This window comes from Geobacter sp. FeAm09 (genome assembly GCF_008330225.1).
Taxonomy (GTDB): Bacteria; Desulfobacterota; Desulfuromonadia; order Geobacterales; family Pseudopelobacteraceae; genus Oryzomonas.
On record NZ_CP042466.1, the window covers coordinates 630,807 to 687,500 of the forward strand.

The window sequence follows — 56,694 nt, forward strand, 5'->3', positions numbered from 1 at the left end:
TGCCAATGCGGTCATCCGCGAACGTTGCCGTCTCGGCAAGCGGGTGATCATCCAGCCCGGTGCGGTCATCGGGAGCGACGGCTTCGGGTATGCCCCGGACGGACGCGGTTATTACCGGATTCCTCAGATCGGCATCGTCGTGCTGGAGGACGATGTGGAGATCGGCGCCAATACGACCATCGACCGGGCGGCCCTGGAAGTTACCCTGATAAAGCAGGGCACCAAGCTCGACAACCTGGTGCAGGTCGCTCACAACTGCCAGATAGGGCGTGATTGCATGATCGTCTCCCAGGTGGGGATATCGGGCAGCACCAAGGTCGGCGACCACGTGACCCTGGCCGGCCAGGTCGGGGTTGCCGGCCATCTGACCATCGGCGACAACGTGATGGTGGGGGCCAAGTCGGGGATACCCAACTCCCTGGCCGCCAATGCCGGCTACAGCGGCTATCCGGCACAGCCCCACAAGGAGTGGCTCAAATCCATGGCGGTGGTCGCCAACCTGCCGACCCTGAAGAAAACGGTCGGCAGCCTGGAGAAGCGCATCGCCGAATTGGAAGAACAACTGAAAAAATAACGGCTTGATTGGCCACGGAGCCACAGAGACACAGAGACACAGAGGAAAATCAGAGGCAGAGGAACAAGACGGTTTTATGTCCATCTGCTGTAACGTGAGCAGATTGTTTTTTGACGTTCTCAGTGCCTCTGTGGCTCCGTGGCAGACTGTTTATTTGTGGCACCTATTTTATTTCAACGAGGTTTCCCATGCTAATGGACGTCAATGAAATCATGAAGATCCTTCCCCACCGCTACCCCTTCCTCATGGTCGATCGGATCGTTGAACTGGAGCACGGCAAGCGCTGCGTCGGAATCAAGAACGTTACCATCAACGAGCCCTTCTTCCAGGGGCACTTCCCCGGTCATCCGGTTATGCCCGGCGTGCTGATCGTCGAAGCCATGGCCCAGGTGGCCGGTATCATGGCCTATCTGGCGTCGGACGATGAGACGAAGAAAAAGGTCAGCTACTTCATGTCCATCGACAGTGCGAAGTTCAGAAAACCGGTGTTCCCGGGCGACCAACTGCGCATCGAGATCGAAACGACCTTCAACCGCCGCGGTATCTGGGGGGTCGACGGCAAGGCCTTCGTGGGCGAAACCCTGGTCACCGAGGCCGCCCTCAAGGCGACCTTTGCCGATAAAGCCGCATAACACAGGCATATGCCAATTTCTTAGGTAATACCGGGGAGAGTTTCAATGATACACCCAAGCGCAATAATCGAACCGAGCGCACAGCTAGCGTCTGATGTCGAGGTAGGCCCCTATGCGATTATCGGCAAGCAGGTCACCATCGGCAAGGGCACCAAGATCGGCGCCCATACCGTGATCGGCGACTGGACGGAGATCGGCGAGAACAACCAGATCTTCCATCAGGCCTCGGTCGGTGCCCCCCCCCAGGACCTGAAATACCGGGGCGAAGAGACCTGGACCCGCATCGGCGACAACAACATGATCAGGGAGTTCGCCACAATCCACCGCGGCACGGTTTCCGGCCACGGCGAGACGGTGGTGGGCAACGGCAACCTCTTCATGGCCTACTCCCACGTGGCCCACGACTGCCGCATCGGCAACAACGTGGTCATGGCCAACGTGGCGACCCTGGCCGGGCATGTCACGGTGGAGGACCACGTCATCCTGGGCGGCCTGGTGGCGATACACCAATTCGTCACGGTCGGCGCCCACGTCATGATCGGCGGCGGCACCCTGATCGGCCTGGACATCCCGCCGTACATGATCGCCACCTCGGGCAAGCGCGATGCCAAACTGCGGGGGCTGAACCTGATCGGCCTGAAGCGGCGCGGGTTCTCGGACGAGGCGATCGGCAACCTGAAAAAGGCCTACAAGACCCTGTTCATGGCCGGCCTGAAGCTCCCCGACGCCATCAGCCGCATCAGGGCCGAGGTCCAGGAATGCCCTGAAGTGGACTACCTGCTGGCCTTCATTGAACGCTCCGAACGGGGGATCTGCCGCGGATGAGCGCCATGAGGACGGCCGTCATAGGCGTTGGCTACCTGGGTAACTTCCATGCCCAGAAGTACGCCGCCATCCCCGATGTGGAACTGGTCGGCGTGGTGGACAGCGATCCGAAACGGGCCGCCGAGATTGCCGCGGCGCTGGGAACGACCGCCTACAGCGATCACCAAACCCTGATCGGCAAGGTGGATGCGGTCAGCGTGGTGGTCCCAACCCAGTATCACCACGCCGTTGCCCGGGATTTCCTGGCGGCCGGCGTTCATGTGCTGATCGAGAAGCCGATCACCGTCACCACGGCCGAGGCCGACGAACTGATCGCCCTTGCCGAAGCGCGTAAACTGGTCTTCCAGGTCGGCCATCTGGAGCGCTTCAACCCGGTTCTGGTGGCACTTGGGGACATACTCCACGAACCGCTCTTCATCGAATCGGTGCGCATCGCCCCTTTCAAGCCGCGCGGTACGGACGTGAATGTGGTCCTGGACCTGATGATCCACGACATCGACATCATCCAGCACATCGTCGGCTCCCCGGTGGAGCGCATCGACGCCATCGGCGCACCGGTCTTCACCGGGGAGGAGGACATCGCCAACGCCCGCATCGTCTTTGAGAACGGCTGCGTTGCCAACGTTACCGCCAGCCGCATCAGCCTGAAGAGCGAACGCAAGATGCGAATCTTCCAGCGCGACGCCTACATAACCCTGGACTTCCAGAACCGCAAGCTGCTGGTGGCTCAGAAGGGGAGTGGCGAGTTGTTTCCGGGGGTCCCCAACGTGAGGGTCGATGAGCGGGAACTGGGGCAGGCCGATGCGCTCAAAAACGAGATCGAATCTTTCCTTGAGGCCATCAGGGAGGGAAAACAGCCCCAGGTGAGCGGCCGGGAAGGGAAGATGGCGCTGGAGACAGCCCTCAAAATCAACGTAAGCCTGAAAAGGACACACCCATGATACCGATGGTAGACTTGAAGACCCAATACCACACCCTGAAAGCTGAAATAGACACGGCCGTTCTCGCCGCCCTGGAGAGCAGCCAGTTTATCCTGGGCCCCAACGTGACCGCCCTGGAGCAGGAGGCGGCCGCATACCTGGGCGCGCCCCACGCCGTCACCTGCGCATCGGGCACCGACGCCCTGCACCTGGCGATCCTGGCGGCCGGCATCGGCCCGGGGGATGAGGTCATCACCTCGCCGTTCACCTTCATCGCCACGGCCGAGGCCATCTGCTACGCCGGGGCCACGCCGGTCTTCGCGGACATCGACCCCCAAACCTTCAACCTGGACCCGGTCATGGTCGAAAAGGCCATCACCCCCCGGACCAAAGCGATCATCCCGGTGCATCTCTTCGGCCAGCCGGCCGACATGGCCGCGTTCAGCGCCATCTGCGAGAAGCACAACCTGCTTCTCATCGAGGATTGCGCCCAGTCCTTCGGTGCCGCGATCGATGGCCGCATGACCGGCACCATAGGCATGCTGGGCTGCTTCAGCTTCTTCCCCAGCAAGAACCTGGGATGCTACGGCGACGGCGGCATGGTCACCTGCGCCACGGCCGAGTTGGCCGAGCAGGTCAAGGTGCTGCGCAACCACGGCAGCCGGGTACGGTATCACCACAGCATGATCGGTTTCAACAGCCGTCTCGACGACATCCAGGCCGCCATCCTGCGGGTGAAGCTCAAGCGGATCGACGAATTCAACGCCGGCCGCCGCCGTGTGGCGCAGCTCTACTCGTCCCTGCTGGCCGACGTGGCCACCGTTCCCCATGAGGATGGCAAGGGACGGCACGTTTACCACCAGTACACGATCCTGACCGACCGGCGCGATGCCGTCATGGCAAAACTCTCCGAACAGCAGATCGCCTCGGCCGTCTACTACCCCATCCCGCTCCACAAACAGGATGTCTTTGCCCAGGCCTGCGCCGGCGTGAGCCTGCCGGTGGCCGAAAAAGTGGCCGGCAGCTGCATGTCGCTCCCCGTCTACCCGGAAATGCCCGACGCGTCGGTGCGCCTGGTGGCGGAAACCGTCAAAGAGGTACTGGTTGGCTAAACTGTATCCCTGTGTTCCCCCTGGTGTTGAAGGGATGTGCGCGTGATGCCCGACATTGTTCCATCGACGGCACAGCGGAATATCATGATCGTGGCGGGTGAGGCCTCCGGCGACATCTACGGCGCCGACCTGGTCCGCGCGGCGCTCAAACTCGACCCGACACTGCGTTTTTTCGGCATCGGCGGAGCGCGCATGCGCGAGGCCGGGGTGGAGACGCTGGTGGATTCGGCCGATATGGCCGTGGTGGGGCTGGTGGAGGTGCTCAAGCATTTCGATGTCATCTCGGGCGCCTTCCTCACGCTGAAAAAGCTCCTGTCTACCGACCGGCCCGACCTGCTGATCCTGATCGATTATCCCGGTTTCAACCTGCGCCTGGCCAAGGCGGCCCGAAGGGCCGGCGTCAAGGTGCTCTACTACATCAGTCCGCAGATCTGGGCCTGGCGCCAGGGACGGGTCAGGAAGATCGCACGGCTGGTGGATCACATGGCGGTGATCCTCCCCTTCGAGGCCCCCTTTTACGAGCGGGCCGGGGTGCCGGTCTCCTTCGTGGGGCATCCCATGATCGACCTGGTCACGGTCACCCGGGAGCGGGACGAGGCGGCCGCAAGCTTCGGACTCGATCCCGGGCGCAGGATTGTCGGGCTCTTCCCCGGCAGCCGCCGCAACGAGATCGAGCGGCTCCTGCCGGTGATCATCGAAGCCGCCACCCTGCTGAAGCGGCGCTTTCCCGACATCCAGTTTGCGCTTCCCCTGGCGTCCACGCTGCGCGATGAGGATATCGTTCCGCATCTTGCGGCGGCCGGCCTTGAGGTCACCATCACCCGGGAACGGATTCATGACCTGATCCGGGCCTGCGACGCCGTCGTTTCCGTTTCCGGCACCGTCACCCTGGAAATCGCCTTGGTGGGCACCCCCATGGTGATCATCTACAAGCTCTCGCCCCTCACCTACCAACTGGCAAAACACCTGGTGAAGGTGAACAACATCGGCCTCTGCAACATCGTCGCCGGAGAAACCGTGGTCCGGGAACTCATCCAGCATGAGGCCAATCCGGCCATGATCGCGGACGAGATCGGTTCGATCCTGACGGATGCCGGCTACGCCGGGGCGATACGGGGAAAACTGGCGGCCATACGGGAGAGGTTGGGCGGTGGCGGCGCATCCGCCAATGTGGCGCGACTGATACTGGCAACAATGGAAGATCAATGAAACCAACCCTGTTACGCACCCTCGGATTTTTCAAACCCTACTGGGGCCTGCTGCTCCTTTCCGCACTCTGCTCGGCGGTCGTGGGCGGCATGGACGGCGCTTTCGCCTATCTGGTGGAACCGGTCCTGAAGAAGATCTTTGCCGGCAAGGATACCGGCATCTTTCTGCTCGTGCCGATCGGGATCATCGCCCTGTTCCTGGTCCGGGGGGTTGCCCGCTTTACCTACGATACGGCCATAAAGCTGGCCGGCCAGAAGGCGATCCAGGATATCCGCAATACCCTGTATGCCAGCACGATTCGCCAGGATATGGCCTTTTTCAACCGCCAGGCCACCGGCGAGCTCATGTCGCGCATGACCAACGATATCTCCCAGATGCAGGAGGGGATCGGCCAGGTCGTGAGCGGGCTGTTCCGCGACCTGATCTCCGCCGTGTCGCTTCTGGGGGTCATCTTTTATCGCAACTGGACACTGGCCATCATCTCCTTCGTGGTGATCCCGGCCACGGCCTATCCCGCCCAGTTGATCGGCAAGAAGATCAAGAATGCCTCCGGGCGCAGCCTCAACGTCATGGGGGGGCTGACCGCCACCCTTCAGGAAACCTTTTCCGGCGTCAAGGTCATCAAGGCTTTTGGTCTGGAAAACCAGATTATCAGCCGTTTCCACGCGACCAACCTGGAGTTTTTCCATCAGATCCGCCGCTTCATCAAATACGAATCCCTGGCCATGCCGGTTTCCGAGGCCATCATCTCCTTTGGGGTGGCCGGCGTGATCTATTTCGGCGGCAGCCAGGTCATGTCCGGGCACATGACCGCCTCGGAATTCTTCTCGTTCATCGCCGCCATGGTCATGGTCTTCAACCCGATCAAGAAGCTGCAAAGCTCCTACAACGTCGTCCAGCGCTCTGCCGGTGCGGCGGAGCGCGTCTTCAACCTCCTGGACGAACACCGGGCCATCGTCGATCGCCCCGGCGCGCTTGACCTCGGCCGTTCCGCCGGCCGAGTGGAGTTTCGCAACGTATCCTTCAGTTACGGCGGCGAACCGGTCCTTCAGGACATCTCCCTGGTCGCCGAAAGCAACCGGATGATCGCCCTGGTGGGGCCCTCGGGCGGCGGTAAATCGACCCTGGCGGCCCTGCTCCCCCGCTTCTATGACGTAAGCGAAGGCGCCATCCTCATCGACGGCCGCGACATTCGCGACGTGACCGTTGCCTCGCTCGTCTCCCAGATCGCCCTGGTGGACCAGGAAACGACCCTGTTCAACGAAAGCATCGCCGACAATATCCGCTACGGGAAGCCGGGAGCTCCCCTGGAAGAGGTGATGGCGGCAGCCAAGGCCGCCTTTGCCCATGACTTCATCCTGGAATTGCCCGACGGGTACGATACCAGCATCGGCGACCGGGGACTGCGCCTGTCCGGCGGGCAACGCCAGCGCATCTGCATCGCGCGGGCGCTTCTCAAGAATGCGCCGATCCTGATACTGGACGAGGCCACCAGCGCCCTGGACACGGAGAGCGAGCAGATGGTGCAAAAGGCCCTGGATAACCTGATGGTCAACCGCACCACCTTCGTCATTGCCCACCGGCTCTCCACCATACTGCACGCCGATACCATCATCGTCCTGGAAAAGGGGCGGATTGTGGAACGCGGCTCCCACGAAGACCTGCTGAAAAACAGTAGTCTCTACAGCCGGCTGCACGCCCTGCAATTCAGCGACCGCACCACCGGCGACCCCAGCGCCGAGTCATGAAACGCATCCTCTGGCCCGCTCAGACGGCCCTGTTCTACCTGCTCACCCTGGTTGGGGCGGTCCTCCCCGCGGGCCTCGTCTTCCCCGCCGGAACGGTGGTCGGCGCCGTCATGGCCCGGCTGCTGCCCAAACGGCGGCGCATCGCCATCGACAATATCCGCCAGGCCCTCCCTTTCATGAAGCGGCATCCCGACTGGACCTGCCCCCTGGAAACCCCTGAAGAGATTGCCCGCGAACTATTCCGGCATCTGGGAATTTCCCTGCTTGAAACCTGCCGGCTGTACCACGGCAGGGGGGACGCCATCATCGGCGGCGTCGAGATCAGGGGGCGCGAACATTACGAGCGGGCCCGGGAGCGCCACAAGGGGATCATCTTCGTCACCGGCCATTGCGGCAACTGGGAATTGCTGGCTCTGGCGTTCTCCCGCACGTTCGGCACCTCCATGTCGGTCGTGGCGCGCCGCCAGAACAACCCCTCCCTCAATGCCATGGTGGAAACCATGCGGCTGCATTACAACAACAAGGTCATCTACAAAGATGGCGGCCTGCGGCAGATGCTCGGCGTGCTGAAAAAGGACGGGATCATCGGTATTCTGGGGGACCAGGCGGTTTTTCCCGAGGACGGGACACTGATCGATGTCCTCGGCAGGAAGGCCTGGGCCACCAAGGCCCAGGTCATCATCGGCCGGAAAACCGGGGCACCGCTGGTCCCGGCCTTCATCCATCGTGAAGGCGCAAAGAGCGTCATCACCTTCTATCCTGAATACGAGCTGGGCAGCGACACGTCGGACGAGGGTATCCGGCGCGATGTCCAGGCCTTGTCGCGCTATGTGGAGAACTTTGCCGTTGCGCATCCGGCTGACTGGTATTGGGTGCATCGCCGCTGGAAACGGGCCGGGGAACCGTCATGCTGAACACCAAGCTTCTTGATTTCGGAGTACCGCTTGTGGTGCTGGTGGCGGCAACGGCCCTTATTGCCGTCACCGGGGCCGACCTGAAGGCCGCGACGTTTTTTTACATCAACGGCGCCTGGCCCGTGGGGGATGCCCAACCGTGGCACTTCCTGTACCTCTACGGCCATTATCCCGCCTATATCCTGGGAGGGGCCGCGTTGGCGCTGTACGTGGCAGGCTTTGCCAAGTCGCACTTGGCGACTTTCAGGAAGGGCGCGGCTTTCATGGTGATCCTGCTGCTGTTGGGCCCCGGCCTGCTGGTCAACGCTGCCTTCAAGGATTGCTGGGGCCGCCCCCGGCCGCGGGAGGTCGCCCAGTTCGGCGGGAAACGTGCCTTCCACTCCCCCTGGGAAAGAGGCATTCCGGGCAACGGCAAGTCGTTTCCCTCCGGACACGGCGCCTCGGCCTTTTACCTGGCCATGCCGTATTTTGCCCTGCGCCGCCGCTCCCCGCGGATCGCACGGCGGATATTCGTCCTCGGCATGCTGTACGGCATCGTGATGGGAGTGGCCCGCGTCAGTCAGGGCGGGCATTTCGTCAGCGACATCCTGTGGGCCTGGGGGGTCGTCCACCTCACGGCCGTGGCGCTCTACTACCTGATGGGGCTTGACCGGGAGACCGCTCCCGCCGGCAGGGGGTGACCCCTTCCATGTTCTACGCGGTCTACAACATACTCTCCCTGGTGCTGCTCGTGCCGGTACTCGTCTACCACCTGTACCGCTCCGTCAGCCGCGGCCGGCCGCCGGCCCTGGGGGAACGTTTCGGGCGTATCCCCCGGACGTTGCCCGACATCATTGCCAACCGGCCGGTGATCTGGCTGCACGCCGTGTCGGTGGGGGAAGCCGTTGCCGCCCGGCCGTTGCTCAAGGCCTTGCGCCAGCGCTACCCCGGCCACGCCATCGTGGTTTCCACCACCACCGAGACCGGCCGCGGGGTGGCCTCCGGCTTCCCCGAAAAGGACCTGTGCATCTACTTCCCGTTCGATTTCCTGCCCGCCGTGCGCCGCACCCTGGACGCCGTCAAGCCGAAGTTGGTCATCATCATGGAAACCGAGATCTGGCCCAATTTCAACCGGGAGGCCGCCCGCCGCGGCATCCCGGTGATCCTGGCCAACGGCCGCATCTCGGATCGCTCCTACGGCCGCTATCTGAAATTCGCCTGGTTCTTCCGCCATGCCCTGGAGTTTTGTTCCCGCCTCTGCATGCAGACCGCCACGGACCGGGAGCGGGTCATCGCCATCGGAGCTCCGGCGGAGCGGACCCTGGTGCCGGGCAACCTCAAGTACGATATCCCCTGCCGCCAGGTATCCCCGGCAGAGCGGGCGGCCCTGCGGCAACGCTACGCCATCCCCGGGGGGATGACGGTCATCACGGCCGCCAGTACCCATCCCGGCGAGGAGGAACCGGTCTTGGCCGCCTACCGGGAGCTCCTGGCGTCGTCCCATGGCCCGCTCATGCTGGTTCTGGTGCCGCGTCATCCCGAACGGGCCGCTCAGGTCGCCGGACTGCTGGAAGAGGCGGGCCTGCCGTTTCTGCGGCGCACGGCCCTGGCGGGTGACGCCTCCCCGGCGTTTTCCGGCGGATCGGTGCTGCTGGTGGATACGGTGGGGGAGTTGATGGACATGTACGCCCTGTCCGACCTGGCCTTCGTGGGAGGCAGCCTGGTGCCGACCGGCGGCCATAACCTCCTGGAGCCTGCTTCCCTGGGCATACCGTTCATCTTCGGCCCCCACATGACCAATTTCCGGGAGATCGCGGCACTGGTCCTGAACTGCCGGGCCGGAGTCCGGATCAATGGCCCGGACGAGCTGGCACCGGCCTGCCGCAGCCTCCTCGACGCCGCCTCCCTGCGCCGGGAACTGGGCGCGAACGGGCTGGCCATGGTGCGGGAAAACGGCGGTGCCACCGAGCGGCACCTGGCGGTGATCGCCGCATACGTCTGACGGCCTGTCCAACCGCCGTGAAGAAAGGCGGCAGCGCCCCATGATTATGATTTCTTTGTGGCCATCCCTTTTTGAGGTGAACCGGCGCTGTTTTTAGGTTAAATAATTGAGCCGGATGAAGTATAGTAACAAACTTGCACGAACGACAAACAATCGGACGAGGTGTTTTTTTATGCAGAAGGGCATCTGGCTGGCAGCAGCGTTATTCCTCTCACTGGTCGTTTCCGGGTGCGGCGGCGGGAGCACCGCCACGAGCATCATCGCGAGTCCTGTCGATAGGTTCACGGTTTCGGACATTTACAAGAAGACGCTTCACGTCACCTCTCCCCTGGGAGCACCCTATACCACGTTCCATACCTATTCGGGCGTCACGAAGTATGATTGGAACAGCGATCCTTCGGACACGAGCACCAGGCTTGGGACGTGGTCCGTTTCCGCTACAGACGGTTCGGTCACATTTAGCGACCTTGCTTCGTCAACAGTTATCAAAAAATTGACGGGTTTCCAGAAGGTATACGTGGATGCAGCCAAAACGGCCCCGAATTACTGGCTGGTCACCGATGCTGCCAGCCAAAAAAATTGCAGGATGTATGTTGATTCGGCAACAACAACGTCAACGTTCAGCACCTATACATCGTCGAATGCCGCACGGTTCAACCTGATGGGAGGGACGATTCAGGGGACCGCGCTTGCCGCCCCCTTTGCCAATGTTTCAACGGTGGCCGGTGTCACCGGCTCGTCCGGCTTCAGCGACGTTACTCCTGTAAAATTTGGCAGGCCGGTCGCCATCACCACCACCGATGGGAAGGCCTTTTTTGTCCTGGACAATTATTACAACGACATCCGGATGCTTACGACTGATTCTGGTGGAGCAACGGCTGTCACGACGCTGAAAACCACGGGGACTACCACCGCGATCGCGCTTAATGCCCCAACCGATATCACCACGGACGGGACCAATCTGTACGTGACGGATACCAGCAATTACGTGATCCGGAAGATCGTGCTCGATTTCGACGGCAGCGGCAATCCGATCGGTACGGGAACCATGACGACGCTTGCCGGTACCGGCGTCTCCGGCGCGCTGGACGGCGCCGGCACGACGACGGCGCGTTTCGCATCTCCCACCGGCATCACCACGGACGGCACCAACCTGTATGTCACGGATGATCACGCGATCCGCAAGATAGTCATTTCCACCGGCGAAGTTTCGAGCCTGGCCGGTTCCCTCGGCACGGCCGGCTGGACCGCAGACACGGCCACGGGAACATCCGCGCGCTTCAATTACCCCACGCGCCTTACCACGGACGGCACCAACCTGTATGTATCGGACGTCAATAATTACGTCATCCGCAAGGTCGTGATCGCCACGGGGGAGGTGACGACGATAGCCGGCAGCCACGGCACCTCCGGCCATGCCGACGGGAACGGGACCAGTGCGACCTTCAGCGGGCCCGAAGGTATCACCACGGATGGGACCTATCTGTACGTAACCGACTGGGGACGGGTGATTTACGGCAATCAGGTCGAGGGGCAGACCATCCGCAGGATCGATCTTACCACCGGGAACTATACCGTGAACACCATAGCCGGCGTGTCGGGGCGTATCAACGTTAAGGATGCCAGTGGCAACCTTCCCGACTCGGGTGCCGACGAATCTTTGGAGAAAGTTTACTTCTATTGTCCTGCCGGCATCATCACGGACGGCACCAGCCTTTTTGTGGCGGATGGCCTGAATTACACCATACGGCGGATCTACAACTAGGTAACCCGATTGCTGCTGCCTGGGGCCGCCGCCTTGCTTGCCGGCGGCCCCAGGCCTTCGTTTGTCAGGGTGGATTATTATCATCGGCTCTTTTTCCACATACTGGCGCAGCGTTGCCACGGGAACGCGAAAGGGGCTTCCCGGGCGCCTGCTGGTCCTTGCCCTGTCTCCCCTGGCCCTGGCGTATGCCTGCATTCAGGCCACCCGCAGCACTCTCTACCAAAAGCGTATCCTGAAGGCCAGGCGTCTGCCCCGGCCGGTGATCTCGGTGGGCAATATCACCGTGGGGGGCACCGGCAAAACACCCGCCACGGCGATGATTGCCCGGCTTCTCATCGCCCGCGGCATGAAGGTGGCGGTTCTGTCGCGCGGGTACGGCGGCGCCATGGAAGGGCAGACCGCCATTGTCGCCGATGGGGCGGCCATCCGCCTGGATGCCGGGCAGTGCGGCGACGAGCCGTACCTGCTGGCCGCCACGGTGCCCGGCCTGATGGTGGTGATGGGGGCAGACCGGTACCGCGCCGGCATGCTGGCCATGGCAGAGCTCTCTCCCGATGTGTTCCTGCTGGATGACGGCTTCCAGCACCTCCGCCTCCAGCGCGACCTGAACGTCCTGCTGGTGGATTGCGCCCATCCCTTCGGCAACGGCCGGACCCTGCCGGCCGGACTGTTGCGGGAGCCAAGGAGGGCGGTGCAGCGGGCCGACCTGATTATCCATACCCGCTGCCCCCAGGGTTTTTCTCCGGCACCCCTGGCGGGGAAACCGTCCTGTTCCGCCCGCCATCGGCTGGGCGCGGCCGTCCCCCTGGCGGGCGGACCTCTGCTCTCCTTCGCTGCCCTGCGGGGCAGAAAGGTCCTGGCTTTTGCCGGCATCGGGGAGCCGGAGCCGTTTTTTCGGGAATTAGACTCTCTGGGGCTGGACGTGGTACGTGCCATCCCGTTTCCCGATCATGCGGCCTATACCCCCGACCAAGTGGCCGGGCTGACGGCCGCTTTCCGGGCATGCGGCGCCGAGTACGCCGTGACGACGGAAAAGGACGGGGTGAAACTGCGCCGCATTGCCCCGGAGTTTGCCCGGCAGGTCCTGCTCGCCCGGCTTGAGTTTGTCCTTGACGAACCCGCTGTCCTGACGGGGCTGTTGAGCAATTTGCTTCAAAAATAACCGTTCCTGTGTCAAAATAGATAAATTTATTACAGGATATACACCAATGCTGCCCGAATACCTGCAATCCATACTTGCCTGTCCCATCTGCACGGGAGAACTCTCTCTCTTCGACGAAGGCCGCTCCATGCTGTGCCGTCCCTGCGGGGTGACGTTTCCGATCCGCGAGGGAATCCCGGTGCTGCTGGCGGACGAGGCTGAAGCGCTGCCGCCTGGGGATGCCGGAGAGGATAGCCCATGAAACTTCCGGAACGCCACAAGGTCCGCCGCATCCTCATCCGCGCGGTCAACTGGATCGGAGATGCGGTCATGGCGACACCGGCCCTCGGGATGATCCGGGAGTACTATCCCCAGGCCGAGATCACCGTGCTGGCGAACCCCGCCGTGGCGGAGGTCTTTTCGCCCCACGACTGGGTGGACAAGGTCATGGTCTTTGACCGTCATGGAGCCCACCAGGGGGTGCGGGGCAGGTTCAGGCTGGCGTCCGAACTGCGCAAGCGTTCATTCGACATGGCGATCATCCTGCCGAACTCCTTCGATTCCGCCCTGGTGCCCTGGCTGGCAGGCATACCGGTCAGGCTGGGAAAAAGCAGTGACGGCCGCAGCTTGCTGCTGACCGGCCGCTATTCCCACGATGAAACGCCGCCCCATCGTCACGAGGTCCAGTACTACCGCAACCTGGTGCGCCACTTCGGCATTACGGGGGAGGATGTGCTGCCGCGCCTGTGCACCACACCGGCGGAGGACGCCGCCGTCGAGGCCCTGCTGGCCCGTGGGGGCATACCGGCGGGGGCGTGCGTGATCGCCGTCAATCCCGGCGCCACCTACGGATCGGCCAAACGATGGTACCCGGACCGGTTTGCCGAGGTGGCCCGCCGGCTCGCCGCGGAGTGGCAGGCGCGGATCGTGATCTTCGGCAGCGCCAATGAAGCCGGGATTGCCGCCGAAATAGAGCAGCGCCTCGAGGGGGGCTGCCTCAATCTGGCCGGCAGGACCACCCTGCGGGAACTGATGGCGCTCATCAAACGCTGTAATTTCATGGTGACCAACGATTCCGGCCCGATGCATGTCGCCGCCGCTTTCGGCGTGCCCCTAGTGGCCATTTTCGGTTCCACCGACCATACCGGCACCGCCCCTTATACCGTCAAGGCGGCCATCGTGCGCAAGGGGGTGGCGTGCGCCCCGTGCAAGCTGCGGGAATGCCCCACCGACCATCGCTGCATGACGGAGGTTACGGCGGACGACGTGGTTGCAGCGGCGCTTTCCCTGCGGGAAAAACCGCATGGCTGAACGGCTCCACATCATCGAGCCGACGCTGACCGGTGAGGCGGGGCATTGTTTCAGTTTCATATCGAGCCTGATCAATGCCGCCGGGGACGAGCCCCTGACCGTATGGTGCGGCCGTTCGGCACAGGTGGCGTTTCCCGAAACGGTTCGGGTCAACCGGTTTTTCATGCGAAAAATCCGGCGGCTGCAGGCATTGTGGCTCTACCGCAAGCTGCTGAAGGGGCGTGAGCGCATCTTCGTCACGACCGCCGGCCGAACCGACCTCATGCTGCTTGACCTGGCGGCCACAGGCCAGATCGCCCCCGGTAGGGTCTACGTCTATATCCACTGGTTCAGGCCGTCCCGGGACAAGCGCGCCCAGTTGGAAAAACTGGCGCGCCGCCAACCGGAGATCGTCGTGCTGGCGCCCACCGCTTCGGTCTGCGAAGAGCTCAGGGCCGTCGGTTTCAGCCATACCCGGCTTGCCCCCTATCCCATAACGCCGTGCGAGACCGGGGACCGACCCGGGGCGGACCAGCGGTTCAGCCACCTGCTGTTTGCCGGCGCAGCCCGCGAGGACAAGGGGTTTCCGGCGGTGGTGGACCTCGTGGAGATGCTTCAGGCCAGAGGGGCGGATATCCCCATTACCCTGCAGACCTCGGCGGAACACTACGACAAGTACGACGACGCGACCCGGCAGGCCATCGGGCGGCTGGAAGGATGCGCGTATCCCCATGTCAGGCGTGTTGCCGAAACCCTCTCCCAGGCGGACTACCAGAGGTTGTTCGCGGGAGCGATCTGTCTCCAGCTGTACTCCCAAAAGGATTTTCGGGACCGCATCAGCGGCGTGACCCTGGATGCCCTGACGAACGGCAGCCCGGTCATCACCCTGGCGGATACGTGGATGGCGCGGATTGTCGCCAGGTACGACGCGGGCCTGGTGATCGATGCCGGCACGCCCGAGCACGTGTACCGGGCGGTGATGCAGGTGCTGGAGAGCTACGGCAGGTATCGGGACAACGCCTTAAAGGCCGGACGGGAGTTGCAGATGAACAACGACGCCGCACATCTTTTGCGTGAATTGTCGGCCTGACGATGGCGGAACGTGGCGTACATACCCCCCTGTCGGTCGTCATCATCGCCAAGAATGAGGCCGAACGGCTGGACGCCTGCCTGCAAAGCGCCGCCTGGGCCGACGAGATCGTGGTGGTGGATTCGGGCAGCAGCGATGCCACCCGCGAAATCGCCCGGCGCTATACGGACAAGGTGTTCGACATCCCCTGGCGCGGGTTCGGCCCGCAGAAACAGGCGGCCGTCGATCTGGCGACCAACGACTGGATCTTCAACATCGATTGCGACGAACGGCTGACGCCGGGACTGGCTGCCGAAATACGGGGCATCCTGGCCGCGGACTGCGCTGCCGGGGCCTATTCCGTACCGCGGCGGACCTTTCTCGGCAGCAAAGAGATCAGGCACTGCGGCTGGTATCCCGACCGCACCATCCGGCTGTTCGACCGCCGCCGGGCGCGTTTTTCCGACAGCCTGGTGCATGAGCGGGTCGTTACGGAGGCGGAAACCGGCACCTGCAGGGAACACCTGCTCCACTACTCCTTTGCCGGGGTTGCGCCATTACTGACCAAGCTCAATCACTATACGGAGCTTTCCGCGCGGCAGATGTTCGAACGCGGAAGGGGGTGCTCGGTTCTGGATATCGTCTTCCGGCCGCTCTTCGCATTGTTCAAGACATACGTGCTGAGACTCGGTTTTCTCGATGGGGTTGAAGGAGTGGTGGTCTCCGTGTCGAATGCCGTGAGCGTTTTCTACAAGTATGTGAAATTGAGAGAACTGAGGTTGGCCGGCAAGGAGAAAAAGCCGCTATGAAGCCTACGATCCGCATCGATTTTTCGGACTTCAACGGGATAAACAAAAACGACAATTTTTTTACGCGGATTCTTTCGAAGCGGTATCATGTGGAGATCAGCGACCGGCCCGACCTGTTGATCTATTCGAAAGAAGGCCACCTGCACCGATTGTACAACTGCAAGAAACTTTTCTGGAGCGGGGAGACGATCCTTCCTGACTTTTCGAGCTGTGACTACGCGATCACCACGTTCAATTTGGCCGATCCGCGTCATCTCCGGGTTCCCTATTATGTAACGAATTGTGCGTGCCGGCCGGAAAATCTTTTCAAGACCCCTGAGGAAATAGATCGCATTGTCGATTCGGAAAGAAAGTTTTGCTCCTTCGTCGTCTCCAACGGCAACCCGAAGCGTGCCGGCCGGCGTATTGATTTTTTCCACGCCCTGAGCCGGTACAAGCATGTTGATTCGGCCGGCAAGGCGCTTAACAATATGCAGTGGCTCCTGCCCGCCGGTGAACAGGCAAAACACGCTTTTCTGCAAGGTTACAAATTTACCATCTGTTTTGAGAACAAGCAGGCGGAAGGGTACACCACCGAGAAGCTGGTGGATGCCATGTGGGCCCGCTGTATTCCCATCTATTGGGGGAACCCGCAGGTCGGCGAGGAGTTCAACACAAAAAGTTTTTTATCCCTCAACGACTTCTCCCGTGAAGAGGAACTGATTGAACGCATTATCGAAGTCGACTGTGATGACAGGCTTTACCGGGAAATGCTTGAAGAACCGTATTTCAACAACAACGCGGTGAACATCTGCTATGACGAAGAGCGGATAGGTGACTTTTTCGACAAGATCCTGGGCGATGCCACGCCGCCTATCAGCCGGCGGCGGAAATCATATATTTGGGGCCGCTGGACAGCCGCCAAAATGATGAAGTAACAAGAGAACTGCCCCATGTTATTGTCAACTCCAAATAAGGGTTCGGGCGGGATACTGAAAGGATGCCGCCATATCCTCGTCATTAAGCTGCGCTATGTGGGTGATGCGGTGTGGACGCTCCCCGTCATCGAGAACCTGAAACGAAATTATCCGGATGCCCGCATATCGGTGGCGATAAACGAAGGGAGCGAGTTCGTTTTCCGAAATCACCCCGATGTGGATACCATCCTTTCCTTCCCCTACCGGGAATCCCGCAAAGGGCTGAAAGGGCTGCTTACGTTTTTGGGGTTCGTGAAGCGCATGCGGGCTATCAGGCCGGATGCGGTTATTGACCTTACGGATAACGACCGGGGGGCGATACTTACCTTTCTGAGCGGCGCCTCGACAAGAATCGGCTACACCTGGCGGCGTCACTCGACAAATCTTCTGTTCAACAACCTGTTTCGCCCGAAAACATTTAGCCATATGGTGTCCTATCATCTGGATTTATTGAAGGACATGGGGCTTGAGGTCGCGAACGATTCCATCAGGATTGCCGATGATCCTGTTGCATTGGCCTCGCTGGGTAAGAAGCATCCTGCCATCCTTCAGGATGATCAACTGCCCAGGATCGCCATCCATCCCGGGGCCCGGGTGCCGTTGCGGCAATGGGGGACGGAGAAATTTGCCCGTCTGGCGGACCTTCTTGCTCCCCACCATCGCATCTTTATTGTTTCTGGTCCCGATGAAAAGGATATTCTGGCGGAAGTGCTCCGTATGATGAAGACGAAACCGGAGTTTTCCTCATCGGATCTCACCCTTGCCGAGTTTACTGCCCTGTGCGGAACCATGGACATCTTTGTGGGCAACGACAGCGGGCCGATACATATCGCGGCAGCCAAGACCACGGCAGTCGGGGTCTATGGTCCGAACACTGCCGGTTGGGCGCGCCCCTGGAACCGGGACGCATTCGTCTTTGAAAATTCCGATCTGGCATGCCGTCCTTGTGGGCAGGCAAACTGCACAAGCCATATATACAAGGAATGTCTCGAAAGTATCGATCCGGAAATGGTGGCAGGGAAGGTTGTGGAAATGCTTGCCACAAAGGTGCTTCACCGTGGACACTTCGATGACTGACCCCGGAATGACGTGCGGAAAACAACCGTGGCTGATCATGTCATACTTCTCGCGCATCGACGGGATGGCTTGCGCCCAACACATCGATGACCGGATCGAGCCGCTCCGTGTTCGAGGGGTCGAGCCGCTCATGCTTACCAGTGTCTGCGGTGAGCGCTGGGGTGAACTGGTTCACAAAAGGGTACTCTCCATCTCCCCATCCGGTTTCCGTTTCGAGCTGCGGCATTTGAAGAAGAGAGGGGGGGGATCAGGCGTTGGGCGGGATTGCTCAACCTGCTGATCCTGCCGCTGTATCTGCTTGAGAAACTGGTCATCGATCTGGACAGCCAATGGTCGTGGTTTCCCCTGGCAATACTGCAGGGGGGGCAGATGTGCAGTCGCCATAACCCGCGCCTGATCTATTCTACCGGCGGTCCGGCCAGCGCCCACCTGGCGGCCGCCGTGATCGCCCGCCGGCACAATATCCCCTGGATCGCGGAAGTTCAGGACCCCCTGGTGCATGGCGACTGGCTGCGCAGCAAGCGGGCTTTCAGGATATTTTCCTGGTTGGAGCGCTTTGTCTGCACTCGGGCCGATGCCGTCATCTTTCTGACTGACGAGGCGCGGAAACGGGCGGACAAAAGAACCGGGCTCGGCAAACGGGGATGGGCCATTTATCCGGGTTCAGACCCCGCCGCCATGCCGGCGGTGACCTACAAGCGAGGCCAATTCTGCTCTTTTGCCCACTTCGGCTCCCTGGGAGGATCACGCAACCTCAAGGTGTTTCTCGAAGCACTTGGGCAAGTACTCGTGGAATGTCCCGCATTGGCCGAGGTGATTCGCCTCGATCTGTATGGTAGCTGCGATTATCTCTCCCGCAACCTGATCAATGACTTTCCGGAGCGCCGTGTTATCCGGGATATGGGACGTATTCCACGCCGCGAGTCGCTCGTGGCCATGAAGTGTTGCGACATCCTGCTTCTCATCCAAAACACGGAGGAGTTTTCAGCAGAAACGATCCCGTCCAAGACGTATGAGTATCTGCACGCTGGCAGGCCGATCCTGGGGCTTGTGCACGAAAACCCTGAATTGGGGCGGATGCTGGCGTCATTGGGACATACGGTGGTGGCTGCCGCTGACCCGGAAGCGGTAAAGAACGGGATCAAATGCCTCGTGGATGAATGGGCGAACAGATGCAGTGAAATTCCTCATAAACCGTCGCCGTTTACAACGGTGGCTGCGATTTGCGACCTGCTGGAAGTGGCAGACAACATTGGAGGTTGAGATGGGGCAGGCCAAATTATCAATATGTATTCCCACGTTTAATCGTGAACCGTTCCTACGCATAACGCTCGATAGTATCGCATGCCAGCTGACTGATGACCTTAAGGAAGCCATCCAGATTGTGGTCAGTGACAACGCTTCGCAGGATAATACGGAGGTTTTGGTCGAGAGCTATCGAGGTCTGTTCCCTCATCTTGTGTACTACCGTTGGCCCGAAAATATGGGCGCCGACAGGAACTATCTTAAAGTCGTCGAGCTCGCTTCAAGCGATTATTGCTGGCTTATGGGAAGCGACGATATTCTTTCCGACGGTTCGATCAGAAAAGTAATGGAGACCATAGGCGACGGCACAACTGATATACTTCTTTTCGACCGTCTCTTATCGGATATGAAGCCGTCCAGCATTCCCCGGCGGGAATTTTTTGTGGCGACAGAGGGAGACCTCCTCGCCGATAGTCGAAAAGATTTTGAAGGCTATTTGCACTACATCCGGAAGAGTCAATCCTTGGGGGCCTATTTTTCGTTCATTTCATCACTGGTTTTCCGGAAGAACCGCTGGGATGATATTCCTGACAAGGATCGATTTGTCGGTACTGCATACGCCCATGTTTATATTCTGATGAAAATAATAGCCCAGGGGGCCCTCTTCAGATATTGTCAGACACCGGTAGTGACGGCAAGGTTAGGAAACGACGGTTTCTTGAAGAGTGACAGCCTTGATGATTTCTATCAACGGGTAAGATTGGATATTGATGGCTATTGTCAAATTGTTAATAAGGCATTCGGTAGTGACTCGTATGTCAGCTACAAGCTTCTGAACAAGATTGAAGATATAATTCCAAAAGGGACGCTATATACTATTTATGCCAGGCAAAGAAGAGCGAAGCAGGACCTTCCGACAAAAATGGAATTATTGCTACTTAATAATGGTTTTTATAGAAAATATATTTCCATAAAGATTAAGGCTCTTGTGAAGAAGCTGAGTTTTAGATAGTCACATAAAATAATATGGTATATTTCTGAAAGTTGATTGTATGAGACTGTTTTTTGACGCCACAGTGCTGGAGATACCCTTCACCGGCATTGCCAAGACATCGCTGATGCTCTACCGGGAATGTCTTGCCCAGCGACCGGAGACGACCATAACAGGCCTGCACCGCAAGCCACTGGCGGGCATCACCCCGCAAGGGGTGATGACGGAGCGTTGCGGCAGGTTTTTCTCCTCCGGCCACTGGCGGTCATCCGTCCTTCCCCGGTTGATGACGCGCCGGGGGGCGACGGCGGTGCATTTCCCCTGGAACGGCGGCGTGCCGGAGGGCCTGCGCGGCTGCACCATCGCCACGACCATACACGACGTGCTCCCCCTGGAAATACCGGGCAGCTTCAAAACCGACCAGGACGAATTGCGCTATCGCCACGATAAACAGCAGGATATCGAGCGGTCCCATATTCTTTTCACCGATTCGGAATATTCGAAACGGCAGCTTATGGCCCAGTTTGCGTTGCGAAGCGAGCCGATTGTCAACTATTTTGGCCCAACCCTTGACTGTAGCGACGCTGCGCCGGGTGCTGAAACCACCGCCGAGCGACCGTACCTGCTCTACCTCGGCGGTTACGACCGCCGCAAGGGGATCGTTGAACTGCTCAGGGTCTTCCTGGAATTGTACCGTCACCAAAAGCTCGCCTGCCGGCTGCTCCTGGCCGGAAAGGCCCATTATTTTTCCGACGAACTGAAGTCGTTGATCGCGGAAGGGACACACACCGGGGCGGTTCAGGAACTGGGGTACGTCCCCGATCCCGAATTGCCCCGGCTGCTCCGCAATGCCCTGGCGCTGGTGTATCCCTCTCGTTTCGAAGGCTTTGGCCTGCCGCCGTTGGAGGCGATGTCCGCCGGTTGCCCGGTGGTCACCACGGCCTGTACCTCCATTCCGGAAGTCTGTGGAGCCGCCGCCTTATATATCGACCCATGTGACAGCAGGGGGTTCGGCGAGGCGCTGGTGGCGGTGCAGGATGATGAACCGCTCCGCCGCTCTCTGCGGCAGAAGGGGCTGCATCAGGCTGCGGGATTCTCCTGGCAGAATACCGCAGCGACGTTTCTCAGTGAAATCGAGAGATATGGGACACGGAAGGGGATGCCATGATCATCGCCTGCGAACCGGTCTGCCACGGTTTCGAACACGCTCTCGTCAATGCTGCGGTGCTGTCGGTTGTGGCCGAGGCCTTTCCCGGCCAGGAACTCCTGTTTCTGGCCGACGAGGGGCACATCGGCTATGTCGCCTCAGACCCCATCATCAGCACCAGGGGGGGAGTCGCCTTTGAACCGTTGGCCCTGCCGGCGCGAAAATCTTCGGGATCCGAGCGTTTCAAACACGAATTCTCAATGGTCGCAGCCCTTTTTGCCATGGCTGAACAACGGGGGGCGTCATTGGTGGTATTCACCTGCATCAGTGACGAAACGCTGCGCGCCATCAAACTGCTGGCCGCAAAGTTCCCAAAGCTCAAGTGCGTGGCGGTGCTGCACGGGGTCTTGGCGTCGGTACTGAAACGTCCCTCCCTGTTCCCCTGGAAAAACCGGAATACCTTTCGCACATGGTTTCTGAAGCAGAATTCACCACAGTTGACCTACATCCTGATGGGGGATTCCATTGAACGTGAACTGGTGGCGCGTTTCCCGGAGATGCGCCCCTATGTGGCGAGTATCGACCTGCCGTACCGGTTCGCCCCACCGTGCGAGCACGAGCCTTTCGGGGATCGGACCGTCACCTTCGGCTCCCTGGGGGTCATCCGCAAGGCAAAGGGCTCCGATGCCTTCCTGCGACTGGCCAATGAAGTCGCGGCATCCCGGCACTCCTGGCAGCCGCGGTTTGTCTGCGTGGGGCCGGTCGTTGACAAAAAACTGCGCAAGCTGCTCGGGCCGGCGGTAACGGTGCCGTCGCCGGATGCCCCCCTTTCGGCAGACGAATTTGCGCTCCACGCCCGGCAGCTTGACTATGCGGTATTTCTGCACGGTGCGGATGCCTACACCCTTACCGCAAGCGGGGCGCTTTTCGACGCATTTTCGTATCTCAAACCGCTTATTGCGCTCAGGAATCCCTTTTTTACCTCATATTTCGAAAAGATGGGTAATATCGGCTATCTGTGCGACAGTTATGAAGATGTCAGGCGGACTGTCATGGAGATCCTTGACAACCCGCCCCTCGATGAGTATATGCTCCAGCGGCAGGCCCTGCTGAAGGGGCGGGAACGGCTGCAGGTCGGCGCTCTTGCCGCCACCCTGCGCGCCAAGCTGGCATGAAGATGGAACTTGGCCCTATGAAAAAGAAGATCATATCCATATTCGGCACCCGCCCCGAGGCGATCAAGATGGCGCCGGTGGTCAAGGAACTGGGACGCCACCCCGACCGGTTTCAGAGCCTGGTCTGCGTCACCGCCCAGCACCGCCAGATGCTCGACCAGGTGCTGAACCTGTTCCACATCCGCCCCGACTACGACCTGGATATCATGCGGCCGGGGCAGGACCTGTTCGACATCACCTGCAACGTGCTGCAGGGTCTGAAGCCGATCCTGGCCGGCGAACGCCCAGACATGGTGCTGGTCCACGGGGATACCACCACGACCATGGCGGCGGCCCTGGCCGCCTATTATTGCCGCATCCCGGTCGGCCACGTGGAGGCCGGCCTGCGTACCCACAACAAATTCGCCCCCTTCCCTGAGGAAATCAATCGCCGGGTGAGCGGTGTCCTGGCCGATGTGCATTTCGCACCGACCGAGGCCTCCCGGCAGAATCTGTTGCGGGAAGGGGTGGCGGATGAGGCGATCCACGTCACCGGCAACACGGTCGTGGATGCCCTGCTCGCCGTTGCGGCGCGTATCGACACCGATCGTGAGCTCCAGGGGACTTTTGCCGAACGTTTTGACTTCCTCGACCCGGCCAAGCGCCTGATCCTGGTGACCGGCCATCGCCGGGAAAACTTTGGCGGCGGGTTCGAGAATATCTGCCGGGCGCTGGCGGATATCGCCACCACCTTCGATGATGTCCAGATCCTCTATCCGGTGCACCTGAACCCCCATGTCCAGGAGCCGGTCAGACGCCTGCTGGGCTCCGGGGCGCTGGGCAACGTCCACCTCATCGAACCGGTGGACTATCTCCCCTTCGTCTACCTCATGAACCGGTCCCATCTCATCATCACCGATTCCGGCGGCGTACAGGAGGAGGCCCCCTCCCTGGGCAAGCCGGTGCTGGTCATGCGGGACACCACCGAACGCCCCGAGGCGGTGGCCGCCGGGACGGTCGTGCTGGTCGGCACCGACCGGCAGCGGATCGTGGCGGAGGCGGCGCGTCTCCTTAACAATGACCATGATTACCGCATGATGAGCCGTGCCCATAACCCGTACGGCGATGGCGCGGCAGCAGCCCGGATCGCGGAGATACTCCACGCCATGGGCGGAACGCGGTGAACGTCCTGATCATAAAGACATCCTCCCTGGGGGATATCATTCACGCCCTGGCGGTCATCGATTATCTGCACCGGGTGTCGCCCGGCATCGAGATCGACTGGGTGGCCGAAGAACAGTTTCTGCCGGTGCTGGAGCATAACCCCGGCCTGAGGCGCATCTTCCCGGTCAGGACCAAGAAATGGCGCAAGGCCCCCTTTTCCGCCGAGACCCGCAGTGACCTGAAGGCCCTGCGGCGGGGACTGCGGGAGTGCTCCTACGACATGGTCTTCGACATCCAGGGCAATCTGAAGAGCGGGCTGATCGCCTGGCTCACCGGCGCGCGCGAACGGGTCGGCTTCACCAGGGATGTATTGCAGGAAAAGGCAAATGCTCTTTTCACCACCCGCCGCATCCCGTTCCGGGAGAACGACCGCAACGTCACCGACCGCTATCTGCGGGTGGTCAGTGCCCCCTTTGACCGCGATTATCAGGGTATGGAACCGACAGGCGCCATCTTCTCGGCCCCCGAGGACGAAGCGGCCGCGGAACGCTACCGCTCGGAGCTGCCGGACGGCCTGGTCGCCGTCTTTCAGGTCGGTACCACCTGGAGCACCAAGCTGTGGTATCCCGAGGGGTGGGTGGAACTGGCGCGCCGGATCGTGGCCCGGTATCCTGGGGCGACCATACTGATAAACTGGGGGAGCCCCGACGAGAAGGCCCTCGGGGAGCGGATCGCCGGCGAGGTCGGCCCGGCGGTGCGGCTCCTCCCCTGGCTGCGTATCAGGGAACTCATCCCGCTGCTCAAGAGGGTGGACCTGGTTATCGGCGGCGACACCGGGCCGGTATACCTGGCTGCCGCCGTCGGCACGCCCACGGTTTCCTATTACCGGGCCACCAGCGCCGCCACCTACGCCCCCCGGGGAGAGCGGCACCGCACCGTTCAGGCCGCCATGGAATGCGCCGCCTGCTACCGGACCTCCTGCGAGCGGGATGGGGAGTGCCGCCACAGCATCTCCGTGGACGCCCTCTTTGCCGCAGTAACAGATCTGATGGGACCGTACCCGAATGGAAGAAAGGATGTACCATGTTGACCACGTTGAACCTCACCGGGCTCGAAGACGCCTTTGACCGCTATCTGAGCTATTGGCACACTGATCCCGCCACCTATGATGCGCTGGATATCGCCATCAGCCCCATCGCCCTGGAACTGGCCTACCGCAACTACCTGCTGTGGCACGAGGAGGACAAGGCGCGTCGCACCGATGTGGACGACAGCGCCATTGCCGTCGTCAAGCGCGCCATCGACAAGCTCAACCAGCAGCGTAACGACCTGATCGAAAAACTGGACGAGGCGATCCTGGCGGAGGTGACGGCCGTCGCCCCCAAAGAGGCCGCGGACCGGATCAACTCCGAGACCCCCGGCAGCATCGTGGACCGTATCTCCATCATGTCGCTCAAGATCTACCACATGGACGAAGACAGCCGCCGTGCCGATATCGACGATGACCACCGGCAGCGCTCGCTCCACCGTCTCTCCGTGCTGAAGCTCCAGCGCTACGACCTGTACGTGGCCCTCGAACAGTTGCTGGCCGATTACGTGACAGGCCACAAGCGCATGAAGCTCTACAAGCAGTTCAAGATGTACAACGACCCGACCCTGAACCCGGAGTTGTACCGGACGCGCAGCCAGGGATGAAGATCGCTTTCGTCAGACTCACCTCGCTGGGGGATATCATCCTCGCCATGGCGGCGTTGCAGGTCGTGCGCCGCCGCCTGCCCGAATGCCACATCACCTGGGTTGCCGACAGCCGTTTTGCCGATATCCTGAACCACAACCCGGATATCCAGCAGATTATCCGGGTCGATCTGAAGGGGCTGAAAAGAAAAAAATCCCTGTCGGCTCTGGTTGCCGAATACCGTCGCCTCGCATCATGCGGCGGTTTCGATGCGGTCATCGACCTGCACGGCATGTTGAAGTCCGCCGGGGTGGCCGCTTCACTGGGGGGCGTCCGCCACGGTTTTGCCCGGCAGATGCTCAAGGAGCCGCTGGCCGGCCTGTTCTACCACCGCTCGGTTGCCGTGCCGCTGGAGTTGCCCGCCGCATGCCGCTATGCCTCCCTGGCCGCCCAAAGCCTCGGCCTGGACTTCGGGATGGAGGAGTTGTGCCCGCCAAAACCGTATCTGTTCTGGGGGGAGGGGGACGCCACGGCCACGGACGATTATTTCGCCACGGGCCGGCACAATATCCTGCTGGTGCCTGAAACCAGCGCAAGCTACAAAAACTATCCGCCGGAAAAGTTTGTCCGGGTCGCGAACCTGCTGCAGGGGAACATCATGATCTGCCACGGCAACCAGCAGGAGTTTCAGACCGCATCCCTGATTGCCGAACATGCGCCCCATGTCCGGGTTCTGCCCCGTTTGAACCTGAACCAGCTCAAGGCCGCGGTCGGGCGTTGCGATCTCGTCATCGGCGGGGATTCGGGGCCGACCCATATCGCCTGGGCCAGCGGGGTCCCCTCCATTACCCTGTTCGGGGCTACGCCGGTCTGCATCTGCCCCACCGACAGGAACAGGGTCATCAAGACCCCCACACGGGTCAACCTTCGCAAACATGACGCCACCGACCGCTCGGTCTGCGACATCTCCGAGGATGTCATCGTCGGGCAGGCGCGGGAGCTCCTGGCATGATGCGGAGCAAACGTTTCGGCAGAAGGGTGGTGCCTGCATGACACTCCATCGTTTTTCCCGCACCGAGCTCCTGCTCGGCCACCAGGGGCTCCAGACGCTTTCTCGGAAGCGGGTCATGATCTGCGGCATCGGCGGGGTAGGGAGCTATGCGGCCGAGGCCCTGGGGCGGGCCGGGGTCGGCGCCATCACCCTGGTGGACTTCGACGACATCTGCCTGACCAACGTCAACCGCCAGATCCACGCCCTCTCCAGCACGGTCGGCATGTCCAAGGTCGAGGTCATGGCCGGACGCCTTAGGGACATCAACCCGGCAGCCGAGGTCGTCCCGGTCAAGGCCTTCTTTTCCGCGGAGAATGCCGCGCAACTGCTGTCGCCGCGCCCGGACTACGTCCTGGACGCCATCGACCATTTCACCGCCAAGACCGCCCTGATCACCATCTGCCGCGCCGAAGGGATTCCGGTCATCTCCAGCATGGGGGCGGCCAACAAGCTCGATCCCACCAAGATCCAGGTGGCCGACATCTCCGCCACCCGCAACTGCCGCATGGCCCGCAGCATGCGCAAGATACTCCGTCAGGCCGGCATCCACGAAGGGGTGCAGGTCGTCTACTCCACCGAAGAACACCGCGAGCTCAATCCCCAGGCCGCCCACTGCGGCACGGAATGCATCTGCCCCAACCGGGGCGATCAGGTTTTCCGCTGCGAAAACCGCCGGGTGATCCTGGGCAGCATCTCCTTCATCCCCTCCATCTTCGGCCTGACCATGGCCGGCACCGTCGTCAACGAACTGCTGAAACTGGACCGCTGACTCCGCCCCCGCGCCTTTTCTTTTTTGCAGTTGACCGTTTCAATTTCCCCGCTATACTGTATACAAAAATATGGCCACGGGGGGGACTATGGGGAGAGAGTTTTCGCTACAGGATGCTTTGAAGCTGGCGATCAAGGCTGAAAAGGATAGCATGGATTTCTACCGCAAGGCCGCCTCGGTGGCAAAGAACGAGCGGGCCAGGAAGGTGTTCGACCTGTTGGCCAACGAGGAGGTCGGCCATCTCAAGGCCTTCTTCGACCACTACAAGGGAGGGGAATTCGGCGACCTGACCAGCTACATCAATTCGCCGGTGGACACGAAGAACCCCACCTACATGAAGCTGGAGAAGGCCATCAACGAAGAGATGGTCGAGCAGAAGGCCCTGGAATTGGCCCTGGCCGAGGAGAAGGAGTGCATCGGCCAGTATTCCCAGTTCGCCAGGGACGTGGTGGACCCCGGGGTCAGGAGCGTCTTCGAGCGGGTGGTCAAGGAAACCCAGGGACACTACGACCTGATCGAGTCCGAGTACGCCCACATCATGGCCATGGTGCATGAGAGCGACCAGGACATCTACGTCAGGGAGTAGGCGTACCCGCTTCATCATGCCATACATCAGGGGTCTGACGGCCGTGGATGGCGTCAGGCCCTTTCATCTTCCCCATGGAAAGGAACAGCAATGAACATCAACCAGGCGCTTGTGCTTACGATTGCGGTCGTTGCCGCCGCGCCCCTGTGGGCCGCCCAGGACGGCCCCGCGACAGGGAAAAATCTGGGCAATGTGGTCGGCGGCGACTTCAAGAAGGCCCATGCCGTCATTGAAAAGAAATGCACGGTCTGCCACAGCGACAAACGGATCGACGCCGCACTGTCATCAGGCAAGGACATGGCAAAGATCCAGCAGGAGATGGAGAGGCGGGGAGCCAAACTGAACGCCGGCGAGCGCGAGGTCCTGGGCATCTACTGGAAACAACAGAACCCCTTGAAGAAATAGGGGAGCTTCGGCAGGCATTCTGTCGGTGACGGGCATGAAAAAAGCGGCAGGGGATCGTTTCCCCTGCCGCTTCCGTTTTCCTGCTCGACAATCTGGCCGACTACCCGAGGAACTTGGCCAGGAGCGGCACGATCAGCAGCGAGACGATGTTGATGATCTTGATCATCGGGTTGACGGCCGGGCCGGCGGTGTCCTTGTAGGGGTCGCCGACGGTGTCGCCGGTGACGGCGGCCTTGTGGGCGTCGCCCCCCTTGCCGCCGTGGTGGCCGTCTTCGATGTATTTCTTGGCATTATCCCAGGCGCCGCCGCCGGTGGTCATGGAGATGGCCACGAAGATGCCGGTGACGATGGTGCCGACGATCACGCCGCCCAGGGCCTTGGGACCGAGGGTGAAGCCGACGATGACCGGGGCAAGGATCGGGATCAGGCCGGGGATGACCATTTCCTTCAGGGCGGTCTTGGTGACGATATCGACGCAGGAGGCGTAGTCCGGCTTGCCGGTGCCTTCCATGATCCCCTTGATCTCGCGGAACTGGCGGCGGACCTCAACAACAACGGCGCCGCCGGCCTTGCCGACCGCTTCCATGCACTGGGCGGCGAAGTAGTAGGGGAGCATGCCGCCGATGAAGAGGCCGACGATGATGTAGGGGTCGGACAGGTCGAAGGTGATGGCCTTGCCGGCAAACTTCAGCTCGTCCACATAGGAGGTGAAGAGGATAACGGCGGCCAGACCGGCGGAACCGATGGCATAGCCCTTGGTGACGGCCTTGGTGGTGTTGCCCACCGCGTCCAGGGGGTCGGTCACGGCGCGGACCGAGTCGTCCAGTTCGGACATCTCGGCGATGCCGCCGGCGTTGTCGGTGATCGGCCCGTAAGCATCCATGGCCACGACGATGCCGGTCAGGGAGAGCATGGACACGGCCGCAATGGCGATGCCGTAGACCCCGGCGCACTGGAAGGAGACGATGATGCCGGCGGCGATGACGATCACCGGAGCGGCGGTGGCCTTCATGGAGATGCCGAGGCCGGCGATGACGTTGGTGCCGTGGCCGGTGGTGGAGGCCTGGGCGATGTGGCGGACCGGGCCGTATTCGGTGGAAGTGTAGTATTCGGTGATCCAGAAGATGCCGCCGGTCACGACGAGGCCGACGATGGCGGAGATGAAAATGTTGATGGTGCTGAAGGTCACCCCGGCGTCATTGGTGAGTCCCTGGGGGAACATCTGGGCCGTGACGAAGTAGAAGGCGATGCAGGCCAGGACCCCGGAGACGATCAGCCCTTTGTAGAGGGCCGGCATGATCTTCTGGCTGGCGCCCAGCTTGACGAAGAAGGTGCCGACAACCGAGGCGATGATGGAGATGCCGCCCAGGATCAGCGGGTAGCTGACCGCGCCCTGGTTGCTGTTGAAGGCGATGGCGCCCAGCAGCATGGCGGCGATCAGGGTCACGGCGTAGGTTTCGAACAGGTCGGCGGCCATGCCGGCGCAGTCACCCACGTTGTCGCCCACGTTGTCGGCGATGACGGCCGGGTTGCGGGGGTCGTCCTCGGGGATGCCGGCCTCGACCTTGCCCACCAGGTCGGCGCCCACGTCGGCGCCCTTGGTGAAGATGCCGCCGCCGAGACGGGCGAAGATGGAGATCAGGGAGCCGCCGAAGCCGAGGCCGACCAGTTGGCTGACAACTTCCTTCACCGGTGCGCCCGGCATCAGTTTCTGCAGAGCCAGGTAGTAACCGGCCACGCCCAAAAGGCCGAGGCCGACCACCAGCATGCCGGTGATGGCGCCGCCCTTGAAGGCCACGTTGAGGGCCTTGACGATGCCGCTTTTGGCGGCCTCGGTAGTGCGCACGTTGGCGCGGACCGAAACGAACATGCCGATGAAACCGGTGAGACCGGAGAAGAGGGCGCCGATGGCGAAGCCGATGGCGGTCTTGACTCCCAGAGTGGCGAACAATGCGACGAACATGATCACGCCCACCACGGCGATGATCGTGTACTGGCGTTTCATGTAGGCGCCGGCGCCCTCCTGGATCGCGGCAGCGATCTGGCGCATCCGGTCATTACCCTGCGGCAGCCCCAGGATCCACTGTGCCGAAATCAGGCCGTAGGCGACAGCCGCCGCGGCGCAGACCAGGGCGAAGTACACTGCATACTGTTCCATTCTCTCAATTCCTCCTGTTGATATAAATAGCCGATAATCAGGCGATTCTTTTTCACATGCAGAAACGAAAAATTGTTAATGGAATAGCGGTTGATTGTCAAGCGTTATTTCCCGCGTCCTGCCGCAGGTTTCCGCTCTTGAGGCCCGGCCCCGCTCCCACTTGTCATAGCGTGGGCGGCATGATATATAAGAAATCCGTAGCGTGGGGACACCATAACAACCATCAAAGGAGCATTCCCTGATGAAATACGCATATTTTCTCCTCTTGGCCGCCGTGACCGGCTTGAGCGGTTGCGCCACCCAGAGTTCGCTCGACGTGGTCCGCAGCGATGTGGATGCCGTCAAAACCAGGCTGTTTTCCGTGGAGAAGGATCTGGGGGGGGTGAGGGACGAATCCAAGCAGGGGATCGGCTCCATCGAGAAGGAGTACAAATCCGACGTGACGGCGGTGCGCAAGCTCTCCGCCGATATCCAGGCCTCCATGGACAGCCTCAAGGCCGAGATCCAGGCACTGAACGGCAAGGCGGACGACCTGGCCATCGCCACCAAAAAACCGACGGACGACCTGGCACGCTACCGGGAGGACGCGGACAAACGCATGCTCACCCTGGAAGATCGCGTCATGAAGCTGCAAGCGGCCATGGACGAACTGGGCAAGAAGCTGGGCGACCTCGCCTCCCAGCCGAAGAAGGAGGAGGTCGTCACCCCCGAATCGGCCTACACGAAGGGACTGGAACTCTTCAAGGCTGGGGATATGCCCGGCGCACGGGATGTTTTTACCAAGTTCCTGGACAAGTATCCCCAGCACGACCTGGCCGCCAACGCCCAGTACTGGATCGGCGAGACCTTCTACAGCGAAAAGGGGTACGAACCGGCCATCCTGGCGTATCAGGAGGTGATCAAACAGTATCCGACCAAGGACAAGGTCCCGGCCGCCATGCTCAAGCAGGCCATGTCCTTCAGGGCCATCAAGGACACCAAGAGCGCCCGGTACGTGCTGAAGAAGCTGGTGGAGGGATACCCCAAGAGCGACGAGGCGAAGAAGGCCAAGGAGCTGTTGAAGGAGATCAAGTAGAGAAAAGGACTGGGAAACAGGGAAAAACAGAAAGGGCGGCCCGTGGTGGGGGTCGCCCTTTCTTCGTTGGATGGTGGGGGTGTGCTACAGGACCCCTTTGGTGGACATGACCCCCTGTACCCGGGGGTCGAGCTGGGTCGCCGTGTCCATGGCCCGGGCCACCGCCTTGAAACAGGCCTCCAGGATATGGTGCACGTTGTCGCCGTACATCACGTTGATGTGCAGGTTCAGGCCGCAGTGGTTGGCAAAGGCCTGGAAAAATTCCCGGGCCAGTTCCACGTCGAATTCGCCGATCTTCACCTTGGGGAGCCGCACGTTGTACACCAGATAGGGACGGCCGGAGATGTCCACCGCCACCGCCGCCAGGGTTTCGTCCATGGGGACCGTGGCCTGGCCGTAGCGCCGGATGCCCTTCTTGTCCCCCAGGGCCTGTTTGAACGCCTCGCCCAGCACGATGCCGATATCCTCCACCGTGTGGTGGTAGTCGATGTCGATATCGCCGCAGGCCTCGATCTTGAGGTCGAAGAGGCCGTGCCGGGCAAACAGGTTCAGCATGTGATCGAAAAACGGGACCGAGGTGCAGATCGTGCCCTGGCCGCTGCCATCCACATCCAGTGACAGCTTGATCTTCGTTTCCTGGGTGATCCGTTCTATCGCAGCGCATCGTGACATATGACCTCCCAAGAAGTTGTTGAAAAACAGCCATCAGGCCTTCATCCTCGAAAGCCCTTTCGTGTGGCGTAGCAAAGCTCACGCCTCTTCAGGGCCTTCTCCGGGTGCGACGATCCGACTATTTTTGAACAACCTCAGTTTTTAATAGTCTTCTAAAGGCGGATTGACCGCGTTCATCCTGTTTATCCCTATTTTGGCTGCCTATCCGATCTCCTTCAGGGCCGCCAGGGTCAGCTCCATCTCCTCGCGGGTTCCGATGGAGATGCGCAGACCGTGGGCCAACAGCGGGTCGGACAACAGGCGCACCAGGATCTTGCGGCTGTACAGGGCCTCGTAGACCCGCTTGCCGTTCCGGTCGGGCGGGGTGGCGAAGACGAAATTGCCCTGGGACGGGATCACGCCGTAGCCGATGCCGGTCAGCCCTTGGGTGAACCACTCCCGGGTCTCGCGGATGCGGGCGCAGCAGCTCCGGAAATAGGGCTGGTCCTGCAGCGCCGCCACGCAGGCTGCCTGGGCCAGGCGGTCCAGGTTGTAGTGGTCGCGGATCTTGTCCAGGGCGGCAATGATCTCGGGGCGGGCGATGGCCAGACCAAGGCGCATACCGGCCAGGGCGTAGCTCTTGGAAAAGGTGCGGGTCACCACCACGTTGTCGTATTTCTTTACCAGTTCCAGGGCGTTGCCGTCGGCAAAGTCGGCATAGGCCTCGTCGATCACCAAAAGGCCGCTGCACCGCCGGGCCAGTTCCTCCACGTACTCCCGGGGAAACGCGAAGCCGAGCGGCGCATTGGGGGAGGTGAGGAAGAACAGTTTGCCCTCGTAGCGCTCGGGGAAGTCGGCGATGCGGAAGTCGTCGGTCAGGCCGAAGGTGCGCACCCTGGCTCCCTGGATCTCCCCCAGGGTGGCGTAATAGGAGTAGGAGGGGTGGACGAAGGCGATCTCCTCTCCCTCGCCGGCGCAGGCGCGGATCAGGTTGTTGAGCACCTCGTCGGAGCCGTTGGCCATGATGATCCAGGAGGGATCGAAGCCGTACAGTTCTCCGGCCGCCTCGCGCAGCCTGGAGCTGGAGGCGCTGGGGTAGGTGCGCAGCAGGGCGCCGTCCACGCCCACCTCCTCGTAGATGGCCTCCACGACTCGGGGCGACGGCGGATAGGGGTTTTCGTTGGTGTTCAGCTTGATCCACGAGGCCACGTCGTCCGGCTGGAAGCCGGGGACGTACCCCTTCATGTCGCGTATGTTGGGTCGGAGTAGATTCATAATATCTGAGAAATATCACGCTTGCGGCTTCCGTTCAAGCCTGAAACGTGGAGGAGGGGATGAAACCTTGCTCACGCAACGACGCAACGAGATTCAAAAGAACGCTGCTCCCCATGGCTTCTTGATGTGATGCACATTGTTTGCACAATTGATGCGTTGACAATATGAACCGATTAGTTACGATTAATTATGGTTGCTTACAACGAAAATCCCGCCCCTGAATTGTGCCGGACATGGCGAGACCCCAGAAGCATTGTCTTCCACTGCATCGCGGAACAGGGCCAAGGGGAAAACTGTATTTTTGCGGCGGGGTCCAACGGGAACCGTTACTGCGTCCATATCAACCGCGCAGAGTTCCTGACGTCGCAACCTGGCAGATTGATGTAATCCTCCCGAAAACTTTTTCCCTACGCCATCACTTCTCCCCCAGCTTTCGTTCGAGTCGCTCGATGACCTGGGCTACCGTGCCTTCCCGGTCGTCCCCGCGCACGGTAAAGTAGAAATACTGGCCCGTGTGGTTGGACCAGTCCAGATCTTCCACCGGCAACGGTTCCAGCAGGGATGCGATCTGTTCATAGGATATGAACGGGTCGCCGTCGGGCCACGTGCGGTCGAGCCGTGCCTGTTGGGCATCCGTCAGGGGGATCCGGTAGGTTATGGAATAGATCTCCGCTTTCATGATGTCGCGCCTCCCCCCCTATTCGATTGATTTCGCCAGAGCCTCACAACCATGACGAGGCGCGTTTCCTTCATCGTTCAAGCTCTTCCTGGATTGCCGCAACCCGTTCCCGGACGAGTTGCAAAAAAGCGTCGCGGGGTGGGGAATCCGACCGGGCACGCCAGCACATGACGAGGGGCATGGGATCGAGAGCGGGTGAAATCGGCACATACGCCACCTGCCTGCTGCGCAGATTCCTGGCCCCTTCGGGAACGATGCCGACCCCCAATCCGGCGGCCACCATCGTCAGGACCGTTGCCATCAGGTCGGGGCTGTGAGCGACCGACGGTGAAAAACCTGCCGTTCGACAGGCGGAAATGATGTGGTCGTACATGCCGACCGCCACCATTCGATCCAGAAGCACGAACGGCTCCTGGGCAAGCTCGGAAAGTTCCACTCGCTGGCGGGATGCCAGCGGATGGGTTTCGGCCATCACCGCAAGCAGGTTCTCCCGAAACAGCACCTGGGCTGCCAGGTCGGGATGACCCGGCGGCAGCGGACGGGTGAAGCCGACATCGATCTCCTCCCGGGCAAAGGCGGCCAACTGCCGGTCCGGCGTCAACTCATGCATCCGTATCGTGACGTCTGGATACAGCGCCCGATAACAACGAATCAGTTCCGGGAGAATGTGCATGGTCGGCGCCGCAAAAAAGCCGATGGACAGTTCGCCCACCTCGCCCCGTGACGTGCGCCTCGCCTTGTCTTTTGCCGCTTCCACCGACGCCAGAATCGATCGTGCGTCCTCCAGAAAGACCTTCCCGGCTGCCGTCAACTGGACGGTACGGGTATTGCGGAACAACAGCGGCGTGCCCATGTCCCGTTCCAGATCCGAGATCTGCGTGCTCAGTGCCGGTTGGGCCACCAGAAGTTTCTCGGCCGCCTTGGAGAAGTTCAACTCCGACGCCACGGCCACGAAATAACGGAGATGTCGTAGTTCCATGATCTATTTATAGCAAAAATATATAATTGTTACAATAATTATATATTTCACAAATATATAAGGCTTCTTTAGGATGTGAGGTAGGGACGGCGAGCACCTCGCGTGCTCGGACGTTCGAACGAACAACCCCACAAACGAAGGAGATTATCGTATGACTTCCCTTGAGACAGTACAAACCATTGATGGCGCCGCAACAGCCGGCAAGCTGCCTGCGGCTCTGGTGCTCTTTCTGGCGGCGGGTGCCGGCTTTTCCGTCGCTTCGCTCTATTACAGCCAACCGATGCTTGGCGTGCTGGGGGCGGACATCGGCGCTTCGGACCGCGCGGTGGGCTGGGTGCCGACCTTGACCCAATTGGGGTATGCCGTGGGCATCCTGCTCCTCGCCCCCCTGGGTGACCGATACGACCGGCGGCGCATTATCCTTGCCAAGGCGGCGGCGCTGGTCCTGGCGCTGTTCGTTGCCGCCGCCGCGCCGTCCATCGGGCTCCTGCTGGCGGCCAGTCTGGTGATCGGCCTCGCCGCCACGCTGGCTCAGGACATCGTGCCCTCCGCCGCCCACCTGGCACCGGCAGCGCAACGGGGCAAGGTGGTGGGCACGGTGATGACCGGGCTGCTGCTGGGCATCGTGCTGTCCCGCGTGGTGAGCGGCTACATGGCGGAACACTTCGGCTGGCGCGCCGTCTTTTACGGCGCGGCCGCCAGCATCGTCCTGGTCGGATTCGAGTCCTGGCGCAGCCTGCCGAGCTTCCGGCCGGCCATGCACGACTCCTACGGCGAGTTGCTGAAGTCGCTCGGCCACCTGTGGCGGCGTCACGGCGCCTTGCGCCGAGCGGCCCTGGCCCAAGGGCTGCTGTCGGTCGGTTTCAGCGCCTTCTGGTCCACTCTGGCTGTGATGCTGCATGCCGCACCGTTCCATCTGGGCAGTGCCGCAGCCGGCAGCTTTGGCCTGGCCGGGGCAGCGGGCGCCATGGCCGCGCCCCTGGCGGGGCACCTGGCCGACCGGCGCGGGCCGGAGCAGGTCACGCGCCTGGGAGCGGGTCTCGTTGCCCTGTCGTTCGCGGCCATGTTCTTTTCGCCGCTGCTTTCGCCCCCTGCCCGGTTGTGGCTCTTCGCAGCCAGTGCCGTCGGCTTCGACCTGGGCGTGCAGGCCACATTGATCGCCCATCAGACCATTATTTACGGCATCGACCCCGGCGCACGCAGCCGGCTCAATGCGATCATGTTCGTGGGCATGTTCACCGGCATGGCCACCGGTTCGGCATTGGGCAGCCTGTTGCAGGCGCAATGGGGCTGGATGGCGGTAACGGCCCTGGCTACGGCGACGGCAATCGGGGCGCTGGCGACGCGCCTGGGGCCTGCGGCTGCCAGCCGCTAGATATCTGGCAGGAGGAGGCCTGCAAGGCGGAACGGGGCGCGTCTGCATCCTGCATATGCGGGGAATGCGGACGCGCCCCCTCCGGCCATTCCAACGGCCCCGGAATTTCGGGGCTGATGCCGAACCGTCAGGACATGGTATAATGATACAGGTCATCCCAGGTCAAAGGAGCGAGCCATGTCATTGACGAAAAGCTGGTACACGATCGATGAGGCGGCTGACAAGTACGGGGTTTCCCACAAACAACTGCAAAAATGGGTTGAGAGCGGGGTGCTGCGCACTGAGGGGGGCAAGGGCACGGTGATCCTGCTGAATGGCGATGACATCGAGATGGAATTGAATCTTATGCCATCGGTGTAATGCCATGAAACTGCTCATAACGAAGATATGGAACTGGTGGGACGTGTGGCTGCTGAAGTGGTGCGCGTTCCTGTTCGGCATTGCGGCGGGGGCGTATTTCCATGCGGCTGTCCTGCCGTATGTGGGGGTGATTCTTGTGGTTGCGGCCCTGCTGGCCATCAGGCCGGTTCTTGCCTATTGGAAAAAGTAGCTATCCTGCCATACGACATGCTTTGGCGCGATTCCTGGGAAACAGTGACCAGGCCGGCACGCCAAGGCATGCCGATAACTTGGAAACTGCCGATCTGATCCCCATGACATTTCTCCTGTCAACGACGGCCGCCGTCATCGCCGCCGCGGTCGCCGCCCCCACCGCGCTGCTCATCATGGAACAATCCGCCGCCCCTGCCGCCGCTTATGCTCCCGTTGCCCCCGCGCCCGCCCCCGCCGCCACCTTCATACGGCCAGCCGAGACAGCCGGACAGCATCGAGATCGTTGCCAGCATAAGTGCCGTTTTTACCCAAGTATATGTGTTCATCGGTCGATCCTCATTTCCTTCGAGTGGATGGTTTGCGTTTGCTCATTCAGGTAATTATAGCGAGGAATTGGGGCAGGAAGTGAGGAAATACGGGGCAAATAAGGAAATCGGGCTGCGTTCTTTAAATCAAATTGTTGGTGCAATCCTTCAGCCCCCCGGGTATCAAACAAAAAGGCACCCGGATCGCCTCCGGGTGCCTCTGATGGTTCGTTTTGCCGCAGCCTTAAACTTCCGGCCGCTGCCTTGTCTCTCCGCTTATGCCAGCCTGAACTGGTTGACCAGGGAACGGAGGTCGTCCGACAGCCGGGCCAGCTGCCCGGCGGCGTCGGCCGACTCCTGGGAACTCTGGGCCGTCTGTTGAACCACTTCGGAGATCTGGTGGATGTTGCTGGTGATCTCCGAGGTGGTGGCCGACTGCTCTTCCGCCGCCGTGGCGATCTGGCTCACCTGCATGGTGACCGAGTTGATCTGGTCCAGGATCTCCTGGATGGACTGGCCCGATTTGGCCGCCTCTTCTGTACCCTGCCGGACTTCCCGGACCCCCTCCTGCATCACGGCCACCGCCCCCTTGGTCTCCGTCTGGATCGCCTTGATCATGGTGCCGATCTCCTTGGTCGCCGTGGTGGTGCGTTCGGCCAGGGCCCGCACCTCATCGGCGACAACCGCGAAACCGCGCCCCTGCTCCCCGGCCCGGGCTGCCTCGATGGCCGCATTCAGGGCCAGCAGGTTGGTCTGGTCGGCGATGTCCTCGATGGTCCCCACGATGGCGCCGATCTGGTCCGACCGGGCGCCGAGCCCTTCCACGCTCTGGGCCGTCGCGGTGACCCGCTCGGCGATGCGGGTCATGACGTTCACCGTCTGCGCCACCACCGCGGCACCGGTCTGGGCGGCGTCGGTCGCCTGGTGGGACCCGTCGGCCGCGGCGTGGCAGTTCTGGGCGATGTCGCCGGATGTGGCCGACAATTCCTCGCTGGCGGTCGCCACGGTCTGGGCCTGGCCCGCAACCTCCTCCGCCCCGGTGGCGATCTGTTCCGCTGTGGACTGGAGCTGGTTCGACGCGGTCGCCACCTGGACCGAGGTGTCGTTGACCTTCTGGAGGGTGTCGCGCAGGCTCTCGGCCATGGTGGCGAAGGAGGCGGCCAGCACGCCGATCTCGTCCCGGGATTCCTGCTGGATCTTCACCGTCAGGTCGCCGGCGGCGATCTTTTCCGCCTGTTTCGCCAGGGTCTGGACCGGCCCGGTTATGGAGCGGGTGATCAAGCTGCCGAAGACGGCGGCGATCACCAGCATGATCACCGCGCAGACGATGGACAGGATCAGGGATGAATTCGTGATGGCGATGGCGGCCTCGGTGTTCTTATTGCCATGGGTGATTTTTGCGGCTGTGGACGCTTGAAGCCGTTCAGAACACTCCTTGACTAACTGGGCGGAACTGGGGGCGCGGAGAAGGGCCTCTGCCTCGTCAGCCTTGCCGGCTGCCCGCAGGGTGGCCATCCGGCCGTAAATGGCGTCCACCTTGGTAATCAGGTCTCTCATCGCTTCAGCCGGGGCTTTGGACTTCTCGGAGCTGGCGGCAATGGCCGTCAGTGATTCGTTGGCTATCCTGAAGCTCTCTTTCCCTTCGGCGTTGGCCTTTGCCAAGGCTTCGGGCGTCTGCGCCAGTTCGATGTCACGGGCAGCCACCCGCATCTTCTCGAAGGCATCGACAAGATTCACCATGTCCTTCATGGGTTTGATGTCCTGTGTGGCCAACTCCTGTTGCATTCTCTTGATTTCAGCCAGCCGTAGCGAGCTTATGCCATTCACAATGGCCGCAATAATGGCCAGAAACATAAAGCCGGTAAACAATTTCGTTCCTATCCGCAAATCAGACCAAGATTTCATCGAACGCATCATCCTTTCGCTTTCAGAATTTGGGCAACATGAACTGCCGGGGAACGGTAACGGATCGACCGTGTCAACATGTTGCAATTATTTAAAAAAATTAATTTATTCCCCGATAATACAATAGTCAAGCGTATTTTTTGTATACATATAATATTGAAAAGGCGCAATCGCAAATATAATGCATACGAAAGAAATGCCGCCCAAAGTCATCCCCCGAGCCACCGTCATCAAATAAAAAAGCACCCGGATCGCCTCCGGGTGCCTCTTGATGGTACAGTATTTTGCCATATCCGCCGGTGCGGTCCGTCTACTCCAGCCCCAACCGCTTGCCGACCGACTTGGCGTGGGCTTCCAGCCCCTCCAGCCCGGCAATGCGCACGATGTCGCTCCCCAACCGCTTCAACCCTCCCTCGGAGAAATAGACGATGGAGGATTTCTTCACGAAATCGTCCACGGACAGGGGGGAGAAAAAGCGGGCCGTGCCGCCGGTGGGGAGGGTGTGGTTCGGCCCGGCCAGGTAGTCGCCTGCCGCTTCGGGGGTCCAGTGCCCCATGAAGATGGCCCCGGCATTGGTGATGCGGGAGAGGATGGCGAAAGGATCGGCGACGGCCAGTTCCAGGTGTTCCGGGGCGATACGGTTGGAGAAGGCGATGGCCTCGTCCAGGTCGGCGGCCACGATGACGGCGCCGTAGTTGTCCCACGAGGCGCGGGCGATGGTCTCCCGGGAGAGTTGGGCCAGTTGCCGCTCCACCTCGGCCGCCACCCGCTCGCCAAAGGCGCGGTCGGTGGTGATGAGGATGGACGAGGCGAGTTCGTCATGCTCGGCCTGGGAGAGGAGGTCTGCCGCGATGTGGGCGGCGTTGCCGCTGCCGTCGTTGATGACCAGGATCTCGCTCGGCCCGGCGATCATGTCGATCCCCACAGCGCCGAAGACCAGTTTCTTGGCCGTGGCCACGTAGATGTTGCCCGGTCCGGTGACCTTGTCCACCCTGGGGATGGTTGCGGTGCCGTAGGCCAGGGCCGCCACCGCCTGTGCCCCGCCCATGCGGAAGATGCGGTCCACCCCGGCCAGTTTGGCCGCCACCAGCACGTGGGGGTTGATCTGGCCGCCCGGCGTGGGGGCGACCATGACGATCTCGCCGACGCCCGCTACCCGGGCCGGTACGGCGTTCATGATCACGCTGCTGGGGTAGCTTGCCTTGCCGCCCGGGACGTAGATGCCGACCCGCGCCAAGGGAGTGACCTTCTGTCCCAGCATGATGTCCGGCTCCTCGGTGGAGATCCAGGTCTGCTGTTTCTGCTTCTCGTGGAACCGGGCCACCCGCTCCACGGCCAGCTTGAGTGCCGCCGTGTCCGCCTCGGCTACCTGGGCGAAGGCCGCCTCGATCTCGGCGGGGGTGACCTCCAGTTCGGCCACGGAGGCTGCCTCCAGGCGATCGAAGCGCCGGGTCAGCTCCAGCACGGCTGCGTCGCCCCGCTTGCGCACGTCGGCGATGATGCCGAGCACGGTCTGTTCCACCTCACGGCCGGTTTCTTCGCCCCGGGCGAGGATGGCGCCGAACTTCTCGGAAAAGTCGTTGTCGCGTATGTCGAGAAATAGCATGGGAACTCTCTTTATGCGGGCTGAAGCTCTTTTTCCAGCCCCTGGATGATTTCGGTGATCTGCCGGTATTTGGTCTTGAGGCTGGCGCGGTTGACGATCAGCCGGGTGGTGATCTCGGCGATGGTCTCCACCTCCACCAGGCCGTTCTGGCGCAGGGTTTCGCCGGTGGACACCAGGTCCACGATCCGTTCGGAGAGCCCCACCAGGGGAGCCAGTTCGATGGAACCGTACAGCTTGATGATCTCCACCTGAATCCCCTTGGAGGCGAAATAGGTTTCGGCCACGTGGGGGTACTTGGTGGCGATGCGGATATGGGACCAGCCCGAGGGGTCGTCGGTGCGGGCCAGGTTGGCCGGCTCGGCCACCATCATGCGGCAGTAGCCGAACTTCAGGTCCAGCGGCTCGTACAGGTCCTTGCCCTGCTCCATGAGCGTGTCCTTGCCCACGATGCCCAGGTCGGCGCTGCCGTACTCCACATAGGTGGGGACGTCGGTAGCGCGCACGATCATGTAGCGCATGCGCTGTTCGGCATTCTCGAAGATCAGCTTGCGGGAGTCGGAGAGCAGTTCCCGGCAGTCGATGCCGATCTTGCCGAACAGTTTCACCGATTCTTCCAGGATGCGCCCTTTGGGGATTGCAATTGTTATCCAGTCGTTCACCTAGTTTTATTCCTTTCGGATGTCGATTTTTCGCAAGGTCAAGGCGGAGGAGGAAGCCCGCGGGGGCGTAGCAGCGCTACGCCGCACCAGGAGATTCCGAACGACAACGCAGAGATTGCGGAAAAGCGGCATTCGTCACTCCTGTACCCTTTTGATGTCCGCTCCCAGCCCTGCCAGCTTCTTCTCGATCGACTCATACCCCCGGTCCAGATGATAGATGCGGGAGATCTCGGTGATGTTGTCCGCGGCCAGGCCGGCCAGGATCAGGGACGCCGAGGCCCGCAGGTCGGTGGCCATGACCGGCGCGCCGGAGAGTTTCCTGACCCCCTTCACCGTGGCGCTGTTCCCCTCGATGGTGATGTCCGCTCCGAAGCGCTGGAGCTCGGAAACGTGCATGAAACGGTTCTCGAAGATGTTCTCGCTGATGACGCTTGCCCCGTCGGCCACGCACATGAGCGCCATGAACTGGGCCTGCATGTCCGTGGGAAAGCCGGGGTAGGGGCGGGTCTTGATGTTGATGCTGCGGATTTTCCGGGGAGCCTTGACCCGCACCACGTTGTCGTGGCTCGTGATCTCCACCCCGGCATCCTGAAGCTTGAAGACCAGCGCGTCCAGGTGTTCCAGCTTCATGCCGTGGATCTTCACGTCCCCCCGGTGATGGCGGCGGCGATCATGAAGGTGCCTGCCTCGATGCGGTCCGGCATGACGGAGTAGGAAACCGGGGCGAGTTCGGTGACCCCCTGGATATGGATGGTATCGGTGCCGGCCCCCTCTATCCTGGCTCCCATGAGGTTGAGCATCTGGGCCAGATCGACGATCTCCGGCTCGCGGGCGGCGTTTTCCAGGACGGTTTCCCCCTTGGCCAGGGCAGCGGCCATCATCAGGTGCTCGGTCCCCCCCACGGTGGAGATGTCGAAGTTGACCCGCGCCCCCTTCAGGTGACGGGCCCTGGCCTCCACATAGCCGTGTTCCAGGCTGATCTCGGCCCCCAGTGCCTGGAGTCCCTTGAGGTGCAGGTTGATGGGACGGGCACCGATGGCGCAGCCGCCGGGCAGGGAGACCCGGGCCTTGCCGAAGCGGGCCAGAAGCGGCCCCAGCACCAGCACCGAGGCGCGCATGGTCTTGACCAGTTCGTAGGTCGCCTCGTGGTTGCGGATGCCGGCCGAGTCGATCCTGACGACGTTGCCGTTGCCTTCGATGGTGGCGCCCAGGGATTCCAGCACCTTGATGGTGGTGTTGATGTCGCGCAGGAAGGGTACGTTGCTGATCTCGTTCATCCCGGAGTTCAGGATGGTGGCCACGAAGATCGGCAGGGAGGCGTTCTTGGAGCCGCTGACCCGCACTTCGCCCGCTAGTTTTTTCCCACCCTTGATGACAAGCTTGTCCACCCTTTTTCTCCTCGTTTGTTGATAGTTATTCGATGCATATTACTCGATGGGGTGCACCTTGTCCAAGAAAAAGTTGGCCGGAAGCCGGGCGGTGCCGGGACGGCCGGTGCGTCCCGCAGATGAGTGATTTTTTATTTTTTAGTTCTGCCCGGGACTATGGTATGATGCCGGACCTGTGCCTGCAGCAGCCGACCGGCCATGCGGCGCAGAGCGCGAAAACCTCACTGATTTCGGAAACGTTGCGATGCGGACCCTTTCCCTCAAGACGAAAGTCAGCTTAGTGTACCCCATTCTCTCCATCTGTGTGCTGGCGGGGATTCTGGCACTGTCCCAAAAAATTCTCGAATCCCGCATCAGGGGGGGGATCGCCGAACAGCAGTATCAGATCGTCTCGATCCTGGCGGATGATATCGACCGACAGGTGGTGGCCACCAGCGAGTCGCTGGCCGCCATCGCCCGCATGGCCACGCCCGAAAGCGTCTCCACCCCTCAAAAGGCGCTGACGTTCCTGAGGGGGGAGAGCGAGCATCTCGCCACCTTCGATAACGGCTTCTTCCTCTTCGACCGCACCGGCCGCATGGTGGCGGAGATGCCTCTGGGGCTGGAGCGCTCGGGCAAAGACTACTCCTACCGGGATTACCTGAAAAGGACCATTGCCACCCGGAAACCCTTTATCTCCGACCCCTACATATCTTCCCAGGAGCACCGTCACCCGGCCGTCATGTTCACGGCGCCGGTGTTCGACGAGAGCGGCGCCCTGATCGCGGTGCTGGGAGGGGGGATCGACCTGACCCGTTCCCCGTTCCTGGGCAAGCTTGCCGACGTGAGGATCGGCAAGAACGGCTACCTGTACGTCATCAGCACCGACCGGACCACCCTGTTTCATTCCGATGCCGACGTGGGCGCGAAGGGAACGCCTCCCCCGGGCGCCAATCCGCTCCTGGACCGTGCCATCTCAGGTTTCGACGGCACCGACGAGACGATGACCTCCCGCGGGGTGCGCACATTGGCATCGTTCAAGCACCTCAAGAGCAAGAACTGGATTATCGCGGCCAACTATCCCATCGCCCAGGCCTATGGGCCGATCCACAAGGCGAATGCCCTCTTTCTGGGGATCGTTGTTCCGGTGGCGCTGCTCGCCGCCCTGCTGCTGCGGCGCGCCCTCTCCCAACTGACCTCGCCGATTCTGGCCCTCACCCGGCACGTGGAAACCCTCTCCGCCAAAAGGGGCGGCGAGCGCCTCTTTCCCGCCGCAGGCGACGACGAACCGGCCATACTCGCCCAGGCGTTCAACCGGCTGGTCACGGAGGTGGACCAGCAGCAGGAGGAGCTTGCCAAGCGGGAGGTGCTGTACCGCACGGTGGTGGATTTTTCCTCGGAGATGGTCTTCTGGGTCGCCCCGGACCGGGGGACCATGCACTATGTTTCCCCCAGCTGCAGCGATGTCACCGGGTACGGTCCCGAGGAGTTCTATGCAACTCCCGGCCTGTTGAGTTCCCTCATCCACCCCGATGACCGGGGACATTGGGATGCGCAATACCGGGATGTGGCAACCGCCGATGCCGTCGAGCCGCAGGAATTCAGGATCGTCACCAAGAACGGCCAGGTGCGCTGGGCGAACTACCTCTGCCGGCCGGTCTTCGGCCAGAACGGCGACTACGTGGGTCTGCGCGGCAGCTTCACCGATATCTCGCTCCTGAAACGGGCCGAGCTGGCCATCGTCGCCAGCGAGGAAAAATTCCGGCTTTTCTTCGAGCAGTCCAGCGACGCCATCTTCATCATCCACAGGGACGGCGCGATCCTGGAGGTGAACAACGAGGCGTGCAGCCGCTATGGCTTCGCGCGCGAGGAGCTCATCGGCATGCGGGTGGGGGAGCTGGACACCCCCGAGTACTTCCCGCACAACCCCGAGCGGTTCAGCCGTGTCATGGAGCAGGGGCAGATCACCTTCGAAACCTGCCACCGCTGCAAGAACGGCCTCACCCTGCCGGTGGAGGTGAAGGCCCGCCTGATCGACTTCAACGGGGATAAGGCGATCCTGGCCGTGGCCAGGGATATGAGCGACCGCAAGCGCGCCGAGGAACTCCTGCGCCGCCAGAACGAATACCTCACCGCATTTCACGAGACCTCCCTGGGGCTCGTCAGGCGCCTGGACGTGCCCAGCCTCCTGCAGGCGATCCTCGTGCGCGCCGGTAAACTGGTGGGGACCGAGCATTGCTACGTCCACCTGCTGAACGGGCAGGGAACCGCAATGGACATGGTCTACCGGAGCGGGGTATTCAAACGCTTCGTCCATCGTCCCATCGGGCCCCATGACGGGGTTGCGGGCCAGGTCTGGACAACGGGGGAGCCGTTCCATGTGGACAATTACAGCCAGTGGGAACACCGGCTTCCCGACGCCGACCGTATCGTGCTGCGAGCCGTGGCCGGCGTCCCGCTGAAGTCGAACAACAGGGTGGTCGGCGTACTCGGGTTGGCGTTCCTCAAGGAGGGGCAGCTCTTCGATGACGAGCAGATGGCCATCCTGACGCAATTTGCCGAACTGGCCTCCGTGGCCCTGGACAACGCCCACCTCTACGATGCGGTGCAGCGGGAGTTGTCGGAGCGCCGGAAAGCCGAGGCGAGCCTGCGAAAACTCTCGGTCGCCGTGGAGCAAAGCCCGGCCTCCATCATCATCACGGACACGGGCGGCACCATCGAATACGTCAACCCCCGCTTCAGCGAGGTCACGGGATATTCCGCCGTCGAGGCGGTCGGCCAGAACACCCGCATGTTCAAATCCGGCAACACCAGCCCGGAGGAGTACCGGCAGCTCTGGGAGACGGTCCTCGCCGGGCACGAGTGGCGCGGGGAGTTTCACAACCGCAAGAAGAGCGGCGAATTGTACTGGGAGCAGTCATTGATCGCTCCGATCAGGGATGAAGACGGTCTGATCACCCACTTCATCGCTATCAACGAGGATATTACCGAGCGCAAGCGGCTGGAAAGCGAACTGCACCACTCCCAGAAGATGGAGGCCATCGGGCAACTGGCCGGCGGCATCGCCCATGACTTCAACAATATCCTGACGGCGGTCATTGGCTATGCCAGCATCATGCAGATCAAGCTGCCGCAGGAAAGCCCTTTCCGCAACGGGGTGGAGCAGATCCTGGCTACGGCCGAGCGCGGTTCCAGCCTGACCAAGGGTCTTCTGGCATTCAGCCGCAAGCAGCACACGATCACCCGCCACATCAACCTCAACGAGATCGTCGAACGGGTGCAGAAACTGCTCCACCGGCTGATCAGCGAGGACATCCACCTCACCACCGACCTGGCTGCCGAAGAGTTGCCGGTTGTGGTGGACAGCGTCCAGATCGAGCAGGTGCTCATGAGCCTGGCCACCAACGCGCGGGATGCCATGCCGGGCGGGGGCGAGATCGTCATCGGCAGCATGCTGGTCGATCTGGACGGCACGTTCGCCGCGCTGAACGGGCTCGGCCAGTCCGGCCGTTTTGCGCTGCTGACGGTATCCGATACCGGCGAGGGCATGGATGAGGAGACGATCAGCCATATCTTCGAGCCGTTTTTCACCACCAAGGGGACCGGCAAGGGAACCGGGCTCGGCCTTTCCATCGCCTATGGCATCGTCAAAAAGCACAATGGGTGCATTGTGTGCAGCAGCGAGAAGGGGAGGGGGACGACCTTCAGCATCTATCTCCCCTGTTCGGACCTGGAGTCCAAAGACGATGAACAGGCGCCGCCTCCGGTTCACCCCCAGGCCGGAAAAAAGGTGATCCTTCTGGCCGACGACAACGAGTCCACGCGCAACTTTTCCCGGGAGGTGCTGGAGGAGTTCGGCTATGGGGTTATCGAGGCCGCGGACGGCAGGCAGGCCCTGGACAGGTTCAACGAAAACCGCGAACGGATCTGCCTGCTCCTCCTGGATGTCAACATGCCCGAGATGAAGGGGCGGGAGGTCTATGAAGTCATCCGTGCCGGCAGCCCGGGGGTAAAGGTACTCTTCACCAGCGGCCACACGGAGGAGATCGTCCGTTCCCAGGAAGTCCTGGATGAAAGCCTGCCTTTCATCCCCAAACCATATATGCCCAAGGAGTTGCTCATGAAAATTCGCGAGGTGCTGGGCCATGGGGAGTGAAACAACCGGGAACATCTTCGTGGTTGACGACGACCGTTTCGTGCTGGAGAGCGTTTCAACACTGCTCGACGAATATGGTTTTACGGTCCAGGCCTTTGCCAATGGCCACGAGGCGGTCAAGCAGTTCGTGACCAGGCCGGTGGACCTGGTCCTGACCGATATCAACATGCCCCATATGGACGGCATCGAACTTCTGGAGAAGATCCGCTTTCTGGACCGGGAGACGCCGGTGGTGCTCATGACCGCTTACGCGGACCTGGATACGGCCGTCAAGGCCATCCAGAAAGGGGCTTTCGACTTCATCATCAAGCCGTACAGCCCCCCGTATCTGATCCACACGGTGGAGAAGGGGGTCCACTACAAGCATCTGACCCAGATCGAAAAGAACTACAAGCGGGAGTTGGAGATCACGGTGGAGAAGCGGACCTCGGAACTGGCCGAGGCGTTGCGCAGGTTGACCAAGATGAGCCGCGAGATCATCGAGCGGCTCACCGCGGCGGCCGAATTGCGGGACGAGGATACGGGGCTGCACATCCTGCGCATCGGCCTGTATGCCAAAAAACTGGCGACCGCCCTGGACATGCCGGATAGTTTTGTCGAGCAAATCCATATCGCCAGCGCCATGCACGACGTTGGCAAGATCGGCATCCCCGATTCGATCCTGCTCAAACCGGGAACGCTCACGCCCGCCGAATTCGAGACCATCAAGCAGCATACGGTCATCGGCGAGAGGATTCTGAAAGGTTCGGCCCACAGCATGCTTCAGATGGGGGCGACCATCGCGGCCAGCCACCACGAGCGCTGGGACGGCGGCGGCTATCCCTACGGCCTGCGGGGCGAGGCCATCCCCATTGCCGGGCGGATCACCATGATGGCCGACCAGTATGACGCCTTGCGGAGCGAGCGGGTCTACAAGGGGGCCTTCGATCACGCCACGGCGTGCGACATCATCCTGAACGGCGACGGCAGGACCATGCCGGAGCATTTCGATCCCCGCATCCTGGCCACGTTCGACAGGATCAAGGATGAGTTCGCGGAGGTCTTCGAGGCGAGCCAATCCCAGGAAGCGGCATCCTGCGGAGAGGGGACGTGCCGGCCGGCCCTCACCCTCGACGTCTGAGCGGCAGCCGGACGACCTTCAGGGGGCGTCAGCGGTCGAGATCGGCCAGGACGAAATCCACCGAGCCCAGGATCGCCAGGAAGTCGGCCACCAGCCAGCCGCGGCTCATGAGCGGCAACGCCTGGATGTGCGGGAAGCTGGGGGTGCGGATGCGCATCCGGTAGGGGATGTTCAGGCCGTCCGAGACGGCGAAATAGCCGTTTTCCCCCTTGGGTGCCTCGATGGCGGCGTAGGCCTCTCCCTTGGGCGGCGTCATGCCCCGGGTGCTGTTGACGAAGTGGTGGATCAGAGATTCGATGTCCTTCAGGGCATCCTGCTTTTGGGGCAGCACATAGCGGTAATCGTCCACGATCCAGCGGCCGTCGGGCATCCCGTCCATGGCCTGTTCCACCAGGCCGAGCGACTGGCGGATCTCCTCCATGCGCACCAGGTAGCGCGCCCAGCAGTCCCCTCCCTCGGCCACGGCCACATCGAACGCGAACCGTTCGTACCCACCGTAGGGTATTTTCTTCCGCAGATCCCACTCCACACCGCAGGCGCGCAGGTTGGGGCCGGAGAGCCCCCATTCCCGGGCCTCTTCTGCCGAGATGACGCCGACCCCCTCAAGGCGTGCCCGGAAGATCGGGTTGCCGTCGATGAGCTGCTCGTACTCCCGGAGCCGGGGGGGCAGCCAGCTCAGAAACCGCTTCACCGGAGCTTCCCATCCCTCGGGCAGGTCCTCGGCCACGCCGCCGATGCGGAACCAGGCCGGGTGCATCCGGCCCCCGGTGATCATCTCCACGATGTCGAAGATCATCTCCCGGTCGGTAAAGGTATAGAAGACCGGCGTCATGGCGCCCACATCGGCGGCAAAGGTGCCCAGCCAGACCAGGTGGCTGGCGATGCGGAACAGTTCGGCGAGCATGACGCGAATATGCTGGGCCCGCTCGGGCACCTGGATACCGCACAGCCGTTCGACCGCGGTGGCGTAGGCCAGGTTGTTCTGCACCCCGGCCAGGTAGTCGATGCGGTCGGTGTAGGGGATGAACTGGTTCCAGTGCTGGCGTTCGGCGATCTTCTCGGCTCCCCGGTGGTGATAGCCGATGTCGAAGTCGATGTCGCGGATCTCCTCCCCGTCCAGTTTGAGGATGCAGCGGATGATGCCGTGGGTGCCGGGGTGCTGTGGCCCCAGGTTGAGCACCATCTCCCCCTCATTGATCCGCTCGAAGAAGTCCGAAGCGGGCAACGGAGCGTGGCGGCGGGCGTCGTCCACGGTGTAGGGGGCCATTTCCGTGGCGCGGAAGGGGTGCCCCTTGCGCAGGGGGTGCCCCTGCCAGTCGTGGGGCATCAGGATCCGCCGCAGGTTGGGGTGACCGGCAAAGCGGATGCCGAACATATCGAACACCTCCCGCTCGTACCAGTCGGCCGCCGGGAAGACCGGGGTCACACTGGGCGCTTCCGGGGATTCCCCCGCCAGTTCGCATTTGACGCGCACATAGCCGGGCTGGTCGAAGGAGAGCAGGTGGTAGTTGAGGGTGAAGTCCCGGTGGTGCGACCGCTCCCGCCGCAGCGAGTCGTCTACGGCGGCGATGTCCTCCAGGCGCTTGAAGGCGGCGCCGGGGCGTCCTTTCAGATGGCGCAGCAGGTCGGGCACCAGTTCGGCCGGCGCCCGCAGGGTGAGCATGTCGGTGGCGGTCCCGTCGATGGCGACCCGGTCGCCGAACAGCGTACTGATCTCTCCGGGAAGCCCGAAATCCGGGTAGGGGTGGCGGGGTGCGGGAGGGCGCCACTGCTCGTCCGAGCGGGGCTGGAACATGGCTGGGTGCCCCACGGCGGCACCCCGGGCAGGGATGGCTGTCATGCCCGGTCCGCGGGGGTCGCGGGATTTGGTCTCCCCGTCCTTGAGGACCGGGACGGTGGTCCCCTGGCAGCCGCCGGCCAGGTGCAGGACCGGCCGTGCCGGGCGCTCCCCGGTTCTGATCTTTTCCTGTAGCAGCATCAAACCCTGGAGGAATGCCTCGGGGCGGGGGGGGCAGCCGGGCACGTACACGTCCACCGGCAGGATCTGGTTGACCCCCTGCACTACGCTGTACACGTCGTACATGCCTCCCGAGTTGGAACAGCTCCCCATGGAGATGACCCAGCGCGGCTCGGCCATCTGCTCGTACAGGTGCAGGATCGAGGGGGCCATCTTCTTGAAGACCGTCCCGGCGATCACCATCACGTCCGCCTCACGAGGGGTGCCGCGCAGCACTTCGGCCCCGAAGCGGGAGATGTCGTGGCGCGACGTGAAGGAGGTCATCATCTCCACGAAGCAGCAGGAGAGGCCGAAGAACATGGGCCAGAGGGAGTTGGCCCGCCCCCAGTTGATCAGGTCGTCGAGGCGGGTCAGGATGATGTTGTCCGGGGGCGGGATGATGTTGTCCGGTTTATCGTACAAGGTTGGCACCTCTGAAGTGCAAAGTTTTTGCCAGATCAAGGCTGTCGAGGAAGAGCGCGGAGGCCTTCACCCAGCCTCTAGCCACCCTTTTCCCCCGCGGAGAGGTCGGATGAAGGGCGCTACGCCGGACAGGCTATTCCGAAGATTTACGCAGGCATTGCGAAAAATCTGCCTTTCTCCCCCGCGAAGGGCCCCACTCCAGGCCGCCCTTGAGCCATAGCCAGAGCAACCCGGCGGCTAAGATGACGATGAAGACCGTGATCTGGGTGAGGCCTGCCATGCCGAGCAGGTCCCAGGCCGAGGCCCAGGTGAAGATAAAGGCCGCCTCCACGTCGAAGACGATGAAGAAGATGGCCACCAGGTAGAAGGGGACCGGCCATGCCAGGCGCGCGCCGCCGGTGGGCAGAACCCCCGATTCATAGGGGGCCTCCTTGCCGGGCTGGGTGCGCCTGGCCCCGAGCCACCAGGCAGCCAGCAGCAAAACTCCGATCAGGGCAACAGTCACCAGGGCGTACAGGGCGAGTTGATAGAGTGGGTCGGATACCATAGTGGGGAAACTATAGCAGATATTCGTACCGCTTCAAACGTGAAACGCGGGCTGCCGGGAAGAGAGGCTGACATCCGCCACGGAGGCACAGCGACACCGAGGGCCACAGAGAAAAATAAAAAACGATTTTTGTACTACCATCATCAGGAGTCATCATTATTTTGCCCGCCTTACTCCTGACTTACTCTATGTCTTCGAGGCTCTGCGGCAGACACTTTTCCCGGAGTCATTACTTAAGCGGCCGCAGTATGGCGCTAAAGATCGGATTCTGGTCCGCCTGGGAAACGGAAATGACCATGTCGACCTCAAAGGGGTTGCCGCACACGTCCCGTACCGTTTGCCGCGTTGTGGTCCCGATCAGGTCGCTGCTGCCGGAGCTGAAATACCCTTCCACCGCGGCCCGCAGTTCATCGCCGTTTTCCATGAATTCGAAAATGCACTGGCCGAGCAGTTCCTGTTTGGTCAGGCCGAAGAGCTTTTCCGCCTTCTGGTTGGAGATGACGATCTTGCCGTCCCCGACGAAGGTGACGATGGGGGACTGGGCGATCTCGATGAAGTTGCGGTAGCGATCCTCCGATTCCTTCCGTTGCAGGGTCTTGCGGTCCAGTTCCGCCATCAGTTCGTTGAAGGATCCGATCAGTTCGCCCACCTCGTCGTTGCCCCGCTCCGTGAGTCGCTCGGAGAAATTGCCGGTGCGAGCCACTTCGGCGATGCTCCCGGCAACGCTCTTGACCGGTGTCAGGATCGTCCTGCGGATAAGCCACCCGCTGATGAGGATGAAAGCCAGGAGGACCGCGCCGTCGTAGAGCAGGTCGAAAGCGAGGTTGGTGCCGACCTCCCGGTACAGCCCCTCCATGGGGACCGACACCGACACCGCACCGATCACCTCGCCCACCTTGTAGCCGTAAGAGTAATGCGCCCGCGGGAAGCGTTCCCGGACAAAACGGGGCGCGGTGTCATAGCTGCCATGGCAGGTCAGGCACGATTGGTCGGCTTTCATGGGCAGCAGGTAGCGCAGGGCCTTCTTCCCGCGTTCCCCGGTCACCTGCCAGACCTCCCGGACCTGCCCGTCCCGAAAGGCGGCCAAGTGGGCGGCCTCAAAACTGTCGGGGCGGTTGCCCGGATTGCGGTAGCGCAACGAAACCTGACGCACATAGTAGCGCGATCCGCTGGTGAGGCGCTTGGCGATCTGGGTGGCGGCCACCTGGGGAATGAGGTTGTAGTTGTGTTCCGGTTCGTTGGTGACGCTTTGGGAAAGGTAGTCCCGGGTCTCGATGATCTGGTGTGCGATGGCGCGGGCATTGTCCACGGCCGTGGTGAGAATGAGCGCCTGCTCCCGGCGATAGTTGCTGTAGGCCAGGGAGAGGAAAAGCGCCGCGAGGAGGAGGGCGGCGATGATGTTGAATTTGGTGTTGACGCTACGGTCAGAAAGCATTTTCATGGCGGTTCCCCGGCCCTGCCGTTCCTGCTGCCCGGCGCTTCAAGTATCGCTTGCCGGGGTGCCTGAATCCGTGACGCCTCCCCGGCTCTCCTCACCGGCGTGCCTCCCGGTTTGCCGCGCAGGCCTCGCTGATTCAGACAGATTATAACCACTCTTCGAGGCTTGGCAAGGGCAATGTGGTCTCGTTATTATGCTTGAATTCTCGTGGTAATATGGGCTATCTTTAAGAGATTGCACCAGAATTTTACACTGATGCATGCATCAATGAATCATCGCGGCGCACAGCCGGGGAGTAGGCATATGGACAGGAAGGCACCCACATCCGCATCCGCCAAAGGCAGGGGGATTTTACCGGCCCTGGCGTTGTTTGCCGTTACGCTGGGCATTGTAGGACTGCTCGGAGCAACGGGGTATGTTTTTTATCTCATGGCGCGTCTGCCGCGGGTGGACCGTCTGGCGGACTATAAGCCGCCCATTGTTTCCCAGGTCTTTGGCGACGACGGCAGCCTGGTGGGGGAATTCTATCTGGAGCGGCGCATCGTGGTGCCGGTGGAGAAGATGCCGCGCAAGCTGATCCAGGCCTTCGTGGCGGCCGAAGACTCCAGTTTCTACCAGCACAAGGGGATTGATTACCTGGGGATTGTACGGGCTGCCTTCAAAAACCTGCTCTCCATGCGCAAGAAGGAAGGGGCCTCGACCATCACCCAGCAGGTGACCAAGTCCATGCTGCTGACCCCGGAAAAGAAGTTCTCCCGCAAGATCAAGGAGGCCATCCTGGCCAAGCGCATGGAGGAAAAGCTCTCCAAGGACGAGATCCTCTACCTGTACCTGAACCAGATCTACCTGGGGGGCGGGGCCTACGGCGTCCAGGTGGCGGCAGAGACCTATTTCGGTAAAAACGTCGATCAACTCAACCTGGCCGAGATGGCCATGCTGGCCGGGCTTCCCAAGGCGCCCAACGCCTATTCCCCCATCAAACACCTGGACAAGGCCCGGGAGCGGCAGGCCTACGTCCTGGACCGGATGGTAAAGGAGGGGTACATCACGACCGCCGAGGCCGAACACGCCAAGAAGACGCCGATCGAGATCCGCTCCATGAAGAAGGTGAACAACGAGCAGTCGGCCTATTTTCTGGAACACCTGCGCATCCAGCTCGAGGAGAAGTACGGCGAGGATCAGCTCTACAAGGGCGGGCTGAAGATCTACACCACCATGAACGCCGAGATGCAGCGGGCGGCTTACGAAAGCCTGAGGAACGGCCTCAAGGCGGTGGACAAGCGCCAGGGATTCCGGGGACCGACCCGGTATCTCGGCGAAACCGAGGTGGAGGGGTTTTGCGCCAAGGTGGAGGAGGGGATCGATTCCGCTACCCTCAAGACCGGGGAGACCTATCAGGGGGTCGTGGTGGGATTCGCCCCGGAGAAGGGTGAGGCCATCGTCAGGGTCGGGGACCGCAAGGGGGTCCTGACCCGGAAGAATATGGCCTGGGCCGGCAGGGTGGGGACGATCGACAGCTACGGTAAGCCGGAGAAGGGGAACAAAAGCCTCACCCTCGGCTCGGTGATCGAGGTGTCGGTGGTATCGCCGGAGATTAACAGGGAGGGGGCCCAGTTCGCCCTCGACCAGACCCCCGAGGTGCAGGCGGCACTGGTTTCCATCGATCCCCGCACCGGGGCGGTCAAGGCCATGGTGGGCGGTTACGACTTCCGCAAGAGCCAGTTCAACCGGGCCATCCAGGCCCGGCGCAACGCCGGTTCGGCCTTCAAGCCGATTATCTACGCCGCGGCTCTCGACAAGGGACTGACCCCGGCCACCATCATCGAGGACGCCGAAGTGGAATACCCGGACGGCGCCGGCGGGACCTGGAAACCGAAGAACTACGACAATACCTTCCGTGGGCCGGTCACCATGCGCGAGGCGTTGACCTACTCCATCAACATCGTCAGCGTCAAGATCATGGAACAGATCGGCGCCCAGTATGCCGCCGACTACGCCAGAAAGCTCGGTTTCACCTCCCAGATCCCGGCCAATCTGGCCCTGGCCCTGGGGGCCGCGTCCGTATCCCCCTTCGAGCTGACCGAAGCCTACTCAGTCTTTGCCAACAAGGGACAGTTGATCCCCCAGTATTTCGTCACCAAGGTCACGGACAACGAGGGGACCGTCCTGCAGGAAAATCAGCCGCCGGCCGCTGTTCCGGTTGTTTCGCCGGAAACCTCCTACGTCATCACCAACCTGATGCAGAGCGTCGTTGCCAGCGGCACCGGTTCCCGCGCCATCATCGGGCGCCCCGTAGCCGGCAAGACCGGCACCACGAACGAAGGCAAGGATGCCTGGTTCGTCGGCTACATCCCCCAACTGGTGACCGGCGTGTGGGTGGGGTACGACCAGGAGCGTTCCCTGGGGAGCGGCGGGTCGGGCGGTCAGGCGGCTGCGCCGATCTGGGCCGAATTCATGAGGAAGGCGACATCGGGCTTACCGGTCATGGACTTCGAGGCCCCGGAGGATGTCACCTTTGTGCTGATCAATCCCCGTACCGGCAAGCTGGCCAAGGAAGGGACACCGGGGGCGGTCATGGAATGCTTTGTCAAGGGAAGCGAACCGACCGGCTATGACGGCGAAGGTGGTGCCGCCACCCGTCCGCCCTCTGCGGAAAAAGAGGAGTAATCCCGTTGGTATTGCAGGAGATGTTTCGTGCCTGACAGCAAAAGGGGAGGCGTTCGCGCCTCCCCTTTTGCTGTTCTGAAAGAATGACATTGCCCTGCCCGCGATGCGGGCGAGTGCACCCGCTACAGCGAGATATCCTCCGCAATACCTGAACGCTGCCTGATCACCGCCTCCACCTTGTCCCGGTCGATACGCTCCGCCAGCCGGTACTTCCTGATGAGGTTCCATGCCTCCACATCCGGCTTCACCCCCTTCTTGTACACATCCTGGTGGACCTCCAGGAGAATCCTCCCCTGTTCGGTCACGGCCACCTTCACCGGCTTGTAGATGATCTCCCCCGGGGTGTTGACCCGGACCTCGTTGAAGAACCCTTCCATCTGGAGCGGCGAGACCCTGATGCAGCCGTGGCTGGCAAAGCCGTAGATGGACCATGGCTTGATGGTGCTGTGAATCAGTATCCCCGGGATTGAGGTCTTGATGGCATACCTCCCCAGGGGGTTGCCGGGGCCGGGGGGGATGCTGGTGATGACCTCCTTCCCCTCTTCCTCCATCTCCGAGCGGATGGAAACGGGAACGTGCCAGGTAGGGTCTTTCTGCTTCCCCGTTACCCTGAATTTGCCGACCGGCGTCTGCCAGTCGAATTTGTCGCTCTTCTTCCCCGTGCCGACCGCTACCGGGAGCGAGGTTACCAACTTCCCCTGGCGGAAATAGTACAGGGTGCGGTCGGGGATGTTGACCACGATGCCTTCCCTCATCCGCTGGGGGATGATCTTCCGGTTGTTGTACTTCAGTTTCTGGCCGGCTTTGAGGACCGCCTTGGCCTCCAGTCTGTTGGTCGCTATGAGGTGCTGGCGGCTGACCCCCAGTTTTGCCGCTACCAGTCGCAGGGTATCTCCCTTGACGACGGTATAGACGCTGGCACTTCCCACGACCTTGGCCGATGTGAACTCCTCGTGGGACGGGGCAGCCTGCGGGGGAACGGGGATATCCTGGCTGGCGGTCCTTTGTTCCGGGGCAGGGGCGGGCACAGGTTCGGCCGGTACCGTTTCGGGGGGGGCGGCAGATGCCTTCTGGGGCGGAATGTTTCCGGCTGCCTCGGGTGGCGGGGCCAGGGGCAACGTCTCCTGGATGACCCGTACCTTCTGAATGGTAAGCAGATAATAGCGCTCGGCCTTGTCACGCTCGTGCATCCGGTAATGCTGCTCGGCCAGGGAGAGGGTGGCATCCACGCTCGTCATCTCGTCGGGCATCTGCTGGCCGAAGCCGGATGCGCGCAGGTGAGAGACGGCCCGGAGAGCGTCCTGACGGGTGTCGGCCCAGGCGCCGGGGGGTAACAGTAAAAGTGCGGCAAGGGGTGCAAGACGCGCAGCGCCCATAACGGAGATGCGGAAAGGTAAAGGAAGTTTCATGGAAAATTATGTACAATATATCCCGGAAACTTGGCAACAGTTAAGTTGACCGCCTGCCGCGGCGCTGCTCCCCATTATATATAAGAGGCATGAATGCGCATGGAGCACATACGCCCCTCTGCAGGAGGGCATTGGCGGTGTTT

Annotated in this window: 50 protein-coding genes and 1 pseudogene (1 of these 51 cut by a window edge); 36 read left to right on the top strand and 15 right to left on the bottom strand. The window is 61.6% G+C overall.

What is annotated here, in order from left to right:
* The 18 genes from lpxD to FO488_RS03030 form a co-directional block, all read left to right on the top strand.
* On the top strand, window positions 1-574 hold the 3' portion of the coding sequence (lpxD, locus tag FO488_RS02945; RefSeq protein WP_149209163.1) for a UDP-3-O-(3-hydroxymyristoyl)glucosamine N-acyltransferase. Its footprint begins 464 nt before the window's first position; 574 of the gene's 1,038 nt are visible here — the last part of the coding sequence; the start codon falls outside the window, past its left edge; it ends in the stop codon at window positions 572-574.
* Between the two features lie 188 nt (window positions 575-762).
* Window positions 763-1,206, top strand: coding sequence for a 3-hydroxyacyl-ACP dehydratase FabZ (gene fabZ, locus FO488_RS02950; protein ID WP_149209164.1), 444 nt, complete (start codon window positions 763-765; stop codon window positions 1,204-1,206).
* A gap of 45 nt (window positions 1,207-1,251) precedes the next feature.
* A complete protein-coding gene (gene lpxA, locus FO488_RS02955; protein ID WP_149209165.1) occupies window positions 1,252-2,031 on the top strand; it encodes an acyl-ACP--UDP-N-acetylglucosamine O-acyltransferase in 780 nt (259 codons plus the stop codon).
* On the top strand, window positions 2,028-2,972 hold the full coding sequence (locus FO488_RS02960; RefSeq protein ID WP_149209166.1) for a Gfo/Idh/MocA family protein: 945 nt from the start codon (window positions 2,028-2,030) through the stop codon (window positions 2,970-2,972). The genes lpxA and FO488_RS02960 overlap by 4 nt, the downstream gene beginning before the upstream one ends.
* A complete protein-coding gene (locus FO488_RS02965; RefSeq protein ID WP_149209167.1) occupies window positions 2,969-4,063 on the top strand; it encodes a DegT/DnrJ/EryC1/StrS aminotransferase family protein in 1,095 nt (364 codons plus the stop codon). Before FO488_RS02960 ends, FO488_RS02965 begins: the two co-directional genes overlap by 4 nt.
* 45 nt (window positions 4,064-4,108) lie before the next feature.
* Window positions 4,109-5,272 carry a lipid-A-disaccharide synthase gene (gene lpxB / locus FO488_RS02970; RefSeq protein WP_370514310.1) on the top strand — a complete coding sequence of 388 codons (1,164 nt, stop codon included), beginning with the start codon at window positions 4,109-4,111 and terminating at the stop codon, window positions 5,270-5,272.
* Window positions 5,269-7,020 carry an ABC transporter ATP-binding protein gene (locus FO488_RS02975; protein ID WP_149209168.1) on the top strand — a complete coding sequence of 584 codons (1,752 nt, stop codon included), beginning with the start codon at window positions 5,269-5,271 and terminating at the stop codon, window positions 7,018-7,020. Before lpxB ends, FO488_RS02975 begins: the two co-directional genes overlap by 4 nt.
* A complete protein-coding gene (locus tag FO488_RS02980) occupies window positions 7,017-7,934 on the top strand; it encodes a lysophospholipid acyltransferase family protein (protein WP_149209169.1) in 918 nt (305 codons plus the stop codon). Before FO488_RS02975 ends, FO488_RS02980 begins: the two co-directional genes overlap by 4 nt.
* Complete coding sequence (locus FO488_RS02985; RefSeq protein WP_149209171.1) at window positions 7,928-8,614, top strand: phosphatase PAP2 family protein; 687 nt, start codon at window positions 7,928-7,930, stop codon at window positions 8,612-8,614. Before FO488_RS02980 ends, FO488_RS02985 begins: the two co-directional genes overlap by 7 nt.
* Before the next feature lie 8 nt (window positions 8,615-8,622).
* Window positions 8,623-9,915 carry a 3-deoxy-D-manno-octulosonic acid transferase gene (locus FO488_RS02990; protein ID WP_149209173.1) on the top strand — a complete coding sequence of 431 codons (1,293 nt, stop codon included), beginning with the start codon at window positions 8,623-8,625 and terminating at the stop codon, window positions 9,913-9,915.
* Between the two features lie 172 nt (window positions 9,916-10,087).
* Window positions 10,088-11,680 carry a hypothetical protein gene (locus tag FO488_RS02995; protein ID WP_149209174.1) on the top strand — a complete coding sequence of 531 codons (1,593 nt, stop codon included), beginning with the start codon at window positions 10,088-10,090 and terminating at the stop codon, window positions 11,678-11,680.
* A gap of 61 nt (window positions 11,681-11,741) precedes the next feature.
* Window positions 11,742-12,842 (top strand): tetraacyldisaccharide 4'-kinase, encoded by a 1,101-nt coding sequence (gene lpxK, locus FO488_RS03000; protein ID WP_240732150.1) that lies wholly within the window; start codon window positions 11,742-11,744, stop codon window positions 12,840-12,842.
* 46 nt (window positions 12,843-12,888) lie between these two features.
* Window positions 12,889-13,083, top strand: a complete 195-nt coding sequence (locus FO488_RS03005) for a Trm112 family protein (RefSeq protein WP_205743337.1) — start codon at window positions 12,889-12,891, stop codon at window positions 13,081-13,083.
* On the top strand, window positions 13,080-14,132 hold the full coding sequence (gene waaF / locus FO488_RS03010; protein WP_149209175.1) for a lipopolysaccharide heptosyltransferase II: 1,053 nt from the start codon (window positions 13,080-13,082) through the stop codon (window positions 14,130-14,132). The genes FO488_RS03005 and waaF overlap by 4 nt, the downstream gene beginning before the upstream one ends.
* Window positions 14,125-15,201: a glycosyltransferase family 4 protein gene (locus tag FO488_RS03015; protein ID WP_149209177.1), complete on the top strand. Its 1,077-nt coding sequence runs from the start codon at window positions 14,125-14,127 to the stop codon at window positions 15,199-15,201. Before waaF ends, FO488_RS03015 begins: the two co-directional genes overlap by 8 nt.
* 2 nt (window positions 15,202-15,203) lie before the next feature.
* Complete coding sequence (locus tag FO488_RS03020; RefSeq protein ID WP_149209178.1) at window positions 15,204-15,989, top strand: glycosyltransferase family 2 protein; 786 nt, start codon at window positions 15,204-15,206, stop codon at window positions 15,987-15,989.
* Entirely contained in the window at window positions 15,986-16,906 is a 921-nt protein-coding gene (locus FO488_RS03025; protein WP_149209179.1) for a glycosyltransferase family 10 domain-containing protein, read from the top strand. Before FO488_RS03020 ends, FO488_RS03025 begins: the two co-directional genes overlap by 4 nt.
* 15 nt (window positions 16,907-16,921) lie before the next feature.
* Window positions 16,922-18,022, top strand: a complete 1,101-nt coding sequence (locus FO488_RS03030; RefSeq protein ID WP_149209181.1) for a glycosyltransferase family 9 protein — start codon at window positions 16,922-16,924, stop codon at window positions 18,020-18,022.
* A gap of 40 nt (window positions 18,023-18,062) precedes the next feature.
* On the opposite strand, the gene FO488_RS19795 is transcribed toward FO488_RS03030, so the two are convergent.
* Window positions 18,063-18,248: a hypothetical protein gene (locus tag FO488_RS19795; RefSeq protein ID WP_240732152.1), complete on the bottom strand. Its 186-nt coding sequence runs from the start codon at window positions 18,246-18,248 to the stop codon at window positions 18,063-18,065.
* A gap of 38 nt (window positions 18,249-18,286) precedes the next feature.
* Between FO488_RS19795 and FO488_RS03035 the strand changes: the two genes are divergently transcribed.
* From FO488_RS03035 to FO488_RS03085, 11 genes are all read left to right on the top strand, one after another.
* Window positions 18,287-19,285 carry a glycosyltransferase gene (locus FO488_RS03035; protein WP_240732154.1) on the top strand — a complete coding sequence of 333 codons (999 nt, stop codon included), beginning with the start codon at window positions 18,287-18,289 and terminating at the stop codon, window positions 19,283-19,285.
* Window position 19,286: 1 nt separating this feature from the next.
* Complete coding sequence (locus FO488_RS03040; RefSeq protein WP_168205846.1) at window positions 19,287-20,279, top strand: glycosyltransferase family 2 protein; 993 nt, start codon at window positions 19,287-19,289, stop codon at window positions 20,277-20,279.
* 40 nt (window positions 20,280-20,319) lie between these two features.
* The gene (locus FO488_RS03045; RefSeq protein ID WP_149209184.1) at window positions 20,320-21,426 is read left to right on the top strand and encodes a glycosyltransferase family 1 protein; all 1,107 of its coding nucleotides are present in this window, start codon (window positions 20,320-20,322) and stop codon (window positions 21,424-21,426) included.
* On the top strand, window positions 21,423-22,580 hold the full coding sequence (locus tag FO488_RS03050) for a glycosyltransferase (protein ID WP_149209185.1): 1,158 nt from the start codon (window positions 21,423-21,425) through the stop codon (window positions 22,578-22,580). The genes FO488_RS03045 and FO488_RS03050 overlap by 4 nt, the downstream gene beginning before the upstream one ends.
* Before the next feature lie 17 nt (window positions 22,581-22,597).
* On the top strand, window positions 22,598-23,743 hold the full coding sequence (gene wecB, locus FO488_RS03055; RefSeq protein WP_205743338.1) for a non-hydrolyzing UDP-N-acetylglucosamine 2-epimerase: 1,146 nt from the start codon (window positions 22,598-22,600) through the stop codon (window positions 23,741-23,743).
* Window positions 23,740-24,813, top strand: a complete 1,074-nt coding sequence (gene waaC / locus FO488_RS03060) for a lipopolysaccharide heptosyltransferase I (protein ID WP_149209186.1) — start codon at window positions 23,740-23,742, stop codon at window positions 24,811-24,813. The genes wecB and waaC (FO488_RS03060) overlap by 4 nt, the downstream gene beginning before the upstream one ends.
* The gene (locus FO488_RS03065; protein ID WP_168205847.1) at window positions 24,807-25,418 is read left to right on the top strand and encodes a DUF4254 domain-containing protein; all 612 of its coding nucleotides are present in this window, start codon (window positions 24,807-24,809) and stop codon (window positions 25,416-25,418) included. Before waaC (FO488_RS03060) ends, FO488_RS03065 begins: the two co-directional genes overlap by 7 nt.
* A complete protein-coding gene (waaC, locus tag FO488_RS03070) occupies window positions 25,415-26,410 on the top strand; it encodes a lipopolysaccharide heptosyltransferase I (RefSeq protein WP_149209188.1) in 996 nt (331 codons plus the stop codon). The genes FO488_RS03065 and waaC (FO488_RS03070) overlap by 4 nt, the downstream gene beginning before the upstream one ends.
* Window positions 26,411-26,447: 37 nt before the next feature.
* Window positions 26,448-27,218 carry a ThiF family adenylyltransferase gene (locus FO488_RS03075; protein WP_149209189.1) on the top strand — a complete coding sequence of 257 codons (771 nt, stop codon included), beginning with the start codon at window positions 26,448-26,450 and terminating at the stop codon, window positions 27,216-27,218.
* Window positions 27,219-27,306: 88 nt separating this feature from the next.
* Window positions 27,307-27,804: a ferritin family protein gene (locus FO488_RS03080; RefSeq protein WP_149209190.1), complete on the top strand. Its 498-nt coding sequence runs from the start codon at window positions 27,307-27,309 to the stop codon at window positions 27,802-27,804.
* A gap of 90 nt (window positions 27,805-27,894) precedes the next feature.
* Entirely contained in the window at window positions 27,895-28,209 is a 315-nt protein-coding gene (locus FO488_RS03085; protein WP_240732156.1) for a cytochrome C, read from the top strand.
* 100 nt (window positions 28,210-28,309) lie between these two features.
* Here FO488_RS03085 and FO488_RS03090 read toward each other — a convergent pair whose 3' ends face one another.
* Entirely contained in the window at window positions 28,310-30,367 is a 2,058-nt protein-coding gene (locus FO488_RS03090) for a sodium-translocating pyrophosphatase (protein WP_149209192.1), read from the bottom strand.
* A gap of 241 nt (window positions 30,368-30,608) precedes the next feature.
* Between FO488_RS03090 and ybgF the strand changes: the two genes are divergently transcribed.
* Window positions 30,609-31,442, top strand: a complete 834-nt coding sequence (gene ybgF, locus FO488_RS03095) for a tol-pal system protein YbgF (RefSeq protein ID WP_149209193.1) — start codon at window positions 30,609-30,611, stop codon at window positions 31,440-31,442.
* A gap of 84 nt (window positions 31,443-31,526) precedes the next feature.
* On the opposite strand, the gene hisB is transcribed toward ybgF, so the two are convergent.
* From hisB to FO488_RS03115, 4 genes are all read right to left on the bottom strand, one after another.
* Entirely contained in the window at window positions 31,527-32,114 is a 588-nt protein-coding gene (hisB, locus tag FO488_RS03100; protein WP_149209194.1) for an imidazoleglycerol-phosphate dehydratase HisB, read from the bottom strand.
* Between the two features lie 201 nt (window positions 32,115-32,315).
* Entirely contained in the window at window positions 32,316-33,368 is a 1,053-nt protein-coding gene (hisC, locus tag FO488_RS03105) for a histidinol-phosphate transaminase (RefSeq protein WP_149209195.1), read from the bottom strand.
* Window positions 33,369-33,783: 415 nt separating this feature from the next.
* The gene (locus FO488_RS03110; RefSeq protein WP_149209197.1) at window positions 33,784-34,047 is read right to left on the bottom strand and encodes a hypothetical protein; all 264 of its coding nucleotides are present in this window, start codon (window positions 34,045-34,047) and stop codon (window positions 33,784-33,786) included.
* 70 nt (window positions 34,048-34,117) lie between these two features.
* On the bottom strand, window positions 34,118-35,026 hold the full coding sequence (locus tag FO488_RS03115) for a LysR substrate-binding domain-containing protein (RefSeq protein WP_149209198.1): 909 nt from the start codon (window positions 35,024-35,026) through the stop codon (window positions 34,118-34,120).
* Window positions 35,027-35,177: 151 nt separating this feature from the next.
* On the opposite strand from FO488_RS03115, the gene FO488_RS03120 reads away from it, so the two are divergent.
* The 3 genes from FO488_RS03120 (at window position 35,178) to FO488_RS03130 (ending at window position 36,951) form a co-directional block, all read left to right on the top strand.
* A complete protein-coding gene (locus FO488_RS03120; RefSeq protein WP_149209200.1) occupies window positions 35,178-36,401 on the top strand; it encodes an MFS transporter in 1,224 nt (407 codons plus the stop codon).
* A gap of 177 nt (window positions 36,402-36,578) precedes the next feature.
* Entirely contained in the window at window positions 36,579-36,761 is a 183-nt protein-coding gene (locus FO488_RS03125) for a helix-turn-helix domain-containing protein (RefSeq protein ID WP_149209201.1), read from the top strand.
* Window positions 36,762-36,765: 4 nt separating this feature from the next.
* Window positions 36,766-36,951, top strand: coding sequence for a hypothetical protein (locus tag FO488_RS03130; protein ID WP_149209203.1), 186 nt, complete (start codon window positions 36,766-36,768; stop codon window positions 36,949-36,951).
* Window positions 36,952-37,069: 118 nt separating this feature from the next.
* Here FO488_RS03130 and FO488_RS03135 read toward each other — a convergent pair whose 3' ends face one another.
* From FO488_RS03135 to murA, 5 genes and pseudogenes are all read right to left on the bottom strand, one after another.
* Window positions 37,070-37,279 (bottom strand): hypothetical protein, encoded by a 210-nt coding sequence (locus FO488_RS03135; RefSeq protein WP_149209205.1) that lies wholly within the window; start codon window positions 37,277-37,279, stop codon window positions 37,070-37,072.
* A gap of 255 nt (window positions 37,280-37,534) precedes the next feature.
* A complete protein-coding gene (locus FO488_RS03140; protein ID WP_149209207.1) occupies window positions 37,535-39,175 on the bottom strand; it encodes a methyl-accepting chemotaxis protein in 1,641 nt (546 codons plus the stop codon).
* Between the two features lie 298 nt (window positions 39,176-39,473).
* Window positions 39,474-40,769 (bottom strand): histidinol dehydrogenase, encoded by a 1,296-nt coding sequence (gene hisD, locus FO488_RS03145; RefSeq protein WP_149209209.1) that lies wholly within the window; start codon window positions 40,767-40,769, stop codon window positions 39,474-39,476.
* Between the two features lie 11 nt (window positions 40,770-40,780).
* Window positions 40,781-41,428: an ATP phosphoribosyltransferase gene (hisG, locus tag FO488_RS03150; protein WP_149209211.1), complete on the bottom strand. Its 648-nt coding sequence runs from the start codon at window positions 41,426-41,428 to the stop codon at window positions 40,781-40,783.
* A gap of 135 nt (window positions 41,429-41,563) precedes the next feature.
* Window positions 41,564-42,816 (bottom strand): annotated as a pseudogene (gene murA / locus FO488_RS03155) (UDP-N-acetylglucosamine 1-carboxyvinyltransferase).
* 244 nt (window positions 42,817-43,060) lie between these two features.
* On the opposite strand from murA, the gene FO488_RS03160 reads away from it, so the two are divergent.
* Together FO488_RS03160 and FO488_RS03165 are read left to right on the top strand one after the other, a co-directional pair.
* On the top strand, window positions 43,061-46,951 hold the full coding sequence (locus FO488_RS03160; protein ID WP_149209213.1) for a PAS domain S-box protein: 3,891 nt from the start codon (window positions 43,061-43,063) through the stop codon (window positions 46,949-46,951).
* The gene (locus FO488_RS03165) at window positions 46,941-48,071 is read left to right on the top strand and encodes a response regulator (protein WP_149209215.1); all 1,131 of its coding nucleotides are present in this window, start codon (window positions 46,941-46,943) and stop codon (window positions 48,069-48,071) included. Before FO488_RS03160 ends, FO488_RS03165 begins: the two co-directional genes overlap by 11 nt.
* 28 nt (window positions 48,072-48,099) lie before the next feature.
* On the opposite strand, the gene FO488_RS03170 is transcribed toward FO488_RS03165, so the two are convergent.
* The 3 genes from FO488_RS03170 to FO488_RS03180 all read right to left on the bottom strand — a co-directional run bounded on the left by FO488_RS03170 (window position 48,100) and on the right by FO488_RS03180 (window position 52,478).
* Window positions 48,100-50,469, bottom strand: coding sequence for an NADH-quinone oxidoreductase subunit B/C/D (locus FO488_RS03170; protein WP_149212062.1), 2,370 nt, complete (start codon window positions 50,467-50,469; stop codon window positions 48,100-48,102).
* A gap of 154 nt (window positions 50,470-50,623) precedes the next feature.
* Window positions 50,624-51,037: an NADH-quinone oxidoreductase subunit A gene (locus FO488_RS03175; protein ID WP_149209217.1), complete on the bottom strand. Its 414-nt coding sequence runs from the start codon at window positions 51,035-51,037 to the stop codon at window positions 50,624-50,626.
* Window positions 51,038-51,266: 229 nt separating this feature from the next.
* On the bottom strand, window positions 51,267-52,478 hold the full coding sequence (locus FO488_RS03180; protein ID WP_149209219.1) for a DUF3365 domain-containing protein: 1,212 nt from the start codon (window positions 52,476-52,478) through the stop codon (window positions 51,267-51,269).
* A gap of 300 nt (window positions 52,479-52,778) precedes the next feature.
* Here FO488_RS03180 and FO488_RS03185 point away from each other — a divergent pair, with 300 nt between their 5' ends.
* Window positions 52,779-55,142: a penicillin-binding protein 1A gene (locus FO488_RS03185; protein WP_149209221.1), complete on the top strand. Its 2,364-nt coding sequence runs from the start codon at window positions 52,779-52,781 to the stop codon at window positions 55,140-55,142.
* 122 nt (window positions 55,143-55,264) lie between these two features.
* On the opposite strand, the gene FO488_RS03190 is transcribed toward FO488_RS03185, so the two are convergent.
* Entirely contained in the window at window positions 55,265-56,551 is a 1,287-nt protein-coding gene (locus tag FO488_RS03190) for a L,D-transpeptidase family protein (protein WP_149209223.1), read from the bottom strand.
* Window positions 56,552-56,694: the final 143 nt, after the last annotated feature.

Excerpts from the sequence above, each read along its gene's own strand:
- fabZ (WP_149209164.1), top strand. The coding sequence starts at position 763 with ATGCTAATGGACGTCAATGAAATCATGAAGATCCTTCCCCACCGCTAC.
- lpxA (WP_149209165.1), top strand. The coding sequence starts at position 1,252 with ATGATACACCCAAGCGCAATAATCGAACCGAGCGCACAGCTAGCGTCT.
- FO488_RS02960 (WP_149209166.1), top strand. The coding sequence starts at position 2,028 with ATGAGCGCCATGAGGACGGCCGTCATAGGCGTTGGCTACCTGGGTAAC.
- FO488_RS02965 (WP_149209167.1), top strand. The coding sequence starts at position 2,969 with ATGATACCGATGGTAGACTTGAAGACCCAATACCACACCCTGAAAGCT.
- lpxB (WP_370514310.1), top strand. The coding sequence starts at position 4,109 with ATGCCCGACATTGTTCCATCGACGGCACAGCGGAATATCATGATCGTG.
- FO488_RS02975 (WP_149209168.1), top strand. The coding sequence starts at position 5,269 with ATGAAACCAACCCTGTTACGCACCCTCGGATTTTTCAAACCCTACTGG.
- FO488_RS02980 (WP_149209169.1), top strand. The coding sequence starts at position 7,017 with ATGAAACGCATCCTCTGGCCCGCTCAGACGGCCCTGTTCTACCTGCTC.
- FO488_RS02985 (WP_149209171.1), top strand. The coding sequence starts at position 7,928 with ATGCTGAACACCAAGCTTCTTGATTTCGGAGTACCGCTTGTGGTGCTG.
- FO488_RS02990 (WP_149209173.1), top strand. The coding sequence starts at position 8,623 with ATGTTCTACGCGGTCTACAACATACTCTCCCTGGTGCTGCTCGTGCCG.
- FO488_RS02995 (WP_149209174.1), top strand. The coding sequence starts at position 10,088 with ATGCAGAAGGGCATCTGGCTGGCAGCAGCGTTATTCCTCTCACTGGTC.
- FO488_RS03005 (WP_205743337.1), top strand. The coding sequence starts at position 12,889 with ATGCTGCCCGAATACCTGCAATCCATACTTGCCTGTCCCATCTGCACG.
- waaF (WP_149209175.1), top strand. The coding sequence starts at position 13,080 with ATGAAACTTCCGGAACGCCACAAGGTCCGCCGCATCCTCATCCGCGCG.
- FO488_RS03015 (WP_149209177.1), top strand. The coding sequence starts at position 14,125 with ATGGCTGAACGGCTCCACATCATCGAGCCGACGCTGACCGGTGAGGCG.
- FO488_RS03020 (WP_149209178.1), top strand. The coding sequence starts at position 15,204 with ATGGCGGAACGTGGCGTACATACCCCCCTGTCGGTCGTCATCATCGCC.
- FO488_RS03025 (WP_149209179.1), top strand. The coding sequence starts at position 15,986 with ATGAAGCCTACGATCCGCATCGATTTTTCGGACTTCAACGGGATAAAC.
- FO488_RS03030 (WP_149209181.1), top strand. The coding sequence starts at position 16,922 with ATGTTATTGTCAACTCCAAATAAGGGTTCGGGCGGGATACTGAAAGGA.
- FO488_RS19795 (WP_240732152.1), bottom strand. The coding sequence starts at position 18,248 with ATGCCGCAGCTCGAAACGGAAACCGGATGGGGAGATGGAGAGTACCCT.
- FO488_RS03040 (WP_168205846.1), top strand. The coding sequence starts at position 19,287 with ATGGGGCAGGCCAAATTATCAATATGTATTCCCACGTTTAATCGTGAA.
- FO488_RS03045 (WP_149209184.1), top strand. The coding sequence starts at position 20,320 with ATGAGACTGTTTTTTGACGCCACAGTGCTGGAGATACCCTTCACCGGC.
- FO488_RS03050 (WP_149209185.1), top strand. The coding sequence starts at position 21,423 with ATGATCATCGCCTGCGAACCGGTCTGCCACGGTTTCGAACACGCTCTC.
- wecB (WP_205743338.1), top strand. The coding sequence starts at position 22,598 with ATGAAAAAGAAGATCATATCCATATTCGGCACCCGCCCCGAGGCGATC.
- FO488_RS03065 (WP_168205847.1), top strand. The coding sequence starts at position 24,807 with ATGTTGACCACGTTGAACCTCACCGGGCTCGAAGACGCCTTTGACCGC.
- waaC (WP_149209188.1), top strand. The coding sequence starts at position 25,415 with ATGAAGATCGCTTTCGTCAGACTCACCTCGCTGGGGGATATCATCCTC.
- FO488_RS03075 (WP_149209189.1), top strand. The coding sequence starts at position 26,448 with ATGACACTCCATCGTTTTTCCCGCACCGAGCTCCTGCTCGGCCACCAG.
- FO488_RS03080 (WP_149209190.1), top strand. The coding sequence starts at position 27,307 with ATGGGGAGAGAGTTTTCGCTACAGGATGCTTTGAAGCTGGCGATCAAG.
- FO488_RS03085 (WP_240732156.1), top strand. The coding sequence starts at position 27,895 with ATGAACATCAACCAGGCGCTTGTGCTTACGATTGCGGTCGTTGCCGCC.
- FO488_RS03090 (WP_149209192.1), bottom strand. The coding sequence starts at position 30,367 with ATGGAACAGTATGCAGTGTACTTCGCCCTGGTCTGCGCCGCGGCGGCT.
- ybgF (WP_149209193.1), top strand. The coding sequence starts at position 30,609 with ATGAAATACGCATATTTTCTCCTCTTGGCCGCCGTGACCGGCTTGAGC.
- hisB (WP_149209194.1), bottom strand. The coding sequence starts at position 32,114 with ATGTCACGATGCGCTGCGATAGAACGGATCACCCAGGAAACGAAGATC.
- hisC (WP_149209195.1), bottom strand. The coding sequence starts at position 33,368 with ATGAATCTACTCCGACCCAACATACGCGACATGAAGGGGTACGTCCCC.
- FO488_RS03110 (WP_149209197.1), bottom strand. The coding sequence starts at position 34,047 with ATGAAAGCGGAGATCTATTCCATAACCTACCGGATCCCCCTGACGGAT.
- FO488_RS03115 (WP_149209198.1), bottom strand. The coding sequence starts at position 35,026 with ATGGAACTACGACATCTCCGTTATTTCGTGGCCGTGGCGTCGGAGTTG.
- FO488_RS03120 (WP_149209200.1), top strand. The coding sequence starts at position 35,178 with ATGACTTCCCTTGAGACAGTACAAACCATTGATGGCGCCGCAACAGCC.
- FO488_RS03125 (WP_149209201.1), top strand. The coding sequence starts at position 36,579 with ATGTCATTGACGAAAAGCTGGTACACGATCGATGAGGCGGCTGACAAG.
- FO488_RS03130 (WP_149209203.1), top strand. The coding sequence starts at position 36,766 with ATGAAACTGCTCATAACGAAGATATGGAACTGGTGGGACGTGTGGCTG.
- FO488_RS03135 (WP_149209205.1), bottom strand. The coding sequence starts at position 37,279 with ATGAACACATATACTTGGGTAAAAACGGCACTTATGCTGGCAACGATC.
- FO488_RS03140 (WP_149209207.1), bottom strand. The coding sequence starts at position 39,175 with ATGATGCGTTCGATGAAATCTTGGTCTGATTTGCGGATAGGAACGAAA.
- hisD (WP_149209209.1), bottom strand. The coding sequence starts at position 40,769 with ATGCTATTTCTCGACATACGCGACAACGACTTTTCCGAGAAGTTCGGC.
- FO488_RS03160 (WP_149209213.1), top strand. The coding sequence starts at position 43,061 with ATGCGGACCCTTTCCCTCAAGACGAAAGTCAGCTTAGTGTACCCCATT.
- FO488_RS03165 (WP_149209215.1), top strand. The coding sequence starts at position 46,941 with ATGGGGAGTGAAACAACCGGGAACATCTTCGTGGTTGACGACGACCGT.
- FO488_RS03175 (WP_149209217.1), bottom strand. The coding sequence starts at position 51,037 with ATGGTATCCGACCCACTCTATCAACTCGCCCTGTACGCCCTGGTGACT.
- FO488_RS03180 (WP_149209219.1), bottom strand. The coding sequence starts at position 52,478 with ATGAAAATGCTTTCTGACCGTAGCGTCAACACCAAATTCAACATCATC.
- FO488_RS03185 (WP_149209221.1), top strand. The coding sequence starts at position 52,779 with ATGGACAGGAAGGCACCCACATCCGCATCCGCCAAAGGCAGGGGGATT.
- FO488_RS03190 (WP_149209223.1), bottom strand. The coding sequence starts at position 56,551 with ATGAAACTTCCTTTACCTTTCCGCATCTCCGTTATGGGCGCTGCGCGT.